The organism is Paraburkholderia lycopersici, from assembly GCF_900096975.1.
GTDB lineage: Bacteria > Pseudomonadota > Gammaproteobacteria > Burkholderiales > Burkholderiaceae > Paraburkholderia > Paraburkholderia lycopersici.
This window is the reverse complement of the sequence record NZ_FMYQ01000039.1, coordinates 1-57671: the sequence shown is the minus strand read 5'-3', so window position 1 is coordinate 57671 and position 57671 is coordinate 1. Positions and strand designations below refer to the sequence as shown.

Here is a 57671-nt window from a genome sequence, read left to right as displayed (position 1 = left end):
AGCGTCACGGCAATCTGTTCAGCCAGTTCACCCTCTGGTTCGGTGCGAACCTCCAGATCACAGCCGTCGTGGTCGGCGCACTCGCCGTCGTGCTGGGCGGCGACGTGTTCTGGTCGCTGGTGGGGCTGCTCGTCGGTCAGATACTGGGCGGCGCCGTGATGGCGCTGCACGGCGCTCAGGGCCCGAAACTCGGCTTGCCGCAAATGATTTCGAGCCGCGTGCAGTTCGGCGTCTATGGCGCCATCATTCCGCTTGCGCTGGTCTGCGTGATGTACGTGGGTTTCTCTGCGGGCGGCACGGTGCTTGCCGGTCAGGCGATAGGCGAATTGCTGGGCGTGAACAATACCGTGGCGATCCTCATCTTTGCCGCGGTCGTGATCCTCCTCACGGGACTCGGCTATCGAATCATTCACGCCATGGGCCGCGTTTCGAGCGTCATCGGTACGCTTGCCTTTCTGTATCTCTTTTCGAACCTGTTGAATGGTCACGCCTGGAGCACGCTGCTCGCCAACCGGCACTTCACGGTAGCCTCGTTCCTGCTCGCCGTTTCGCTGTCGGCATCGTGGCAAATCGCTTACGGTCCCTACGTTGCCGATTATTCGCGCTATCTGCCGAAGTCCGTCTCGGCGCTCAGGACTTTTCTGGCCGTTTTTTGCGGCACGGTGACGGGCGCGCAGGTGTCGATGACGTTCGGCGTGCTGGCCGCCGCACTCGCAGGCAGCCGTTTCGATGGACACGAGGTGGCGTTCATCGTTGGCCTCGGCGCAACGGGAATCATCGCCACGATCCTCTATTTCACGATCGCGCTCGGCAAGCTCACCATCACGACGCTCAATGCATATGGCAGCGTCATGTCGGTGGCCACGATCGTCACCGGGCTGGGTCAGCGCCGTGAGATTTCCCGCGGTGCGCGACTTGCTTTCGTGATCCTCTCGGTAGGCGTATCGAGTGCGCTCGCACTTGCCGGACAGCATTCGTTCCTGAAGACGTTCTCGTCCTTCCTGCTGTTCCTTCTGGTGTTCTTTACGCCGTGGAGCGCGATCAACCTCGTCGATTACTACTGGGTTACACGCGAGCGCTACGACGTACCGGCTCTCTTCGATGCGAATGGCCGCTATGGACGCTGGAATCTGGTCGGCATCGCCGTTTATGTGGTCGGAGTGCTGGTGCAGATGCCGTTCGTCGCCACGGGGTTTTATACGGGACGCTGGGTCGACGCGCTCGGCGGAGTCGATATCTCATGGATCGTCGGCATCGTCGTGCCCGCTGTGCTGTACTACGCGGCCACGCATTTTGTGCAGTCTCGCGTACCGGACCGGCTCATCTTGCCCAATACGCTGGGCGACGCATGACAGAGTAAAGCGCAGGGAGCGCGTCCGCATCCGCGGGTAGCTGGTGGCGGGGGGCGAGTGGCGGGTGGTGCACCGAAGCTCATCGTCTCGAAGAAAACACTGGCGCGGCGACTCTCACGGCTGCGGCACGCCGCGCCTCGCAGACGATTGTTCACGTCTCGTGTTCAATGCCTCAACGCCGCGAGCGCTAATTTCCGGTGATCGTCATCGTCGCGGTATCGGTGCTGTTCACGCTGAGCTCGTGGGTCGGCATGGACGGCGGCATGAAGCGCCTTAGCCACATGGTGTGCTGGGGCGTGCTGGCATTGACCGTCTACATCTACCTGGTCGGGCCGACCCAGTTCATTACGAGCAATTCGCTGTCCAGCATGGGCCTCATGTTGACCAACTTCGTCGACATGAGCTTGTTCACCGACCCGATGGGCGACGGCAAATTCACCCGCGAGTGGACCGTGTTCTATTGGTTGTGGTGGATTTCGTATGCACCGGGTGTCGCGCTTTTCGTGACGCGCGTCTCGCGCGGACGCACCATTCGCGAAGTCATCGTGGCCTTGATGCTGGGCGGCTGTGTCGGCGCGTGGTTCGTGTTCGGCGTGCTGGAAAACTACAGCCTGCACCATTTCATCACCGGCATCGTCAACGTGCCGGGCGTGCTGAACCAGCAGGGCGGCGAAGTGGCGATCGGCATGCTGCTCGGCCAGTTGCCGGCAGGCCGTCTCGTGATGGCGTTCTTCCTGATCGCAATGGCCGTGTTCCTTGCGGCGCACATGGACGCGGTGGGCTATGCCGTGTCGGCGACCTGCACGCGCGATCTGGCCGAAGGCGAAGACCCGGCTCCGGCAGACCGGTTGTTCTGGTGCATCATGCTCACGCTGGTGCCGCTCGCCATGATCTTCTCCAAGGCGCCGCTCAACAGCAAACGGCTGACCGACAGGCAACGGCTCACGCTGATGTAACGCGTGCTTGCCAGCCGCGGGGAACACGCCCAGTGGTTCCGGCAAGCGCCGCTTCATGCGGCGTTGCGCTTGCCGGCGTTCGGCGCCTCGGCCCTGGCGAGCGCGTGTAATTCCCGCGCTTCCAGCACCGCCGTGGCCGCGCCGCGTCTCGCAACGGCGAGCATCGCCTGTCCCACGTCGGCGGTCGTCACCAGCCGGTCGCCGAGTGCCGCTCGCAACAGCGGCCAGGCCGGCTTCATCAGCACATATAGCACGTGATAGAGGCGCGTCTTCGAGCGTATGCCTTCGAGCGGTTCGATCGCGCCGGGCCGGAACAGGTACACCGCGCGAAATCCCGACTGCCGCAACGCGTTCTCGGTTCGTCCTTTCACGCGCGCCCACATACTGCGGCCGCGGCCGCCGCTGTCGGTGCCCGCGCCCGAGACGTAGACGAACGTCATCTCCGGATTCAGGCGCGCCAATGTGCCGGCGATCGCCATCGTGAGGTCATACGTCACGCGCGAATAATCGGCCTCCGACATGCCGACCGACGACACGCCGAGACAGAAAAAGCACGCATCGAAGCCCGTCAGTTCGGATTCGGCCGCGCGGCTGTCGGCCAGATCGGGCAACAGCGTTTCGCACAGCTTCGCGTGACGAACGCCCGTTTCGCGACGTCCGACCGCGCGCACGAGTTCGACATCATCCGCACGCAGGCATTCGCGCAGCACGCCCTGGCCGACCATGCCGGTCGCGCCGTAGATCAGCACTTTCATAAGTTTCCCGAATCACGTTTGTCGTCGACGAGCGCACAGGACGCGTCTCGTTTGCTCAGTTGCGCGGCATGGCGGCGAGCACGCCCGCAGCGCCGAAATCGGTGGACAGCGTGACGTCGCGCCAGCGTTCACTCTCGGCGGCGCGCGCGGCGTCGGCGGCGTTCGAGAACTGCAGCGCGTCGCTGCCGAGCAGCAGGTGGGCGGGCGGATCGTCGTGGCGCGTCAGTTGCAGCACCACTTGCGCGACGCGCGCCGGATCGCTGCGTTCCTTGCCCACGTGGTCGGCGAAGAGCTTCAGCAGCGCACCGATCGACGGCTCGTACTCGGGCAGCAGCGGGGGGATGTGGGCACCGGCTTCGGTGCCCCAGTCCGTCGCCATGCCGCCGGGTTCGAGCGCCGTCATATGGATACCGATGGGCGCGAGTTCCTGGCGCAGCACTTCGGTAAATCCGCCGACCGCCCATTTGGCCGACTGGTAAGCGGCAAGCCCGGCGGTGCCCAGCCGGCCGCCGACAGACGATACGTGGAGGATATGCCCGGACTTCTGCGCGCGCATGACAGGCAGTACCGCCCGCGTGACGTTGACGACGCCATAGAAGTTCGTGTCGATCTGCGCGCGGAAGTCGTCTTCGGGACTTTGCTCGAAGGGCGAGATGTGGCCGAACCCCGCGTTGTTGACGAGCACGTCGATGCGCCCGAACGCGTCGAGTGCGGTCTGTACGGCGGCGCGCGCCGCCGCCGGATCGGCGACGTCGAGCGCCGCGGTCTTCACGCGGTCGCCATGGCGCGCCGCGAGGTCGTCGAGCCGCTGCGGATCGCGTGCGGTGGCTAGCACGCGCTCCCCCGCGTCCAGCGCGGTTTCTACGATATGGCGGCCGAGGCCGCGTGCACTGCCGGTGACCAACCAGACTTTCGACATGATGAGCTCCTTACTTACGTATATGAGTGCGTACACACTCATTAATGAGCCAAAAAAAGCACTCAGGGATGCGCGACGGCGTTCCAGAAAGCGTTGAAACCGGCCTCGCAGTAATACTCGCGCTGCGCGGGTTCGCGCACGATGAAGTCCATCGTCGTTTCGGCGAGCGCGCCCATGATCGCCGAGGCGAAAGCCGGGGAGTGGTCGTGCAAATGCCCTTGGGCGATGCAGTTCTCGATGAGCGCGCCTGCCTCCGCGAAGGCCCGCATGCCGGTTGTGCGAGCGTGCTCGGTGATGCGTTCGGATGTGCTCAGGACCAGCATGACCTTGCGCTTGTCCGGATTCGCGACGCCCCAGTCGACGTAGCGCCGCCACAGATGGTGCGTCCGTTCGCGCATGCCGGCGTCGCGCGGGAAGTCGGGCACGAGCGCCTCGCCCAGTTCGGCCTTGATGGCGAGATAGATCGCGTTGAGTAGTTCGTCCTTGTTGTCGAAATAAGTGAAGAGCGTGCCTTCGGCGACGCCCGCCATCTTCGCTATCCTGGCCGTGGGCGCGCCCAGCCCCTGTTCCGCCATCACGTGGACGGCGGCGGCAAGAATGGCGTTGCGCTTGTCTTCGCTTTTCGGGCGGGCCATGGGAAAGGCAGCGGACTGTATGATTGAGTGATTGCTCAATCATACAGTGACTTCTTCGCTGACGGCAAGGCGTTCGCGGCATGAAAGCAGAGGATCACCGGAAAGTCGGTCATTGCCTGCTCGCGGAGCCTTATACGACCGTAGCAACCGTAGCGACCGCAGTCCAGGCCGAATTACCCACACGCTTCGGGTGGAGATTTCGCGGACGTTTGAACGGCGTCCGAGGTCAAAAACGATGACGCAGATTCAGCCGAACCGCCACCTGATTGGGTGTACTCGACGCGCTGAGACTCGCGATATTCGCTACGGCGGATTTGCCCGTCGAGTCGGTACCCATCGCGTGCTGCCAAACGCCGACGAGCCCAATATCGGTTCGTCTCGAAAGCGAGTAATCCGCGCCGAGATTCACCTGTGTGTATTTCGCCGTCTCGCCCTTCGTGTAAATGAACGCAGAGCCCATCAGCAGTTGCGGTGTGAATCGATAGCTTCCGTTGACTTCGACCGTATTGAACTGCGCGGTGCCGCCGCGGAACGGCGTGGTTCCCGTGGGCAGCACGTCTTGATAGCGTGTGTTCGTATAGATCGCGTCGAGACGCACGCCCGCGAGCGTCGCGTTCGCGCCCACGCCAACGATTTGCAATGTGCCGGCGGATGCGTAACCGCTGTAGATCGGGCTAGTCACGGGGCTCGTATAGCCCGGCTGCCCAGGCAGCACCGTGCCGCCATATGCCGACACGGACGGATCGTTCATGTTGAGATACGCGGCGGCCACACCGCCGAACGCGCCTTGCCAGCCCGCGCCGAAACTTAACGCGCGTTGGCGCTCGAACGCGCCGGCCACGCCGCCCGGCGCGAACATCGCCTTGAAGGAGAATCCGTCCCACGTTGGGCTCGTATAGGCCAGGGAATTATTGAAGCGAATCGTCGACTGCATGTTGTCGATGTCGCCCGGATGCGCGCCGGTCCAGCCCGCCCATTGCAGCGCGCTGCTCAGCAAACCGACATATTCGCTGACCGGTTCGTACTGGCGCCCCGCAGTGATTGTTCCGTAAGGCGAGGCGATACCAACCATAGCGGTCCGGCCAAACAGCAAACCGCCTTGACCGAGCTTCCCTGTAGACGTGTCGAAGCCGTTTTCGAGCGTGAAAATCGCACGATATCCGCCGCCGAGGTCTTCCGTGCCCCGCAAGCCGAAACGACTCGTGTTCGTCGCGCCGGTGGTCGCCTGAAGCGTCGCGCCGCCTTTCTGGTTGTTCGTATAGATGAGGCCGTCTTCGACGATGCCGTAGAGGCTGACACTGCTTTGCGCGTGCGCGTCGGCGGCAAGCACGAAGAGAGCGATGGCGGCGAGACGCAGCGCGCGCTCGCGGACGGTAAGAGTTTTCATGTCGTAGGAACCCGGCGTGCGGGGGAATCGATGTTGTCGTGAATAGCCGACACGCACCCTGGCGATACGACGCCAAGGAAGAAACGGATTGTCGAATCCGCCTCGCGCACGGCAGGGTATTGGCCGGCGGACCAGCGTCCCCGGCGCGAAGCGCTTATTCGAGCGCTTGCATGATCGCGCGATGCACTTCGAACAGCGCGGGGTCGTCGGGATTGCGTGGACGCGGCACGTCCACGTCGATCGTTGCGACAATGCCCCCCGACTGCCTGCCGATCACGTAGATGCGATCGCAAAGAAACGCGGCTTCCAGCATGTTGTGCGTGACGAGCACGCCAGTCGGACGACGTTCTTCCTCGCCGACCCACATCTCCTGAAGCAGTTCACGCAGCTTGCGCGCGGTGAGTTCGTCGAGCGCACTGAACGGTTCGTCGAGCAACAGCACGTCGGGATGCACGGCAAAGGCGCGCGCAATTGCGACCCGCTGCTTCTGTCCGCCAGAAAGAAATTGCGGATACGAGCGCCGGTGGCCGAGCAGGCCCACCTTTGCGAGCAAATCGTGCGTGGTGGCTTCGCGCGTAGCCGGATCCGGCTCTTCACGCGACACCTCGCGCACACGGTCGAACGCAATCGAAATGTTCTCTTCCACGCGCAGCCAGTCGATCAAGCGCGGCTGCTGGAACACCACGCTCAGTTCCGGCACGGCGCGCGAGCGGCCATCACCGAAGCGGATCGCGCCCGCCGTTGGCGTGTCGAGGCCCGCGATCATGTTGAGCAGCGTGGATTTCCCACAGCCCGAAGGTCCGACGAGCGCCACGAGCTGCCCGGCAGGAATATGCAGATCGATGCCTTCGAAAACCGTCAGTCCGTTGCCGTGCGCGGAGCGGCGAAACGTCTTGCGCACGCATTCGATGGTGATGCTTCTGCTCATGCGACGGTCCTTTTCTTCCAGCGATTGGCGTGATGTTCGATTGGCGCGAAGATCAGATGCTCGACGACGAGCATCGTCGCCCAGAACGCGATCGTCCACGCGATCACGCCTTCCACGTTTTGCGTGCTGAATTGCGCGTTGAGCTGATAGCCCACGCCATCGGACATGCCAAAGATTTCGACGAGCACGATTACTTTCCAGGCAATCGAAAAGCCCACGCGAGTGCCTGGCACGATGAACGCGTAGAGCAGCGGCAGCCAGATCCTTCGCAACACAGTGATGCGCTTGAGGCGAAAGACGTGCGCCATCTCCATGAGTTCGCCACTCAATGAGTGAATGCCTTCCTTGACGGAGATGACAAGCGAAGGCAGCACGCCGAGCGCCACGGAAATGACGGGCGACAGCAGACTCGTACCGAACCAGATGACGCACAGCAGCGCCCATACGAGACCCGGCACCGTAAGGCCGAGCGTGATGCCGGGCTCGACGAAACGCGCGAGCACTTTCGAGCGCGCCGTGACGATGCCAACGGGCAGGGCGACCAAAAGCGCAAGTACGAAGCCGAGCGCCATACGCGCGAACGTGAGCCAGATCTGCACGAAGGCACTGCCGTTCGCAACGATCTCGACGAACTGGGCGTAGATGGCGCGCACATCGGGCACGAGCGGCGAATGAAGACTGCGCGCCATCGCTTCCCACGCGGCGAGCAGCACGACGAAGTACAGCAGCGAAGGCAGTACGCGCTCCGCGAGCGGGCGCAGGAATACCGCCCGCCGCAGCGGCGCGGCGGGACGTGCCAGGGAAGACTTGACGGCATCGCTCATGATAGTTGCGTGTAGATTTTCCGGTCCGGCTTTCTGGCCAGGATGCCGATTGACGCGGCCGTGTCGATCTGCCGGTCGATCGTGGCGAACGTCTCGGCATCCCAAGTCGTTGCATACGCGTCGGCCAGGCGTTGCGGCAGCAACGCCGCAGCAGCGGTTTCGTCGGATTTGAGCCCGATTTGCGTCGCGATCTGCGTGAGCGACTGCGGATGCTGGTGCACGAAGCGGTTGACTTCGACGAACATCGTCACGATGCGTTGCGCGGTATCGCGATTCGCATCGAGCCAACGCCGGCTCGCCGCGAGGCCGACGAGGGGTGGCGAATTGCGCTCGCCCGTCGCGTGCTTCCAGATATCGGCGACGCGGGCGATCTCACGCGCACCTTGCCCGACGAGCCGGCTTGCCGTGGGCTCGAGCGTGACGATCGCTTCGACGTCGCCGCGCTGGAACAACGCGAGATTCGCCGTGGGCGAGCCATGGATGACCTTGAAATCCTTGTGCAGGTCCAGGCCGTCGAGGTGTGCGGCAATCAGCGCCTGCTGCCAGGTTTCGCTGGTTTCTGCCGTCGACGCGATTGCCTTGCCGATCAGATCGCGCGGCGTCCGATAAGGGCTGTTGGCCTTCACGAGCCAGCGTCCGTGATTGTTCAGTGCGGGTCCGAACAGCACGATATCGCTGCCTTTGCTGGCGAGCGTCGCCAACCCGACTGCGCCGAACACGCCCACGTCGAGAGAACCGGCCGTGAGCTGCACCTGCATGCTGCCCGGATCGGCGGTTACCCAGTGCAGGTCGAGGCCCTGGTCGAAATGATTCTGGTCGATCAGCGGACGCCAGACCGAGCCGGCGCTGCCCGCCGAAGGCAGCGTGATGCGCACGGGCCTGCTGGATGCGGCGGTGCCGCTGGCCGCCGCGGCGCGGCCCGCTGCGGTGCCGAGTCCAAGCGCGGCGAGGCTTTTGAGTGCTTCACGGCGATTCATCAATAATTTCCTTAGCGTGAGGATGATGGTTGTGCCGTGCCGTCACTCGACCACGGCGCGCAGCAGCACGCGGTGGCCGGAGCCGTAATCGCCGACGCCGCGATGCTGCACGACGCGGTTGTCCCAAACGAGGACCGAGCCTTCTTCCCACTGGAAGCGAGTCAGTACTTCGGGCGACTTGATCAGGTCGAACAGGATGCCGAGAATGTTCTGGCTCGCCACGCGCGAAAGCCCGAGAATGCGCTGCGTATAGAGCTCGTTCACATAGATTTGCTTCTTGCCCGTTTCCGGATGCACGCGGATCAGCGGCGTGCGTATCCACGGGAAGCGGGCTTTTTGCCGCGCAAGTTCCTTTTCTTCGCGGTAAGCGAGCGTGAGAAACCCCATCGTTTCCACGTCCTGCGCGACGTACAGCGTTTCGAGGTACTGGGCGAATAGCGGATCGAGCAGGTCGTAAGCGGCTTGCGCATTACAGAACAGCGTATCGCCGCCGAACGACGGAACCTTCTTGCCGAACAGCACAGTAAAGCGCGGCGGCTCGGGGCGGAACGCCTGGTCGATGTGCCAGATGAAGTTCATGCGCGTCTTCTTGACCTCGGAATCGATCGTGTTCACGTTCGAACTTTCCTCGGCCACAGGCGTATAAGGCGTGCCCATGTATTCGGAGTGTCCAAACAACTGCACAAGATGCGCGAAATCGGCGGCCGATACCGTGCCAGGCTCGAAAGCGAGGAAGCCGTGACGGCTCAAGCTCTCGTTGAGGAACTGGCGAACTTCGCCGGGCACGACGTCCGTGCCGTTGATGCGCAGCCCGCGCACTTTCGCGCCCACGACCGGCGAGTACGGTTCGAGCGTGATGCCGGCGCGCGCCTCGCCATGCACGCGGTAGGTGCTTTCCGGCAGCAAGCGTTGCTGCAACGACTCGAAATCGTCGTCGAGAAGGGTTGCCATGGATGACTCCTGTTGGATTGGATGTGTGTTGTGGTTCCGGGAATGCCTTAGCTCGCGGACGTTTCGATGGGCAGATCCGCGCGGGCGCCCCATTCGCCCCAGGAAGCCTGATAGACGCTTGCCTGCGTATAGCCCGCGTGCTTGAGCGCGAGCCAGGTGCGCGATGCTCGGGGGCCGCCGCCGCAATACACGACGACCGGCTCGTTCTTCGCGATGCCGAGCGCGCCGAAGCGTTCTGCAAGTGCTGCGGAGGTTTCGAGAACGCCGTGCGCGCCGAGCTCCTGACGGTTATCCCAGTGCAGCGCGCCGGGGATGTGGCCGGAGCGCACCGCGCCGGGGCGCGTGCCGCGATAGTCGTCGAGCTCACGTGCATCGACGATGTGTGTGGCCGCGCTGCCAAGCGTCGCGGCGATGTCGTCGGCCGTCGCGAGCAACGCGCGCCGTGCCTCGAATGCGAACGGCAGGGCCGCAAAAACCGGTGCGTCGCGTGTGAGCGGGACGTCGCCGGCGTCGGCGAGCGGGCCGGCCAGCACGGCGACGCGTTCGACGCCCGCAAAGGCCAGCCCCCAGGCGGCGCGCGCAACGCTGCCGTCGAGGCTCTCGCCGTAGACGACCACCTGTGCATCGGGGCCCACACCGAGCGTCGAGAGCAGCCAGCGCAGGCGCGTTTCATACTGCTGCACCGACGCGGCATCGGTTTTCGGCAAGGCGAAGAGGAGCGCGTCGACGTGCCTTGCGTTCGGCAAGTGGCCTTGCCAGTACTTTTCTTGCGGGCGCAGGTCCACGGCGATGGCGTCGGCGCTCAGCCGGGACAGTGACGACGGTTCGATCAACGAAAGTTGGGGCATGGCAGTGGGGTGGTCGGATGTTGGCGCGTCGCGTGTCTCCTCTCGTCGTACGTACACTAACCATATGGCGAGAAAAACCTGCTTGGCGAATAGGGGGGATGCTATGGGAAAAACCTCGCGCCAGTTATATCGATTGATCTGAAGCAAAGCGTAAATTCACATTTGAGGCCATCAAAACAGGCGTCAAAATCACGAGGCGCGGCAGAGTCGGCCATCGTATGGATGGTTGCCGCAGGACTCCGCTTATAATTGTTAGCATGCAAACCTCAATAGCCGGATATGGCCGACGTTAAAACAGACTTTCGTCCGCTTTCGCTGCTGGTCGGCAGTGCGTTTTTCATGGAGCAACTCGATTCGACAATCATCGCGCCGGCCGTGCCGCAAATCGCGCGTGCGCTTGGCGTGGACGCGCTGAGCCTCGATCTGAGCATGACGGTCTATCTGCTGTGCAGCGTGATCTTCATTCCGCTGAGCGGCGTGCTGGCCGGCAAGTGGGGGACGCGATCGATCTTCCGGTTTTCGCTGCTCATGTTCGTGCTGAGTTCCGCGGTCTGCGGCGTGGCGGACAACCTGCCGACACTGATCGCCGCGCGCGCGGTGCAGGGATTCAGCGGTGCGCTGATGGTGCCGGTCGGGCGCATCGCCATCGTTCGAACCGCGCCGCGCGCGGCGCTCGTCGCGGCGCTTGCATGGATGATCACGCCAGCCATGCTTGGGCCGCTGTTCGGGCCGCCGCTCGGCGGCCTCATCGCGACGTATGCTTCGTGGCGCTGGATCTTCTGGCTCAACATTCCGGTGGGCCTTGCGGGCTGTCTGCTCGCGAAACGCTTCGTGCCGCAGATCGTCGACGAGGACGATATGCCCTTCAATCCACGCGAATGGGCGACCCTGAGCGTGGCGCTCGCGGCGCTCGTCGCCATGCTGGAGATGGTGCGCCATCGCGAACTTCCGGCCGTGGCTTACCTGGCGCTCGGCGCCGCGTTCGCGCTCTCGACGGCGGCCCATGTCGTATTCGCGCGCCGCAGTGCCAGTCCGCTCCTCGACTTCGGGCTGCTGCGTTCGCGGACATTCAGCACGTCGTTCTGGGCCGGCAGTCTCGTGCGCGTGGGGTATGGCGCGGTGCCATTCCTGCTGCCGCTCATGCTTCAGATCGGTCTCGGATATTCGGCCGTCGAAAGCGGTGCGGTGCTGCTGGCGAGCGGTGCGATCGCGTTCGTCACCAAGACGCAGACGACCGGTTTGCTGCGCCGCTTCGGCTTTCGCAACGTGCTGATCGTCAACGGTGTCCTGTGCTCCGCCGCGCTCATCGCCTGCGCGGCATTTCGCGCCGACTGGGGTTTTACGCTGATAGCGGTGATCGTTTCCGCAGGCGGTTTCTCTCGCTCGGTCCAGTTCAATGCGCTCGCCGCCATCGCCTATGCGGATCTGCCGGCCAGCAAGGTTTCGCCCGCGACCACCCTGAACACGGCCGCGCAGCAGCTCGCGGTGATGCTCGGCATTTCGGTCGCGACGGTGATCGTCGACCTTTCCGCGCAGACCGGCATGCGCGCACAGCCGAGCGCGATCGACTTCGCGCACGCGTTCGCGTTGATCGGTTGCGTAGCGATGTCGAGCGTGCCGTTCTGCTTGCGCTTGAGCGCGCGGGCCGGAGCCGAATTAAGCGGGCAGGCGGCGGGCCGCTGAACCAAGCGCGATCGCTGCGTACCGGCGACGCGTTTCCCTATAATTCCTCCGTCCTTCATTAACCGCATCGCTTCACCATGTCCTCTACCAAGGCTATTGGGCGCGCGCGCGTCGTGCGCCGCGCGAACACGTTGACGCTCGACCTGCCCGCGAAGACCGCGCAAGCGCTCGGTCTTCGCGACGGCGAAGAAGTCGAGATCCGCCTGCGCGACGCGGCGAGCTTCGAGGTCGTGCGGCTCACGTCCGCCTCGGATGCGCTTGAACGTCTACGACGCTTTCGCGGCCGCCTGCCTGCCGATTATTTCGCGGACGATCTGGGGGGCGCGCATCGTGACTAAGGCATTCGTGGACAGCAGCGTGTTGCTGCTTTTGCTCGACGGCGATGCCGCGAAAGCCGATCTCGCCGAACGCATTGTGCGCGAGGGCGTCATCGTCACAGCGCAGGTGATGGCGGAGACGATACAGGTGCTGCAAAGCGTGCTCGGCATGCGCTGGGACGAGATCGACGAATGCGTCGAATCGATTCGAATGTACGCTTCGACACACAGTGTCACTAACACTACGCTCGACGCCGCGCGGACGATTGCGCGGCAGAGCGGCCTTGATTTCGCAGCCGCGTTGCTCGTTGCGGCGGCTGCGGAGGCGGGCTGCGCGACGCTCTATTCGGCACGGCTGCATGATGTGGCGATAGCCAACGTTAGCGTGAACAACCCGTTTGTCGCCGCGCGCGCGTCGGCAGCGCCTGCGCAGGCGAAGCAGAAGTCGCCCAGGGAGCGCCTCGCCTTGCTTTACGCGCGCCCCGGCTTTCTGTTGCGGCGTGCTCACCAAATCTCGGCGGCGATTTTCGAAGGTGCGTGCTGCGGCGTGGGCATCACGCCGGGCCAGCTTTCGGTACTGACAGTGCTCAATGCGTGCCCACGACTCGATCAGGCTACGCTCTCGCGCGCCATTGGCCTCGACAAGGTCACGACTTCGCATCTCGTGCGGGCGCTCGAAGCGCGCGGACTGCTGACGAGATCGCCCGCCGACAGCCGCCGGGGCGTTTCGATGGAACTGACTGCGGAAGGCAACGTGCTGCTCGATCGTGTCGAACCTTGTCTAGATTCCGCATACGAAATGCTGATGTCGGTACTGAACGCCACGGAACAGGCGCAGTTGGTCACGGTATTGAACCGGTTAAATGAACGGCTCGAAGACCGCGCGCGCACGCCGTTCCGTCCGCTTTGATTTTGAAACGTCGGCCACCGGTGTCTCGGCGTCCTCGAGCAAACATGCGAAACGATGGGCGCGTTTGGCCGCGAAACGCGCAGCTTGAGTCCCCATGTCACGTCGAGGCAGCAGGGCGTCCATGCCGACGTGCCGTGCATCGAGAAATCCTGCCTCACACGTTAACGATCCAGACGCTGCTGCACATGGAAACCTGACACACCCTGTCTGGCTAGAACACGACATTTCTATAAAGCTACTACAGATTTTCGGTTGATAATTTATGTTATGTAAAATATCAAAGGAATCCAAATTACTCTACGAATCCAATGACGCGTCCTCGCGAATACTGTGACGCATGGCGGATCGATTGGGGCCCTGGCCGTGACTCGCAAGGCCGGACGATCTGGATGGACCCAGATCGCCCCGCGATCATCTTCGAGCTTCAGACCGCATCGCATTTGATCTACTGCTCAGACAGTGTCCGACAGCGACTCATCTCGTCCCTCCTGCCTTCAAAGCCATCCGTACAAGCCATTCACTTGGCATCCAGTTGCAGCACTAGTTCGTCATAGCGCGCCACAACCTCGGTATTCGTTGATAGATAGCTTGCGATGACCCGTCGCTGGCGGTTTCGATACTCCTCCAGGTCGGCATCGTGGTTCCGAATCGCATGCACGAGCTGCCGCGCGCCTTCGTCGACGTCATTATTGGCGTAGTAGTAGCCGAGATCGCGGCACAGATGCGCGTTGTGCACGAACGGATAGCCGTTCCAGCACACGTCGAAGTAGAAGTAGTTTAGTGCAAGGCCCCACTGGTGGGACACGACGATGTCCGTGTGTTCCGACAAAAACTGTGGCGTCTCGAAATGGCCGACAAAGCTTACCTTACGGTCGCGCACGATATCCAGATAACGCGCAATACCGATGAATTCAGGACTATGCTTCGCGAGATGCTCCGCATTGGTGACGTGAAGATGGGAAATCTCGTCGCCGACGATCCGATATGCATTTTCAACAATCAACGTCGGATAAAGGCAAAACTTAAGCACATCGATGTTCGCTTCCATGACGGATATTCGCCGCGGCGCAGCCGTCGGTCGATATTCGCCGTGATTGGGCAAATCACGCGTGCGTGCCTCGATACACATCGGATCCCACACAAACGGCACTTCTCGCGCCGGACTACGACGCAGTGTCTTGAAGAAATGCAGGCTCGTCTCCACCACTTGAGGAATGACCCAGACTTCGTCATATCGCTGATTGATGAAGATGGAGTCGGACATCCGGCGGTTGAAGATCATCGCCTCCGACAACTGCACGAACTCCGGCCCGCAGCAATAGCTGACGAGCTTCGTGCCGCATGACTTGATGTAGTCGGTTTGAGAGGCATTGATCTGACCGCCGAGCTCGATCAGGATATCGAGTCCGTCCTTGACATCGTCGAAGCACCGCACCGGGTAGCGTTCCAGATCCCACGGCAGCTTCCGGGTAATCGCGACGGAAGTCGTATTGACCAGCACGACCTGATGACGGAGTGGCGAATGCTGGAACACCCGCATCAGGTACAGAGCATTCTGTTTTATGCCGTTGACCCATAGGCTTTCGTCTTCACGATGCAGGCCGATTGTGATGCCTATCCGGAGCGAACGCGGGCCACGCCGCCCTCGCCCGTCGGAATGTACGATCGTCATTGTGCTGCGCCCCATTGGAATTGCACCTGGCGGCGCAGGATCAGACAGGACGGCGGCGTGTCGACTAGCACGACTGCCTCGCGCGGACGGCTCGATTCGGTATAGACCATGACAGACCTGACAAGTTGGGTGGCGCGATAGCCGGTTAGTTCGCTGCGCGCCACTTGGGAGCAAGACAACGGCGCGCCGGAAATGCGCTCGGCCACGACCGAGCAGCCACCGGCAATGCCAGGTACCGTGACGAGTGACAACAAGGCCGACGATTGAGGAAATTCGATTCCAGACAGCGAGAAAAATGGTCCGATGTCGGGATTCGCACGCTGCCAGTCCAACAAGATATCCGCACGAGTGGAGCGATCGAACACACGCGCCGAGACTTGCGCGACAGCGTCGTAGCAGCGGCGAATGCCGATTTGATGGGCCGCATGCGCAAGCACGGTAGCCGGTGCGGCGGGCACCTCCCCGGAACCCGTACCTGGCACCGGCTGAGCCTGCACACTGCCTGCCGGCGACACGGCGGACCATGCCAATGCGACCACCAGAACCGCGGCAACAACAGTTCGAAGCGGGATTGTCCTCGTCATGAGCATCACCTGCCCTCGAAGGCCGCTGCGATTGCCGCGCTATACTGCTCGACGTTGGCGGGCAGCTCCGGATCAAGCGATGAAAGGAAATCCCGAGCCGAGCGACGGTAGTCGTCCAGTCTCAAGTCGTGCTCCGAGAACGCGCGTCGCAATGCTAGCGCGCCGTCCTGGCAGTCGAATCCGTCGTAGCGATAGCCGCAACCGCCGATCAGCGCCGAGTTGTGAATCAACGGATACCCCCCATACAACGCCTCGTAATACAAATAGTTCTGTGCGTTTTCCCATTGATGCGAGATCACTGCATCGGCTTGCACGGTCAGGATGTCGTAGATTGGCAATCGCGGCTCGTAGGTCGCTCGCCCGTGCAGCGTCAGATCGAGACTGCGCGCGAAACCGACAAAGACGGCATCCTCTTTGAGCGGCATCGCATTGAACACACGCAGAAAATCGACGCATTTCGGGTCCTGCCTGTACGCGAGATCCGCAATCAGCATTGCTATGTGGGCCGTCTTGACCATGCAGATGTTCGGCTCGAGAATCGCGAGACGCCAACATGATCGTCCCGGCACATAGCGAAACGTACTGTCAGCTTTGGCCACCTTCAATGATCGCTCCAGAAGCACCGGATTCCACAGGTGTTGCATGATCTTCACGGGTGCGCGAGAGCCGGCCTCATAGTAGCCGGCGCACGTCTTCTCGAATGCCGGGAGCGTCCAGATCGCGCTGTACGGCGTTCCGGAGAACAGCAGCCCGTGCGGCAGGCCGAACATCATCCTCTCGATGTCGATTACGTAGTCATTCGCGACGCGCATGCCGATTATGCGGCCGCCGCGCTCGTGAAAGCTGCGTGCCCAATCCGGATTCAACTGGGCACTCAACTCGATTACGACATCCAGCTTTTCCCGTGCGGTGTCGAGATCGATGACAGGCACCGGCGAATGTTCGAGAAACGACTTCGCATCGGACGGATTCCCGTCGCCGCCGTTGACGAGATAAGCCGCCTCGATGATCGGCGACTGCCTAAGCAGCATTGCCAGGAAGTAGCAGTTCTGGAAGATGCCGTTCTCCCATATCGATTGCTGGCCGGCACGCAGGAAGATCGTGATGCCGACCTTGACTCGTTTGGGCCTCAGCATGATTTCCCTCCGTGATAAGCGCGAGCGGTAACGTGAAGTAATTGCTGGAAATATCGCTCGCCGTTCTCTCGCGCGAGCGGAGACAATCGGACGAGGAATGAGAGTGCGCGTCGCTTGTAGTCCGCAAAACCCGCGTCGTGCTGTCGTGCCGCGCGCATGAGTGCCTGCGCGCCGGCTTGCACGTCGAAATCCGGGTAGTAGTATCCGTATTCGGACAACCACGCTGAATTGTGGACAAGCGGATACGCTCCGTACAGTGCGTCCAGATGCAGGTTGTTCTGGTCGTTCTGCCATTGATGGGCGACAACCGCATCGGCGGCCCGGCTCATGAATTCGGCGAAATCGTGCCGGCGGTCGAGGTGCACGCGGTCCGCCCGATTCAATTCGAGCGCATTGCGCGTGAACAAAAACGTCGGATGCTGCTCCAACTGAGCGCTATTGAGCACCGACACATCGGTAATCGTATTGGGCGCAGAACGAAACGCCGTGTCGCAAAGCAACATGGGAACCATGCAGCACTTCACGACGGAGATGTTCGGCTCGAAAATCGCGACGCGCAGCGCGCGCGGAGTATCGTGAGAACCGTTCGTCGGCTCGAATCCAAAGTGCCGCCCCGCGTTGTTCAATACGCCAACGCGCTGATCGACGAACATCGGATCCCATAGATACGGAACTTCGAATACCGGGCATCGATGCAGGGTTTCGAGCATTGGGCTGAATGCGCGGTCCTTTGGCAAGATCCAGATCTCGTCACATCGGTCCGTGCGCGAGAAGTAGCCTTCGCGCTTGAACACGCTAGGCTCAATCAAACCAACATACGGCTGCCCACAGCAGAAGTAGACGACGCGTTTGCCGCGCGCGCGGAAATAGTCGAGCCATTCGACTTCGAGCCCACCCCCCATTTCGATTGCGATGTCGATCAGTTCGGTCGCCTCTTTGGGCGACAGCAGCTTCAGGTCTGGGAGTAATGCCAGGATATCGTCGGACAACTGGGATTCGGTTCCGCAATTCAGTAGCACGACGTCCCGGACTGCGGGCAATGCACGCAACAACTTCACAAGGAAGAACACGTTCTGCCCCAGTCCATTGTCCCATATAGTCTGGCCTGCCCGAGTGGCCAGTGATATTCCAATTCGCATGGTCGCTTCTCCTACCATTTCGTGGCGGTTCTCATGTTCTTTTCTTGATATGTGTCGATACGTCTAATTTTCCGCCCGGCGAGTCGGACAGGACGCCACGCCTATCGGTGGCACCCCAGAAACGGCACCCTCGTCGCGTCCTTGAATAAAAAGGAGGATCGAATGTGGGGAGGACAATCTTGAAACCTCAGGTAACTTCGGTATCTGCACGAGGACCTCAACGGACGACACCCTCCCGACTGCCAACCGACCTGGCACTGAACGTCGGCCCAGTCGCGGGCGAGCAGCCGACCAGCACAGGCGCTGCCACTACGCACAACATCGCGGTACGCGTGCAGACCTCCCGTTTCATGTCGTTTATCTTCAATCTCTGGTGTCTTGTTCAACCGACAGGCGGCGGGCGAAACGCCCGTCGCCTGTCTGGCGCATTACCACTGGTAGCCCAACCCGACGCCGTACGTATGCCCCGCGCTGCTCGCCCCAACACCACCCTTGAGCTTCAGGTTTTCGGACAGTCGTGCGGTGAATCCCAAGGCGACCGCACCGTAACCCTGGTAGGTGCCTGCGCCGATGCCGACTGCAATCGTCTTGCCAAGATCCACTTCCGGAATCATCGTCAGTGCCGTCGCGGCAGCTACGCCCGCATAAGCGGTTCGCGCGACGGCGGACACGGAGCCCTGGACGGCATTGAGCTGGGACACATTCACCGCATCGGTTGGATTGATCCCCGGCGCGACATTGGTGATCCGTCGCTCGTTGCCCGGTGCACCGACCGATACCGTGTTGGCCTCGCTGGCGATCGAGCCTGCGCCGAGCGCGACCGAGTTCGTCGCGGTGGCAGTTGCATTGGTACCCAATGCCACGCTGTTCCTGGCACTTCCCAGTGCATTCGCACCGATCACCGTAGCACCGTCCTCCGATGCGTTGGCCCCATATCCGAGAGCAACGCCGTTCGCACCGGATGCCGCCGAATTGACGCCCGCTGCCATCGAATTGAGGCCGGTCGCACCGTCGTTGTTGTAGTTGCCTTGCGGCGTACCGTTGTCGTTCACGCTGTAGTAGTGCGTGCGCGTAGCCGATACGACCGTCGACAGCGAAGCGACGTTGCTGTTCGTCGTGCTCAGGCCCGTTGACAGCGAGCTTTCCGCCGTCGAGGTCGACGTCGACAGCGAAGCGACGTTGCTGTTCGTCGTCGACAGCCCTGTTGACAGCGAGCTCTCCACCGCAGAAGTCGACGTCGACAGCGAAGCGACGTTGCTGTTCGTCGTGCTCAGCCCCGTTGACAGCGAGCGCTCCACCGTGGAAGTCGACGTCGACAGCGAAGCGACGTTGCTGTTCGTCGTCGACAGCCCTGTTGACAGCGAGCGCTCCACCGTTGAGGTCGACGTCGACAGCGAAGCGACGTTGCTGTTCGTCGTGCTCAGCCCCGTTGACAGCGAGCTTTCCACCGTCGACGTCGACGTCGACAGCGAAGCGATATTGCTGTTCGTAGTGCTCAGGCCCGTCGACAGCGAAGCGACATTGCTGTTCGTCGTGCTCAGCCCCGTCGACAGCGAACTTTCCGCCGTTGAGGTCGACGTCGACAGCGAAGCGACGTTGCTGTTCGTCGTGCTCAGGCCCGTTGACAGCGAGCTTTCCACCGTCGACGTCGACGTCGACAGCGAAGCGATATTGCTGTTCGTCGTGCTCAGGCCCGTCGACAGCGAAGCGACATTGCTGTTCGTCGTGCTCAGCCCCGTTGACAGCGAACTTTCCGCCGTCGAGGTCGACGTCGACAGCGAAGCGATATTGCTGTTCATCGTGCTCAGGCCCGTCGACAGCGAAGCGACATTGCTGTTCGTCGTGCTCAGGCCCGTCGACAGCGAAGCGACATTGCTGTTCGTCGTGCTCAGCCCCGTTGACAGCGAACTTTCCACCGTCGACGTCGACGTCGACAGCGAAGCAACATTGCTGTTCGTCGTGCTCAGGCCCGTTGACAGCGAGCTTTCCACCGTCGACGTCGACGTCGACAGCGAAGCGATGTTGCTGTTCGTCGTTGACAGCCCCGTCGACAGTGAGCTTTCCACCGTCGACGTCGACGTCGACAGCGAGGCGATATTGCTGTTCGTCGTGCTCAGGCCCGTCGACAGCGAAGCGATATTGCTGTTCGTCGTGCTCAGCCCCGTTGACAGCGAACTTTCCACCGTCGACGCCGACGTCGACAGCGAAGCGATATTGCTGTTCGTCGTGCTCAGCCCCGTCGACAGTGAGCTTTCCACCGTCGACGTCGACGTCGACAGCGAAGCGATGTTGCTGTTCGTCGTGCTCAGGCCCGTTGACAGCGAGCTTTCCACCGTTGAGGTCGACGTCGACAGCGAAGCGACATTGCTGTTCGTCGTGCTCAGCCCCGTTGACAGCGAACTTTCCGCCGTCGAGGTCGACGTCGACAGCGAAGCGACGTTGCTGTTCGTCGTGCTCAGGCCCGTCGACAGTGAGCTTTCCACCGTCGACGTCGACGTCGACAGCGAAGCGATGTTGCTGTTCGTCGTGCTCAGCCCCGTTGACAGTGAGCTTTCCACCGTCGACGTCGACGTCGACAGCGAAGCGATATTGCTGTTCGTCGTGCTCAGGCCCGTTGACAGTGAGCTTTCCACCGTCGATGTCGACGTCGACAGCGAAGCGACGTTGCTGTTCGTCGTGCTCAGCCCTGTTGACAGCGAACTTTCCGCCGTCGAGGTCGACGTCGACAGCGAAGCGACGTTGCTGTTTGTCGTGCTCAGCCCCGTCGACAGCGAGCTTTCCACCGTGGAAGCCGACGTCGACAGCGAAGCGACGTTGCTGTTTGTCGTGGTCAGCCCCGTCGACAGCGAGCTTTCCACCGTGGAAGCCGACGTCGACAGCGAAGCGACATTGCTGTTCGTCGTGCTCAGCCCCGTCGACAGCGAGCTTTCCACCGTTGAGGTCGACGTCGACAGCGAAGCGACGTTGCTGTTCGTCGTGCTCAGCCCCGTTGACAGTGAGCTTTCCACCGTCGATGTCGACGTCGACAGCGAAGCGACGTTGCTGTTCGTCGTGCTCAGCCCCGTCGACAGCGAAGCGATACTGCTGGCCGTACCAGACACCGACGTCGACAGACTATCGACAGCCAGATTGGTCGCGTACAGTTGAGACCCGTTGACCGCATCGGTACTTGTGGCGGTCACTTGTCCAGCGGCCACGTTAGTGATCTGACGCTCCGCGCCCGACGTCCCGACACTCACAACACTGGTTGGATTAACGCCAGCGTATGCATACGTCGTCCCCCCCACCGCCCCGCTGGATGTCGGATGAGGAGCATCGGTAATCGATCCCGAGCCGAGCGCTACATCACCCGAGTTCGCCGTTGCCGTCGCGCCATTGCCGATCGCGACACTCCCTGTCGTGGACGTCGAAGTGCCAGCGACCGCATTCTGACCGAGCGCGACCGACCCCGGTCCCTGTGCAGCATTCGTGTTGCCGATTGCCAGGGCACCATTACCGCTTGCCGTGTTGTTCGCGCCCAACGCAACAGCGCCCGTTCCGACTGCGGTGTTCGGATCACCCAGCGCAATCGCCCCGTCACCAACGGCAGTTTGACTTTCACCCAATGCGATCGCACCCGTGCCAGACGCCACAGTCGAGTTATGGCCACCAGCAATCGAACCGGAACCGGCAGCCGCGCTTACGGTGTTGCCGTCGCCAATTGCGACCGTTGAAGCCGCCGCGGCAGTCGACTGATTGCCGATAGCTACACTCTGCTTGCCTGCCGCGTTGGCGGCATTGCCCAAAGCTGTCGCACCCGCACCACCAGCCGTGGCAGCAACGCCTACAGCCAGCGCATTCGCGCCAGTCGCGCCATCATTATCGTAATTGCCGCCCTGAACGCCGTTGTCATTGACGCTGTAGTAATGCGTACGCGTTGCCGACACGGCCGCCGACAGTGACGAAACATTACTATTCGTCGTGCTAAGCCCCGTCGATAGCGAACTTTCCAACGTCGAGGTCGACGTCGACAGCGAAACGACATTGCTAATGGTCGTGCTCAACCCTGTCGACAGAGAATTTACACCCATCGACAGCGAGCTCTCCGCCGTCGAGGTTGAGCTCGACAGCGAAGCCACACTGCTGTTCGTCGTGCTCAGGCCTGTCGAGAGTGAGCTAATGCCCGTCGAGGCCGACGTCGACAGGCTGGCGATACCCGATAAAGTCGTGCTGGCGGCGGCGTAGAGCTGGCTGCCGTTGATCGCGTCAGTGCTGGTCGCGCTAACAAGGCCGGCCGCTACGTTCTGGATTCGGCGCTCATTGCCCGGCATACCGACGCTGACGACACCCGCCGTCGAACTCGTGCCAGCATAGGTGCCGAACGTGGTACTGCCAATGGTGGTGCTGCTAACCGTGCCGGTGCCACCGGTCGCCGAGTTGGCAACGCCGGTCGTAACGGCACCCGACCCGAGTGCGACGGAGCCAGCCACGTTCGCCGTGGAGCCGTCGCCCAGCGCCAGCGCACTGGTCGCGCTGGCGCTGGCGTTCTGGCCCATGGCGACAGCACTGTCCGCGCTGACGGTGGCGCCATCGCCAACTGCGACGCCGCTGGTACCGGACGCCGATGCGTTGGCTCCGACGGCAAGCGCGTTGACGCCGCTCGCACCGTCGTTGTTGTAGTTGCCTTGCTGCGTACCGTTGTCATTGACGCTGAAGTAGTGCGTCTTCGCAGCGGCAATCGCCGTCGAAGTCGACGTCGACAGCGAAGCGACATTGCTGGTCGTCGTGCTCAGCCCTGTCGACAGCGAAGCGACATTGCTGTTCGTCGTGCTCAGCCCCGTCGACAGCGAACTGGCAGTCGTTGACGTCGAGCTCGACAGCGAAGCCACACTGCTGTTCGTCGTGCTCAGGCCTGTCGACAGCGAAGCGACATTGCTGTTCGTCGTGCTCAGCCCCGTCGACAGCGAACTGGCAGTCGTTGACGTCGAGCTCGACAGCGAAGCCACGCTGCTGTTCGTCGTGCTCAGGCCGGTCGACAGCGAAGCGACATTGCTGTTCGTCGTGCTCAGCCCCGTCGACAGCGAACTGGCAGTCGTTGACGTCGAGCTCGACAGCGAAGCCACATTGCTGTTGGTCGTGCTCAGGCCCGTCGACAGCGAAGCGACATTGCTGTTGGTCGTGCTCAGCCCCATCGACAGCGAACTGGCAGTCGTTGACGTCGAGCTCGACAGCGAAGCCACGCTGCTGTTCGTCGTGCTCAGGCCTGCCGACAGCGAACTGGCCGTCGTCGAGGTCGAGCTCGACAGCGAAGCCACATTGCTGTTGGTCGTGCTCAGGCCCGTCGACAGCGAACTGGCCGTTGTCGAGGTCGAACTCGACAACGAAGTCACATTGCTGTTCGTCGTGCTCAGGCCTGTCGAGAGTGAACTTACGCCGGTCGACAGCGAAGCCACATTGCTGTTCGTCGTGCTCAGCCCCGTCGACAGCGCGCTGGCAGTCGTTGACGTCGAGCTCGACAGCGAAGCGACATTGCTGTTGGTCGTACTCAGGCCCGTCGACAGCGAGCTGGCAGTAGCCGAAATCGCCGTCGATACGCTCGTCGACACGGAGTAAAGTTGACCGCCGTTCACAGCGTACGTGCTGGTTGCGGACAGTGGTTGGGCAGCCAAACCAGAAAGGGTCACGCCCGCCGCGCCGGTAACGGAATCCGTTCCCGCCGTGAATGTGGCAAAGCTAAGGGACGAACCACCCGGCGCAATAAATATCGAGCCCTTCGTATTATCGCTAACGATAACAGTATTGTTGGTCGTCACCCCCCCCGAAACGATTTGTGAAACGACATCACCGGCAGAGGAACCTCCATAAACTGAGCACGTACTGTTTGCGGTACCGACCTGATTCGTTTGAATGACCGCATTACCGGTATTGACGATTCCAACGCTAGTTGACAAACAATTTGTGGCAAATTGTATTGCCCAAGCCGAATTTCCAAACGGAAGCGTGGTGAAAATTCCCGCAAAGCATAAGACAATCGGCTTCAACGCAAAATGACGTGCACGCTCCCCATCAATACCCTGGCCACGCAGAGAGCGCTTTCCTTTCGCACAAACTAGCTCCGATGCTGCAACCCAGGCTCCCAAGGCGTCGTTCCAAATAGTGCGATATGACCTATTCATTTTTTCATTACCTCATCAGCTAATGCTACTTCTAATAGTGATAGAGAGATCTATTTTTATATAGTTATATGCTATGTACTACTTATCAATTGTCGGATATCGACGGACCTCTAAATATCCGCCCCGCCGCTCCGATTAGGTGTCGAAACGACGTTGTCGCATAAATCTGTTCCCACCGGCAAGCCGACCGGTACAGTTACGATCCCCACACTTCGAATGTGCGACACAACGTGGAACAGATGACACGTCGCACGCTCCGATCATCTTTCGGAGTACAGACATCATCACGAACGCGAACTCACCCGTCCTCGATACCGCGAGATCGCCGTGGCGAACAGCGACGTTGGCATGCACCCGGATGCCGCGCGGCCGGCTCATCGCATATTGACCAGCGACATACGAGAGGTGATCCCCCCAAAACCCTCGCCTGAGGCCCACAACGTAAATGGATCTGCAACCGCCGCTATCGCAATTCCTGTACTGGTAACCCACAGTTCACGTTGGCGAGCTGGTCTGCCGGGACGGGACAACCAATGAACCAGCCCTGCACGGCATCCACCCCTACCGTCTGCGCGAATGCGAAATCACGCGCCGTCTCGACACCCTCAAGAACAGAGCACATGCCCAGCCGTTTAGCGAGATCGACACAGAGTCCGATGATGTGCCGCGCATCCTCAAACTCACGTGCTTGTGCCACAAGGAACCTGTCTATCTTCACCTCGCTCACAGGCAAAGACGCGAGTCGCAAGAGGTTCGAATGACCTTGCCCGAAATCATCTATAGAAAATCGATAGCCTTTCGAACGAAGAATTGCAGTTCGCGATATGAGTTCTGTGAATTCGTAATCGTTTATCGAATCTGACTCGGTAATTTCAATCACGATGCTCTCTGGCCTATAGCGACCAAGCGCATTCGCGAGGCAAACTGGCAGATCCTCAGACAGCATCAATCTGGCAGAGACGTTGATGGACAGCGACGCGCCCGCCTCGACAAATGCAGATACGATACCGGCCTGCGCTCCCCGGAGTAACGCCTCAAGAAGACTCCTATCGAGATTCAGATGCGTAATTACCGGCATGAACCGATCTGGGCCAATAGTATCTAGCGCACCGGACCATCGCGCGAGTAACTCCAGACTATGAGCGCTTCTGCTACGGCAGTTCACAATCGGCTGGAAGTACGGAACGATTCGTCCCTGCGCAATCGCCTTACGGACAGTATGCTCTTCTAGTACTTGTGTGCTATTCCGGCTTTTCTTGGCAGTCGTCCGTCCAATGTCAATGACTGAAGCTCCTTTCGCGACGCCGCCGTTCTCGTTACCACGCAAACTAACCGACAGCCCACTAGAAGCGGCGACGATAGCAGCACACTTGACGAGAGGTGACGTAGCGTCGCCAACCAGCCAAACTCGCACTTGCCCACCGACCCGCGACAGCGACATCAGACATTCGAAGCAGAGCCCCCCGGGCAGGTCCGGATAGAGCACAATCGCATCAAATCTTACGCAGCGCATCAGATCGACCATTTCGCTGGCAGACGTTGCTTGCTCGAAACACCACCCGGTCCCGCACTCATTCTCCAGGCGGTCGGAGGAAAAATGCTCTTGCACAACCACAAGAACGAGTCCGCTCGACGCACTGGCCGGCACCTCCGGGACAAGCCCCGAATGGTCCAGGGTCGTATGAATATCCACGCCCCACCCCCGTCATCTCTGCCCGCACCACCAGGGCAATCATAAATTACCGTCGATTGAATAGTCTTCGACCGCCTCCAGCCGATATCCATGTGTATACACTGATCGAAGCCGAATTCCAGTCCCGTCACAAAATCTCAGCTTGTTTCTTAGCCGGTATATATGCGTGTCCAAACTTCGCGAGACGCCATCCTGTCCACGCCCCCATATCAGGCGGAATAGCGACTCCCTCGAAATGATCCGTCCGACGTTACGAAAAAGAACCGATGCAATGTCAAATTCCTTTGGCGTCAACTCGATCTCTCTGTCATCGAAGCTCACGATTCGCTGTCGAAAATCGACAACGTACCGCCCTACCACCAATCGCGAGACGTTCCGACCTTCTTCAGGATAGGCACGACGCCAAAGCGCCTCGACTCTCGCAACAAGTTCTCGCCGTCGAATTGGCTTCACGAGATAGTCGTCTGCGCCGGCTTGTAGCGCGGTGACAATTTCATCCTCGCGTATACGGGCTGACAGGAACAATACGGGTAAAACGCGCCCCATCCTCTCGCGAACCCATTCAAGAATCTCGATACCTGAGATATCCGGCACCATCCAGTCAAGTATCACGAGATCAACCGCGGAATGCTCAAAAATCCGAATTGCTTCGACACCTTCCCGCGCAATTATTACAGCGTGTCCCGCGAGATCAAGCGTCATCTTTATCAATTCCGCTTGAGCCTCGTCGTCTTCGAGTACGAGAATACGCATACCCCTCCAACTTTCGTCGGCTCGAGGGCAACCCCTTGTCGCCCTGATGACATTAATTTTCCTTGAACACCGATACCGGCGATCTCAGGTCTCCATTATTCAATTCCATCTCATGCCAAATTAATTAACGCCATTACGGACCATCAACGCAATCTTTATATTGACGAAATATCCATGACAACACGGCAAATAGATATTTCAATGAATTCATGGCGATGGCGAAACATTTAATTTCGGTATGCGAATCGTCGCAAAAAAATCGGCTTGTCACCGTACGGTTAGCGACCGAACTGCGTTGAACGCCTCCTGTATGTCCTGCACGCGGGCATTCCTTGCGCATACCTGGCGCAAGAGCCAGCATCAGCAGACCGCCCATGGGGGCAGGAAACTGACTTCAGCTCAACAGAACTTGGCAGCCCCGGGACGAAACGGAACCCGCCATAGATGTCCGAGGCCTTCCGTCGACGAAAGCGGTCACAAGCGCCAACCGGCATGATTCGATGACATACGCGCGCATGGTTGATCCGGCACTTGCAGTGACGGGCCTGAATGACCAGCTCCGCAAGCGTCCGAATAAAGCGCATAAGAAGAACGGCCACAACTTCGCGCGACGACGGCAGAAACCAAAAAACAGAAGGCGTACGCCGCGTATTACCCGACGCAGCGGAGAAAACAAAGAACGGGTGGGACGGCACCGCTGAACGGGAAATCGCATACATGCCTGGTTTTCCGGCTTTGGCAACCTGCGCAACCACTTTGGCAATCATTTTGACATTCATGTCGCGCTACTCCTCCTCGCTTCCGTTATCTATTCACACTTCGTCGACCACCTGAGTTTAGCGGCGATAAGTCGTCCACATATGTTTCAGCCCACGATGCGATGATGACATGTCCTCGATCTTCGTTTGTGAACAATTCTAAATTTCTCTCCTCTTTGAATTGCACGTGGGTGATATCGTCTCGTTTCCTCTGTTGAATCACGGCGCTCGGTCTACTGACGTGTTCCGAACCCGGAATGCCAACATGCAAATACAAGACGGTCATGGCGCCACGCTTACTCTTCTTCCGAAGAGCTTCCCTGTAGTAGCTAGCCTGGCAACGCATCCACCCCCGCCGACACTTAAGCCGGGGAGGTCAAGCTATTGGACGAGCATGGGATTACCGCATTTAATCGAATCGGGCGTATTGATGACGTAGGCATTGCCTAAACTTAGTCCTAGCAGTCCCGTTATGGACGTCAGCAGGGAGTCGACCGGCTGCAAGAGAAGCGGAACGAGCGTTTGCCCTAACGCAGTCAAGAGAGGCCCGGTCAATGCCTCCAATATCGAATTCTGCACCCCCGACAAGACCGAAGCTAAGCCCCCACTCGCCGATAAAGAAATGGTCAATCCGCTATTGACGATACCCTGCACGACGGGCGCCAGAAACTGATCCGTTCCAACGCCCAACGCGTAGGGCGCAGTGGGGTTCGGCGGGGTTGACGACGCCGACACAGGATAAGTAAACGTTAGGGCGGTTGGTGTTTGATTGGCCACGGGAACTGTCATTTGCCCGGTTTTTAGACTGATGTTGACAGAAATGTTGCTTAAGTTGAGAAGTCCCAACGTCAAGATATTGAGGATCGACGTCAAATCAGTGGCCAAACCTCCCAAGTTGAGAAAACTTAACAGACCTTGCAGGTTAACTGAGGCCAGTGGTATTGAATTTCCGTCGGGCGTGAATCCCGATGGCGCATTAAGGTTGATCGATGCGGGCGCGGAGGAGGACCCACCGATATAGGCTGCGAGCACCCCGGTCTGCACGTTCACCGTCGCCGATTTCGTACCCCTATTGCACTCGACGGACGACAAGCCGGCCGTTGCAGGCGCAAGATACACCGTAACCGGGAGATTGACAGCCGCAAGCGATCTCGACTCGCTGCCATTGGCGCAAGCGTTTCCCGAGTACACCAGCGATCCGTCGGCGCATGTCGATAAAAGCGAGAGCTTGACATCGAGAAAGACTTGACCCTGCGCGGTAGATGTGTTCGTCGTGCAATTCGTCGTACTACACCCAATCGGCCCGGGCGGTCCGCTGACGATAGCGGGTGGAGTGCCTGCGAGCGACACTGAGCCTGTAACGGTGGCATTGAGGAGCGGTGCCAAGGCCGTTGGAGTTTGCACCGTTAAACTCGGAATGGATACCGTATTGGTGCCATTGGCAACCTGCAATGCCGTCGACAAAAAGGCGAGCGCGTTAACGCTGACATCGACCGCCGAACTACCAGTGGCCGTTACGGCGGAAATCAAGCTTCCTGGCGAAATCGTCGGGCCGCCATTGAGGCCCACAGCGGCGACGATTGCTTTGAGCACATTCAGATTGACATCGGCCAATCCTTGCTGGCCTGCGGCCAGCAATTCAGCGTTGGCCAGTTGCCCAATTGTCACACTTCCGTTCATTACGGTTGTCGTAGATCCGACCGATAAATTTGCCAGAATTCCGGCCAGACTTAAATTAACCTGAGATAAACCCTGATAGTCGAGGGCTGAGAGGGACAAACTATTTCCGCCTCCGAGGAGCGTACTTAGCAACTGATTTACCAAACCGCCATTCAAGGTGGCCAAAGACGTGGTTAGTGTGAATGTGTCGACTGGTGTGGATTTCGCAATGGCGGAAGCACTAATCTGCATTCCAGCCCTGAAATATCCCTGTACAGGTTCTGACACGGTGACGCAAACGCCATTGGCGGACTGCCCTGCTGCGGTCCCCGACGATAAATCATCGCATTGACCATTGGTCGGGTCGCCAGCGGTCGGTGTAAATAGCGGTTTGGCCCCGCCGCTTTGGGGCACCCATACACCACAGGTTACGGATACCGTACCGCCTCGCGGAAGCCGGTTACCGGACGGAGAGGCGACCGTAGTGGCAGCAAGCTTAGCCGCCTCGCAGTTTGCTTCCGTGCTGACTTCTTGAGAGGCACTCAGCGCGGCTAAGTCTGCAAGCGATTGCATATGCCGTTTCTCCGCAAAGAAATGACCTAAGTCGATTGCGCCCAGCGCCACGATGGCTACCAGCGCCAGGAAAATAGCCCCCAAGACAGCAAATGATCCTCGTTGCCGCCGAGACCCTGCATATACAGGTAGTCCGAAATTCAGGTTTCGTCGGAATTCCCATTTTTTTCGCGTGCCATGATTTATTTGCGAATAATCTCTTGGCGAAGGAAAGACTTCATATGATTTAGCGTTCAACGAAATACACTCATTGCTTTAAGCAGATTTTTGCCCACTGCATGGAGTGTGTTAGGCACTTTCGGTCAAGCCTGGTAACCTAGCGGACTAGCGGCATGAAAAAATGCAAGCCATACCCCGCGGACGTCTCGGACGAAGAATGGAACCTCGCCGCCCCATACCTGGTCTTGGTGAACGGAAATGAACCGCAGCACCGAGACGAACTGTGTGAAATGTTCAATGCGCTGAGCTGGATGGCGAGCGCCGGTGCGTGGTGGCACAAACTGCCGACTAACTTCCCGGCGTGGGAGATGGTCTCCCAGCAATCGCAACGCCAGTTCAACGCGGATCGCTTCGAGGCGACATTCAACGCAAATGCGAAGACGGCGGAAGCTGTGCGGCTGGCCACGTACGCCGCGAATCGGTGGAATGGTGCCAACAAGCGGCAGCAGTTGAGTGACGTAGTTGCGATTCGCGCCTGTCAGGATCGCGCTTACAGGAGCACCGGTGGCATCGACGAGGATGTGGCGCGGAACCTGGCCGCACGCGATCCGCGGGGTTCGGACGAGCTTTTCGCCCGCCCCAACGGCACGCACAGGTGAAGAGTCGGCGGCTGCTCGTGAGAAAACCAGTTCGCCTGCCTCGCGTAACTTCGCCAGCAGTAGCTCGTGCACTCGCTTCACGCCAGCCTTGTGCCAGTCGCGCCACCATCTCCTGAGGGTTGAACCGGGCCGATTCCCAATTTTGTCGACAGGTCGCGCCAGCGAATACCAGTCTCGAGTACGAACAGGATGCCATTCCGTGCCGATCGGCTCGCAATTTGCAATCTGCCTGGATACTTCTTGCGCCGTGGTTTTGGCTTCGGCAACAATGGTTCGATCAGTGCCCACAGTTCGTCATCAATAATCATCGCGCCTATCCCTGGTTTCAGTTGCTCATTCAGCCAAGGTCAACAGCTTGCTGAAAAGGTTAGCGGCCCGCACCAAGGTCTCTCTTATTCCGTCTCTTGGGATCCAGCTACTAATCTTTATCCAGCATTTCCGATTCCTCTTCGACTATTTGATATTTACGCAACTTCTCCCACAATACCTTGCGACTGATGCCCAACTGCTGTGCGGTATCCTTGCGGCGCCAGCCATTCTGGTCGAGAGCGGCAATTAATCGACTACGCTCTGCCATGTCCCATTTGCTGCGATCGACAATCGGCGGAGCCGATGTCTCCTGCGCGGTCCGCACCGCACCGGCACCCGCGAGGAGCAGGCGTAGGCGGCGCGCATCCCAGTTTCCCGTCTGTCGAACCGTGACGCCGATGCGCTCTGCCAGATTGCGCAACTCGCGCACGTTGCCCGGAAAGCGCATGGCAGCCACAGACTCAGCGAGCCAGTACGGCATCTCCGGCAGCGCAGCAAGACGCTGCTCGCCCACAGCAATCTCGACGAAAGTCTTAAAGAGCACGATTTTGTCGACAACTCCTCGGTCTTCCAAAGATGGCACGATAAGTTCGACGACCGCGAGACGGTAATACAGATCGGCACGGAATGTGCCGTCCTTCACGAGCTGCGGCAGTCTCCGGTTGGTCGCAGCGACGAGCCGGAAGTCGACCTTCACTGGAGTGATCGAGCCAATGCGCGTGACAGCGCCGTCCTCAAGCACCCGCAGCAACTTCACCTGTTGATAGAGCGGTAGATCACCTATTTCGTCGAGGAACAGTGTGCCGCCGTCCGCTTGCTCAAAGTAGCCCTTGTGCGCGACTACTGCACCAGTGAATGCGCCCTTCGCATAGCCGAAAAATAGCGATTCGAAAAGGCCATCTGGAATGGCGCCACAGTTGACCGCGACGAACGGCCCTTGGCTATAGCGGCTGTGCTTGCGGTGCAACAGTTCAGCTACCCGCTCCTTGCCTGTGCCAGTTTCGCCATGCACGAGCACGCTCGTCTCACAGTCGGCGAAGGTATCAATCTCGCCAAGCAGCGCACGCATGGACTCCGATTCCGCTATGAGCACATCGGCACTCGGAGTCTGTGCCGAATGCGCGCGCACCTGAATCATGAGCTTCGAGACAAGTCCGCGCAGCTCAGCACAGGTGAAGTCGAGAGGCAGGATGTACGAATATTCCGCAGGATATGTGGCCGGATCGTTGTCGCGTGTCACGGCACCAACCCAGATCACGGGCATGCCATAGGTCGCCTGCCATTCACGCAATACTAATGCACCGGTGTCGATCACACTTACGCTTACAACCGCGATGGAGGCGCGCGCGGCAATGCGCTGCGGCGAAATCGCAATGTCATCGGCACGGATCACATCAACATCGAGGCTCGCCATGCAGCGTGCCGCGCGCTCGACGATATCTGTTTTTCCTTCCCAGATGTAAAGGTCCAATTCGTCAATGGGGGTCGTAATTCGCATCGTATGACTCTAGCGGACGAGCGGCGCGACGCCACAGTTCATGGAATATCCCGTGACGTATGCAACGCCCTGCCGGAAGCCGGGTAGCTCCCGCATCGAGCCGGCGATTACCGCCCCGAGCGTCGCAAGTAGCAATTGAAGGACGCAGACGCGCGGACTGACAATGGCGTTGGTCACCAAGCTCGTACGCGCGCCGAGATTAATACCCAACACACCGGCCTTGAGAATGGGCCAGTTCGAGGACACAGCATCCGGACTCACTTCGGTGCCGAGCGACGATTCCAGCATCCCGTCGAGCAGGTCGATCCCAGCGAGCGAGAACGAACCGATGACCGTCGCCTTCACGGCTGTACTCGGCTGCAGCCTTCGCGCGCTTCGCCCGAAATAGTCTGGCGCCAGTTTTGTCACCGGGACAATCGCGTCGTTGAGCGGGATCGCACCATTCGCCTCGGTAACCGTCGCTCCGCCTCTATCGCTCGAGTCGCCCAATGCATACGCTGTCGCTGGAGCGAGGAGCGGATATAACGTGCCCCCGATCTGCGACGCTGCGGCGCGCGCCGCGAGGTCCACGATGGTCTGGAGATCACGCCATGAGCGAAAGACGCACGCAACGTTGATCACACGAAGCACGGCGACCGCTACAACGATTGCGATCGCTGCGACGAATGCAATCGAGCCGCGCTTGTGCGACCGCGCGTGCGGTTCGTACGTTCTGACACTCCCATGCAGGGGCCTGTGTGCAACCATGTCAGTTTGTGCCCCCAACGCCGGCTGGCAAGCCATTCGCCTGGTTTGACGCGCCGCTAGTCTTGAGAGACGAACCGAACGAGTCAGGTACCGTGGTCTGGAATGACTTCAGGTAACGCCGGTACGCATAGCCAGCCTCGGCGCCAAGCGTCGGCAGCCCAGGCGCAGCCTGCATATTGCCCCGCTGAAGATTGAGCCAGGTACGCGTGGCTTGCCCGACATCGCTTTTCGAAGTGGTGTCGCTTACCTCCGCGTGCGCGAATTGCAGCAGCGGCATGAAAAGCGCAAGGCGAAGCATCACGCGCGCGAAACAGCACGTAGCCGCCATGATGCTCGCTTGCAGAGAGTCGATCTGGCTGGGCTTTGTATTCATATCGTTCCTGTGTGTTCTGCGAAGCGTGCTCGTCACTGCCCGGCATGTTGGATTATGCGCGGCTGGCCCGATCCGCACGGCCAGAGCACTTGTGTGCTTGTTACGGCATATGGGGGCGCCGACACCGTGGCGCATTCCGTCAACTTGCCCGTCCGCGAGATCTCGTGCCGATGAAGGGCGTCAGCGACGTTCTGTGCGTCGCGCTCGACGGCTGCACGCACCTCAGGTGAAAATCCCTGTTGTTCGATCAGCGTTTGCGCGCGCGCCGAGTCACCGCTCGATGCGAAGTACAGTGCGACGTTTGCGGCGATCTTTGGGTCATGCGAGTCGAGTTCAATTGCTTTCAGGAGCGGTACTCGCGCGCCCTCCGCGTTGCCCTCGCGAAGCAGTGCATAGCCAAGATCGGACAGCGTGAGTGCGTCCGTCGGCGCAAGCCGCGACGCTTCGCCCAGTTCCCTCGCCGCCCCGGGGAAATCATTCGCTGCACCCGCAAGCAGTCCAAGCCCACGATGGGCACGCGCCGCGAGTCGAGTCGCAAGAAGCTGGGAATAGGTTGCTGCGCTGGCGGTGCGCTGGCCCGTAGCGCGAAGCGCGTCGGCACGCAGCAGAATAGACTCGGGACTCACACCGTACTCGTGCTCATAGGCGTCGATGTGTGCGAGCGAAGCGTAATAAAGGCCATCGCCCTGCATGCGCTCGATGAGGCTCAGATATATGCCTGGCATATCCGGTGCAGGATCACGAATTGCCTCTCGCACCTGGATTTCGGTCCGCGCGTGCGCTCCCATGGCATAGCCCTGCTCCTTCGACGCGCAAGCGCCGAACACTCCGAGCACCGCAACCACGAGCATTCGGCCCAAGACTGACACTTGCCGCGTGATGAAGTCGCTCATAATGCCCCCCCGTATCCCCTGTTCATGCCGGGTTCGTGATGAAGCGACAAAAGCGAATGCATCACCGCAATCATACCTGGCCCCGCCGTGACGATCAGCAGCGCTGGCAGCAGCGTAACGATCATCACACCGGTCATCTTGACGGTGAGCCGACCAATGTGTTCTCGCAGCGCTGCCCGACGCACTTCGCGCAGACGCTCACCGAACTGCTTGAGCGGCTCCTGGACCGCACCGCCGTGTCGGTCGACCTGAACGAGCAGACGGATCACAGTACGTAGATCTTCGTTATCGAATATTGATGCCATGCGCTGCAGTGACTGCTCTCGCGTACGGCCCGCAACGAATTGCTGCTGCGCAATCTCCATCTCGCCCGCGAGTACCGGCAGCACGCGTCGAAATTCGTTGATCATGACCTGCAGGCTCTGATCGAGAGAGAGACCAACGCCCTGTAAAAGACGCAGCAAATCGACGAGCATCGGCAACTCACTCGCGACGGCCTCGATCCTCCCTCTTGCTTTTCGGCGCAAGCAGATTTTCGGCACCATGAAGCCGGCAAGCGCGCCGCCGCAGACATATGCCGCCCCATAGCGGCCCGAACCATGCGCGACGACCAACCAGGCGAAAACGACGCTAAACGCAATCGCACAACCGAGCCGAGCCATCAGGAAAAAACCGCGCGCACGTGAGCCGACAAAGCCGCACTGGTCGATGACCCGGCGATCCTCGTCGGCAACAATGAGGCGCCCTGCAGACGTATCAAGCCAGCGCGCACCCGTTGCGGCGAGCGCGTCGACGAAGCCCGGGAATCCCGTCGCGCGCTCTGCGGAATCGTTGGATGCGACCGCCGTACTGCCCTTCGCAGGTGTTGCCGGCGGCGCACCCACAGCATCACGAGCGCCAGCTGCGGGAGGTGTGCGAGGCGCTCCGAAACGAGCCTTGAGCGTACGCTCGGTGCGACGCGCCGCGACGATGTGCATGCAGGCAAGCACCGCGAACAACGTGAAGCCAAGCGCAGCCAGCAACAGTGCGAGCACCGCAATGCGTTCTGCGTTCATAACGCGCCCCTCAAGCACGTGAGTCTGTACAGTAGATACGCACCGACTGTGTGTAAAGTGAACGCGCAGTAAAGGAGATGACGCCCGCGGTCATCACCCCACATCGACGCGATATACCGCGGATTCGTGATCGCGAGAAAAGTGGCGATTCCGACCGGCAGCGCGGCGAGCACTGTGGCCGAAAGGCGCGTCTCCGCTGACAACGCCACGAGTTCGCGCTGAGCCTGCTCAAGGTCGCGCATGAAAGACGCCATGCGCTCAAGCATCACGTCAGCACGTCCGCCGAAGCGCACCGAAAGCCGTAGCACCGCGCCCACAACCTCAAGTTCCCGGGCGTGATGGATCTGAGCGACATGCTGCATGGCACGGTCAATCTCTACGCCAGTGCGCAGCATCGACGATACGTGATCCAAACATTCCCGCAGCGGAGTTTCGGTGCTTTGCAACGCTCCCTGGAACGCGGAAGGCACGCTGTTGCCGATGACGACGAGACGGACAATACCATCGAGAAAGGCTGGCAACTGAGCGATGAGCTTTGCGCGGCGCCGCTTTATACGCGATGTCACCACGAGCGCCACCAGCGCGCCTGACATAACAAACACCGCGCCCATCGCTGCCGCACCGCCTGCGAACCATGCCCACAGGCACCCCGCGAGCATCGCGAAGCCGATGGGCGCAGCGGAAGTTCGCACGTTGGAAATCCCTGCCCGGGTCATTGCTTGATCGAAGAACGTGGATACGCGCGTCTGCCAACCCCCTGAGGCAGTTGAACCGCGGCTGCCTGTCTGCGTTGCGACCGCGCTCTTCCCCTGTCCAACCGCGCCAGTTGCGGATGCTCCCAGGCCATTGCCCACTCCCGCCATCCGCCGCTCGACGTAACGCGTCGCTTGCGCGCGCGCCGCAAGCGCCTGCGCGCTTTTCAAGAGCACGAGTCCCGCTGCAGCGAATAGCAGCGCAAACGCAAGCAACATCGCACTAGACATAGAGCCCCCCATCGCGGCTGCCACCCATTCCAAAACCTGACGATGCGCTGATCGACTGGCGGAACCGCGCGAGCTTCGGAGAGTGCGGATGAATACCCAAGGTATCCCAACGGTCAAGCTCCTCGCCCTCCGGCGTCGTGACCGGCTCGTAGCGATATAGCTCCTGGGTCGAGATGATGTCGTCGGAAAGTCCAGTCACTTCGGTAACCGAAAGAATTCTCCGCCGTCCATTCGAGAGTCGCCCGATCTGCACGATGAAATCGATAGCGTTCGCGATCTGGCGACGCAGGCTCGATTCCGTGCCCTGAAACCCGGCGAACCCGGCAAGCATTTCAAGCCGATAAAGGCATTCGCGCGGCGAACTGGCGTGAACAGTGGCCATGGAGCCATCGTGGCCAGTGTTCATCGCCTGTAACATCTCCAGCACCTCGCCGCCGCGCACTTCGCCTACGATAATGCGATCCGGACGCATCCGTAGCGTGTTTCGCATCAGGTCGCGGATAGTAACGGTGCCGGCTCCGTCGAAACCTCCCGGGCGGCTCTCGAGGCGCACCACGTGAGGATGATTCAGCGAAAGCTCGGCGGTGTCCTCGATCGTCACCACGCGCTCCGCTTCTGCGATGTGGAAAGCAAGCGCGTTAAGCAGCGATGTCTTGCCGGAACTCGTACCGCCTGAGATCAGAATATTGCAGCGCACCGTTACTGCCGCCTCCAGGAGGCTACCGATCTCCGGGATAAATGTGCCGTTACTGAGCAGCTCATCAGGACGCAGGGGATCCTTGCGAAACTTGCGGATCGAGACGATGGGACCCTCGAGCGAAAGCGGCTCTATGATGACGTTGATCCGCCCACCATTCGGCAAGCGCGCGTCCACCATCGGGTTCGACTCATCGAGCCGACGACCGATCGGCGCGAGGATGCGCCGCACAATACGCAGCAGATGTGCATTGTCTGAGAAACGCACCGGAATCTTCGAAAGCCTTCCGTGACGCGACACATACACGTCTCTATAGCCGTTGACAAGGATATCTTCGACGCCGGGATCGCTCAGCAGGTCCTCGATCGGTCCGTAGCCAGCGAGCTCCTTCGTCAACGCCTCAGCGATCGTGCGAACCTCACTCTCGTTGAGTGGAATGCGGCGAAGCCGCGCGAAACTGTCCATTTCCAGAGCGACGAACTCGTTAATCGCCTGGCGCGACCAACGTCCGAACTCGGCTGCCAGCTCCTCGATGCGCGTAAGCAGATGCTCATGCGCTGCGGCCTTGACGTCATGGAACTCCTGGCTCTGTGCGAACAAGGGAGCGTCGTCCGCAAATTCGATGTTATCCGCCATGTTCTACGATCGCTTCAGTGAGTTTGAGAGAAAGCGCCAGAATGCCTCACGCTTCTTGGGCGAGTGAGGCTGTACGCTATCGAGTTGCGCGCGAAGCGCCTCGAGCGCGCGCACATACGGGTCGCGCGGCGCGGCATTGACGACCAGTTCGCCCCGGTTTGCGGCCTGACACAGCGCTACATGGCGGGCTGGCAACACAGCCGTGAGTTCGATTCCAAGCTGTGTAGCCACATTCGCCGCCGTCAAATCGAGCTCTGCCTCATACCGATTCAACACGAGCCGCATGTTGGCCGAATCCACCCCAACGTCGCGCAGCACTTCGAGTTGGCGCGCGGCGGAAACAATCGACGCAACGCTCTGATCACAGATCATCCAGACGTTGTCGGCAGCCTGGGCGACCTGTGCAATAAAGTCGGTGTTGGTGAAACCGCCGAGATCCACGATCTGGTGGTCGAAGAATGCACGTAGCCGGGTGAGCAGCGCGACCGCCGACTGAGACGAAATCTCGCGCAACGCACCAAGCTCGGTGGGCAACGTAATGAGTGCGAGCCCACTCGTGTGATGTGCGAACGCCGTGTGCACGAATGTCTCATCGACGCGGTGCAGATTCCGCACCGCGTCGACGAAACTAAAATCGTCGCCCGCGCTCAAGAGCACCGCGCCTTCGCCCGCCGGCAATCCAAGATCAAGCAGCGCCGTATGCCGGCCGTGCGCACGTCCGTCATTTGCAAAAAGCACGCCAAGGTTCGCCGCAAGCGTCGTCACGCCCACTCCTATGCGTGCGCCTAGCAGTACTGTGAGGCGCCCGTGACGGCTCGGTGGCTGAGCGCGACTACCAAGAACTTCACGCACAATGCGCAACGCGTCGCCAGCATCGCCAGCGACATCGACGAATTCGCATGCACCGGAACGCAACGCTGCCAGAGCGCATTGCGGCTCAGAGAGCCGACCGAGCGCGATGACCTGCAGACCAGGAAACGCCGCACGGGCGGCGGAGGTCACGGCGCTCGCTGCCACGCCTCGCCCCTCGGAGAAATCGACGAAAAGGAGCGTCGGTCTGCTTTCCGCGATTCGCTGGGTCACACGCGACGCATCGAGCGCGACCACCTCGACCGTTGCGCTCGCACCAATCGTCTCCACGATCCAGCGAACATTTATCTCGCTTGTGGAGGCAAGCACGAAAAAGTCCGTTGCCGTATCGTCTGTATGGTAAGTTTGCAAAAGTGCACTCTGGTTCATCAATGCCTATGTAGCCCCTGCTGACTCCGCATCAGCAAGACTCGCGCAATCACTGCGAAAATCCTGGCACCGGATCGCGCGACGCCATGCCGCCCAACAACGCTCCCCACACAGGGCCGTTGTGCTGCTCAGCCTGCTCACCTGGTGTCGCGGGCAGCGTCGCACCCCGTGCAAGCGGTGACACCAAATGAGGCGTCACAATGATCATTAACTCCTTGTCGATCTGCTGATAGTTCAATTGCTTGAAGAACGTGCCAATAACGGGCAGGTCGCCGAGCAGGGGCACTTTGTTCACATTGGATGACGTCTCGCGATCGATCAGGCCGCCAATCACAAAGCTCTCTCCATCGCCGAGTTCAATCGTAGTCTCCGTGCGCCGCGTCGTGATTGCGGGCAGCGACACTCCGCTCACTGTCACGGCATTCGTAAAGTCGAGCTGGCTCGCTTCCGGCGCGACCCTAAGTGCGATGCGCTGCGGCGACAGGACAGTGGGAGTGAGCGTGAGGCCGATGCCATACGGCTTGTACTCAATCGACGTTGCGCCTAGTGCCTGAGGCACCGGCACCGGAATTTCGCCACCCGCGAGAAAGCTGGCGTTCTGTCCGGAGAGCGCGACGAGAGTAGGCTCTGCGAGTACGCGTGCCAGATTGTTCGTCTCCAGCAGGCTTAGATCGGCTGCCAAGCCGTGCATGGATGATGCAAACACGAGATTGAATGCAGTGGAAATCGGCGTAACGGCTGAGAGCGCATTGTTCGCCGACGTGTTATTCATGCCTGTCGAGAGCGACGAGGGCCCAAACGAGCCGAAGGAAAAGCCAGAGCTCTGTCGAAAGAAATTGAAGCCGATCTGTTTTATCGCTGCCCTGCCAAACTCTACGACACGCACGTCCACCTGGACAATCGCCCGCGTCGCTATGCTTGACGTGTCGAGTATGCTTGCATCCTTTGCATCTTTACCGATCGACTCTTGCGCCACCGCAACAGCTCGCTGATGCTGCTCCATTGTTGCAGCAGTACCGCTAATGATCGCGATGCCGTCCAGCACTTTCACCGATGGCGTGTCGTGACCGAGCAGTTCGCGCGCTGCTTTCGTCGCCACGTTAACCGTGATCGTGTGCGCAGCGCCCCTACCTTCCCACAGCATCACGTTCGTCGTCCCAGCAGCCTTGCCGATCAGCAGCACGCCACCCTGCTGGGTGTCGCGAACAATCATTACGTCCGCGACTGAGGGATCGCCTACCGCGACGCGCTTCAGGACGGCAGTCGTGGGCAGCGTGCGCTGTTCGCCCACGGCAAGATCGACGGACTGCAACAAGCCCTGCGCCGCGCCCTTCAAGGACGGGGGCGCAGCGCGCGCCGGCAGCACCGCAAGCGTGAAATATCCTGCACACAGCCCCGCGGAAAGAACCGCAGCGGTTATTTTCATTGTGGTCATTTAATTTTCTTCACCCCGTACTTGCAGCGCGGATACTGCGCTTCAGCGGACAACCGTCTCGACCCGCCCCCCGCGGATCACTTCGATTCTGCCCGCGCCAGCCAACGCAGCGCCCCGATATTCCCTTCGTGTCACGGTCGCGCTCGGCGCTCTTGCTCCGGCGAATTGCTCAAGCGCCACGCCTTGGGCCGCTCGCGTCGACGCCTGCGGCGTGTCGCGAGAGATCTTGATCAAGCCCGGATAAGGACCGAACGCTGACGGATCGATGACGTCGTTATCAGTCGGATTGCGTAGCGCCAAAGTCAGTTGTCCTTGGCTCTGTGCGAGCTCCAGCGCATCAATTTCCGTAACTGGCACCGCGAGTACTGTGGTACGTGGCACCGTGTTCTGGGTGTTAAAGCCGCTCATGCGTTGCGCATTGCCACCCAATGGTGCGGCTTCGCCAGGATTGCCAAAGACCAGTACGCGTGCCTTCGATATCAGCAACCTGGTTTGTGTGTTACCCACTTCACCACCTCCTGCCGCTCCATCGCGACGTAGCGTAAAAAACACGTCGACAAAATTACCTGGCCGGATCTGATAACCCACCGCGCTGATCTCATCGATGCGAACCGCAACCGCGCGCTCGCCCGGAGCGATGCTGGCTGCAAGGCTCGATGAAAGATTCGGGGCGAGTATCGGTGAATTGGCGGCGATCTCCGAAATGGGCATGCGGCCTGCGATCAGCGCCGCATCGCTAAACGCCCCAGAGGGATGCGCCGACAGTGACTGCACGCGCAGCGCATCCTCGGGAATCGGCTGCCCGGCCGGCAGCGTACGCGCAGCGACGACGACCGGCATAAGCATCTGCGCATTGCCCGGCACTGGGTTTACGACTGCCGCAGGTGGCGGGCGTCGCGCGAGAATCCACGCGAATACCCCGAGCACCAGTGCCGCGGCAATGAAAAGTCCCGCGGTAACTTTGGTCAGGTTCGCCATATAGCATCCCCTTGATAGCCGTCAGCGATAGATATCGTTCACAAGCGCAAGACAACGGTCCACACTCGCGTACTGTCCGCCCAAGCCGTAGCTATCGGCATCGAGGACGGAATTTATCTGTTTCGCCACAAGCTGCCGGTTTCGATTCGAGTTGAACGGCACGGGCATAAGAACGATGCGCGTACCCATCATAGAAGACTCACAGGATCTATCTCCACGGTTGCCTTACTGGCAAGCGACTGAGGAACGGCAAAGTCCAGAAGCGGCAGCAACGGCACGAGCGGATGAGATGCATAGTCATACCTGAGCGTGACCTCAATGCAATCCATCGACTGATTGTCCTCGCAGCCTGCGGGCGCCGTACTAATAGCATTTGTGCACGTCGGCGCAACAGGCAACCACACTGCAGCACTCGTTGCACGATTGCATGCTTGCTGCCCCCGCGCGACGAGCGCATCTCCCTCGCTGCTCGCATACTGCCAGACCAATGCAGATCGCGCGCCTTCTTCCGCCGCAGCAACAAGGCTTTGCTGCACTACGAAAACCATGCTGTACGCGACAATGGCGTACAGCAGAAAAAAGAACAGCGGGAAAACAACCACAAATTCGATCGCTGCACTGCCGCGCTGAAGCGCACTCCGTGCAATTCCTTTTGCACGACACCTCATCTCGCGCCCCCCCACCAAAACTGGCAAATGACCCATATGAGGGAAGAGACAGCAAGGCATGCAGCGTAGGGCGTACTCCGCATTCCCCCCGCAGAGACGAACTGCATTCCATGCAAGCGCGGACCGATATTGCGTTTACGCCAAACGATCAGCAGCGCAACTGCATGGACGCCGGCTGCAATATTTGCGGCGATCCACACTCCAAACAACGATGGAAGCCCACACCACGCACCGAGCACTGCAAACGCCTTTACATCGCCCGCACCCATTACGCCGAGCAAAAAGAACGGCATCAGCATTGCGCACCCCACTACGCACGCCCTCAGCGATTGAGACACATCAATACGGGCCGGCCCCGCATGCAGCAGCGCCGCGCCGAGCGCGGCGCCAAGGCCGAACAAGACAAGTCTGTTAGGTACGCGTCGCGAGCGACAATCGCCGACCGCAAGCGCTATCGCCCAAGCGCTGAACAGCAGGCAACAAAGTATATGGAGGGTCATTACTAATAGCGTACGCAGTAATCCAGGCGTACTCGCGTGGCAAACTGAACAATACTGCGGAGCCAGTGGCGTGTAGCGAGTACGCGGAGGCGATGATGTCAAACGGGGTTAATTTGTTATGTACCAGCAGGTTTGACAGAGGCAGAGATAGTGTTACCAATCTGCTGGAATGTGCTGTTCAGAGTGTCCCCCAACATTGTCGCTCCGGAAACGATTGCAATTGCAATAAGCCCAGCAATCAACCCATATTCGAGCGCAGTCACACCTTCTTCCGATTTGATGAATTTCTTGATGAGCGCATTCACTATCTTTCTCTCCATATTTTACGATCGTAGAAATTGGTCAAGTCTGTCAAACCCACGCCGTCATACAGCCGCAATTATCTGAACTTCAGGAAATATCCCGTTATCAATTCGCGATATCTCAGGTTTCTCGCAAATTACTGAGTGGCGTCGTCGCTGGCTTCTATACTGCCTCCAACCTCATATCCTCAGGTAACCAAAATGTTTCAGCAACGCAAAGAATACCCTCTGCATAATTACTTACGTTCCGTGCGAGTTGCGTTACACGAAGCAGAGTTCCTGCCGCACCTCATGCGCACTCCGCCGATAATCTATCTGCCAGGGAAGGTCTGAACAACACGCCTTCAGAGCACTGATGCTTGTCCACGCTGGGCATATCAGCCGTAGGCGTTTGCTCGCAGATTGTTCGTCTGGTTTTTCAAGCATGACGACCTTCGTTTGCCGAGACTCAAGACCCGAACTTCCGGGTATTTCAAGCTTTGATTAAGGCCCTGCGCGACATTTCAACCACGGCGCAACGCGCCTCATCTCATCGATATGCTCCCGCTTGCGCGTGCGTTTCGTTAAAAGATTGAGACCAAGACCGAGCTGTGTCATCGACAAACTCCTTTAACTCGCGTTCATCCGGAATAGGCCAACCAGGCTTCAATGCCAGGACTTTGGCGGACCTCCCCAGGAAAGATCACGCGCCAACTCGATACGTCGAGCGCGTCTCGATAAGTTCCTGAATCGGTGAAGCTCTGAATCGAAGCCCATAGGTGGCTTCCCCGTCTAAGCAGATATTCTCAATTCAATCTAAGGCCTACGTACATCTATTGGCATTCGGCGCGCTCGATCGAAGATAGGCCACAGTCGCGCCGAGACTTGCAAGCGTTCGAAAATGCTGGATCTATTCACGTTCAGGACGTTCGCGCTCTGATTGACTGGTTAGGACACTGCATGTGCTCGGTCTCGTAATGAATCGAATGCCATGGCTCCTGCATTGCGCTCCGGTAGGGCGCTTAGCTGTGAAAGATTGACTGTCCCGGAAGTGCGGTGGAACTCTGGCTCATCGCCTATCTGGCCGTCGGCTCCTACACTAGAAAGACATCCAAAAATCTCTACGCTAGCTTTCATTCGCCCTCATCGATCGGTTCGCTGCCTTAGTGGCACACACGCCGCTAATCAGAAGGTGTTGGCGCGCGCCGTCGCGGGTTTCTACTTCGTCGTCTGCAGTGCCGTCTCGTCTTGGAGCATTAATCTCTTCCATCGGCGTCCGGTCGATGCTTGTGGACCACCAGGCACCCGCAGAGGAAAAGCACCAAGGATTTGATGCAACTCAAAACGTTGACTCATTACAACCTTTTAAGTCGACCATGTCAAGCTGTGCAACGACTTTCCAGCAGGAGATAGATCGGCAGCCAGGTCTTCACGAAACATTCCATGAAGTCGCCGTTGGCGCCCGGCCAACGACATTCGGGTTACATGCGTACACAAGGATCAGACCGGCGCGTCGCGCGCAGGCAGCGACATCTTCAGCGTGGTGCCCTTGCCGGGTTCACTCTCGACATGGATATCGCCGCCGTGGCGCATCACGACCGTTTTCACGAATGCCATACCAAGCCCTACGCCGCCCACCTCGGGCCGCTCGCTCGCATGGAAGCGCCGGAACGGCTCGAACAGGTTCACCTGATCCTCGTGTGTTATGCCGTCGCCCTCGTCGCGGATCGAACAAATCACGCGCGGTGGCGTCGCTTCGTCCAGCGCAATGGCACAGACAATGCGCGTATCGGGGGGGCTATATTTAACGGCGTTGTTCAGCACATTCACCAGCGCGCGCATCATGAGCGAGCGGTTGGCGTTGATCCAGCCCATCTGGTCGCCTTCGAACGTCGTATCGATCTGGATGCGCTTCGCGTGCGCCTGCGGCCAGACTTCGTCGCTTGCGGCGATCGCGAGCTCCGCGAGGCTCGTGGATTCGAACGTATAGACCTGCGACTCAGCGCGCGCGAGCTGGACGAAGTCGTCAGCGAGCGTGAGCGAACGGCGCGCGTAGCGTTCGATGCGCTCCATTACGTCGCGCACCGGTTTCAAGTCCAGCGTGCCACGCTCGCGCTCCGTCTCCACGAGCGCAACGATCGAGGCCTGCGGCGAGCGCATGTCGTGCGATAGCAGGCGCAGCGCGTGCTCGCGCTGGCGCTCGGCATCGTGCAACTCCGTCACGTCGACGAGGCCTTCAATCCGTCCTGAGGCGGGGTCTATCCAGTACATGACAATGTCGGAGCGGGAACAGCGCTCAAGAATTTCGATCCGCGAAGCAAGATTCGACCCGGATTTCTCCGTGGGCGACGAGTGCAACAGGCGGTCGCGCCTCGGAACGTCCTGCTTGCTGCTTTTTGCACAATATCCCGGCGATGAAACACGCTCGAGCAGGCCAACCGTATACCGCCAGGCTTCACCGTTCGCAAGTTGTTCCATTTATTCACTCCTTGACGTTTCATTCAGCATCGACATCCTCGGGTTCGTCGCTATATGGTCACTCACTTCGGTTTGGCTGAAGGATTCGTCGGCGCCGGAGCACGAGTGACACGAACGCGATGGCTTTAACAATGCATTCAACAAGTGAGCAGAAGAACGCAATGGGCGACACGCTTAACTCCGTGTAAAGGGAAGGGAGGATCGCCAGCACACTGAGGCCACAAATAAGCGCGAAAATATTTTCGGCCCAACGCACCCGCAGTCCGGCCAGCAACGCCAGTAAGGTTCCGATGAGCTTCGCACACCATAACGCCACAAGTTCGCCTGTCCCCTGTGCAGAGGCACTCTCCGCAGGCAGTTCCATAAATGACCACATGACAACCAATGCGAGTCCGGGTATGCATAGCCAATCCGCGTGTGGCGATCGCGCGCACGATGTCCTTTCCCATTTCACGACGCTTCCCCTGTCCAGGATCGTTCAAAGCATGGAAGCCGAATATCGAATCAATTTTCCGACGTTCCACTTTGTCAATATCGCGATGACAAGGCATAAAGTAAGTTCTCTTGCATGGCGATCGGACACGCTGCCAAACGCTTCTACACGAGTGCCACGCGCACTATTATTTTTTGTGATCTCGGCCACATCGCTCTTCAGCACTGCATGGGGTAATTGTCCAGACCGGAACATAGGTAAATCAGAAGCGACAATCAAGTCATCGAACTGATCTGCTTCCGTGGGCGCGAGCCGGATACCAAATCTTGTCAAAAGGCCACTCAACTGCGGATGGCGTAGCCTACCAAGCTCCATCGTCAGCGCGACGTACGCCGCAGGAAGCTCAGCAAGACGCATGAGAAATGCAGGCGACGCCGTGTCTCGCTCATAGAGCAAGAGATCATCTTCAGCCGTCGTCGGTACGGCATTTCTACTCAGACCAATTGATTCGCGCGTCTCCTTGCGTCGCGTGCGCGCGAAATCCCCCCACCTTAGTTCAGGCAATACTCTTGCGGGGCGCCGCTCGATGAGTGTCCCGCCCAACCGAGCATCAAATCCGATCAACGTTTCGCCCATGCTTTCGATCGCGACGACTGCATCTTGGCCAAGCAGTGCTCCCATCACAATCGGATCTTCAATACTGTGAACCATCACGAACGGACGAGCATGATCGAGGCACGTGCTGTATGCAGGAACGTGCGTAGCGAGCGTAGACAGATAATCATCTATGCCCCCCGCACCGGGGTCACGAGATACGATCTCCACTGCTGCATCGAGCAGAGCAGCAATAGCGCCGGCGTCCAATAAGAAAACGCTCGATGCTCTGGTTTTGAACGAAGACGCAACGAATTTAACGTTGCTCCACGATGGCTCGACGTTATGGGTAAGTTCCCGGCAGACGAAGTCCTCGCGTGTCGCTATGAGCACGTGGCGACGCGAACTCGTGCACGCCGCGTCTATTGGACTCGATAGCATATCTAGCCGGTATCTGCGCGCAACAGGCTCGATAGAAATAACTGGCGAAGTATCGGTCATAAGAGGTAAGGAAGAGTCCGAAATGCGACGACCGATGGAGATAAATATCTCCGCAACTTCCGGATGAACAGGTTCTCACCTGAAAGCTTTCGGCGTCTATCAAGCGTCAGTACCAAGCCCGTCGCTCTATAGATAAAGCAATTCACGTACCAGCTTCGCAACCCGGTCTAACGATTGGCCTATCGACGGATAGTGAGACTGCTCGAATATCTTGATTTATTTGGTTTTCCCCTGTTCGATTCGTAATCTTGCACGCCGTCAACAAGTCGCGTTGACTTATCACTCGATGCGGAATTGAACGTGGTGTAACGTAACGTTCGATGAAACGTTGTGGAACGCGGCGATTTTCGGGTGGATGATCGGCTCTATTCGTATTCGGCAACCGACGCCGCGATCGAATCAAGATACACGACGGCGATGCGCTGGTTGAGATCGGCGTCGAGGCCAGCGAGCAACGGGATGTGATTCCCGAACAGGTACGCATCACCCAGCATCAACGCGTGAAATACGCATGTCCCTGCTGTGACCTCGGTATAAAGGTCACGCCGGCACCGGCGCGGATCATCCCGCGTGGGCCGCTCACAGAATCGGCGCTCGCGTGGATCACTACCGGCAAGTATCAGTACGGCATGCCGCTGTACCGGCAGGCGACGCTGTTGCGGCGCTTCGGGGCGACATCTCATCAGATACGCTGGCCGCAAGCGTTGTACGAGTCGGGTTGACCGTACCCCCAGTGATCAGCCTGATGCGCGATGTGCTGCTCGAGTCGAAACTCATCTACGGCAACGAGACAACCTTCCAGGTTCTGAAGGAGCCCGGACGACGACCGTAATCGAAGAGTTATCTGTGGGCGCAGGTCAACGGCCCGGAACCGCCCGTTCGAATGTTCTCGTATTCGCCGGGACGCGGTGCGCAGCACGCGCAGCGTCTCTATACGGGTGCGAAGCACGGCGCCGTGTTGATGACCGACGGCTACTAACTGTACAACGGCATCGCGCACGATCACCAACTCGTGCATCCCGGTTGCTGGGCGCACGTGCGTCGCGGCTTCATCAAGGCCGAAGACAACGTTCCAAAGGCGGCGCGCACACCGGACCTGCCGGCCACGCGGTTCGTCGCGCGGTTCGTCGTACTGTTCGGCAAGCTGTTTGCCGCCGAAGCACGCAGCGCAAAGTGGAAACCTGAATGTCGGCAGCGGTTGCGCGCTCGATACAGCGCCCACGTCTTGCTGTCATCGAACGCATGATGGTCGAGCATCCGCAGATCGTCGTACCGTCGAGTCTACTGGGCAAGGCGCTGCAATACATGCGCGGGCAGTGGCACAAACTGGTCCGCTACGTCGGGAACGGAAACTGGCCCATATCCAACGAGCTCTGCGAAAACGCGATCAGGCCATTCGTTGTGGACCGCAAAGGCTGGCTGTTCGCAGATACCGTTGCCAGTACACAGGCCAGCGCCAATCTTTACTCGCTCGTCGAAACCTGCAAGGCGAATAGCATCGATCCATACCGCTATCTCGTCTGGCTGCTCGCGAAGTTGCCGCTTGCTGCAACCGCTGACGACCACGCCACACTCATGCCGTGGCTCATGCCTGCACCGCGAACACCCTGAATCCGGGAGGCGTCCCTCACTGATCGCTTACCCTCAATCCGCCGTTGCACGCGGTGGTGTTCTGCGTGGACGAGAAAACGGCCATTCAGGCGCTGGATCGCAAGGACCGGATGTTGCCGCTGTCGCCCGGGCGCGCGCGGAGTCATGGCTTCGAATACAAACGCAACGGAACCCTGAGCCTGTTCGGCGCATTGAATGGCGCCACCGGTGAAGTGCTGGGCAAAACCGCGCCGCGCCATACCAGCGCCCAGTTTGTTGCGCTCCTCACCGAGGTAGTATCGGCCCAGCCGCGCGGAAAGGAGATTCACGTAATCTGCGACAGCCGGTCCGGAATCGGCGCTAAGTTATCGGCGGTTTGCGCACTCGCCCATTTCCGATCGCGGTAGTCGCTGTATCCGCGCCGCAAAGACATTCATCCACTGGATCAGTAGCTCACGGTCTGCCTGATGCAGACGCCCCAATACCGACGAGAGTGCCAACGCCTGGTCGTCTTCCCTGTCCGAGGTCTCTGTGACTAGTTGCGCGATGTTGCATTGATATATCTCGGCGAGCGTGGCAAGACGGGCCACGGTGAGATTTGCCACGCCCCGTTCCATCCTCGAAATTGCTTCCTGCCCGACCCCCAAACGTTCGGCCACCTGTTCCTGGGTTAAGCCTACTATCGTTCGCCGGCGTGCGATAGCCTTTCCGATATTGAGAGCTGCAGTGCTCCGGTTTTTTTTCATGATGGACTCCTTCGACGAATACAACCTAAATAGTGGCAATACCACCTCTTGACATGAAGGACTTAACAGGTTGTAATGAACCATCGTTCCAGGTTGAATGATACTCCGACTCTCTGTGCGATCGCATAGGGCGATCGAAGGGCGTCTTTGTGTCCATGAGAACGGGCAGGATTCAGATAAATAGAACTTGCTGCGAGAAGGCAAAACGGCACCGCGCACAGTGAAGCAGAACTGGCCTTCCCCCGTTCTCCCGGACGGGTTCATTAGCCCGCAATGCACTGTTCGAACTGAACCGGGCCAAGAAAGTTCAGTGTTGAATGTCGGCGATGCAGGTTGTCAAAGGGATTGTCAAAGCGCTCGATGTAGTCGAACACGTCGGCCCGCGCCGCATCCCTCGTGCGATAGATGCTTCTGCTCACACGCCCGGTCTTCAGAGTGCTGAAGAAGCTGTCCATCGCGGTATTGTCCCAGCAGTCGCCACGACGGCTCATGCTGCAGGTAGTACCGTGCTGCGTGAGTAGAGCCTGTTGCATCAATCGGGCGACACGATTCACACCACAGATCTCGCCCGCCGCACGCAGGTCGTGGCAGAGGCGTGCGCTGCCGTAGGTCCTGTCGCTTGACTCGAAGCTTTCCCGGACCAGTCGCGTGAGGCGCACATTTTCCTGCGAACGCTTGCCCGTCGCCCGGCCGAGCCATTCGTGGAAGCCGCTATGCGAGACCCCGAGCAAGCGGCACAGGGCCCGCGTCGGCCAGGCACCACGCTGCCGTGCCATCCAGGCGTACTTCACTCCAGTCCTTAACTGGATGAAGGACGGTCAGATCGACGCGAATCTCCGGGCCTTATATCGAGCACTCAGGCCCGGCGGAATACTGGGTGTCGAGGAACATCGCGCGCGACCGGGGACAGCCCTGCAGCAAATGATCGACACCGGTTACGTAACGAAGGACTATGTGATCGAACATGCGAAAGCGGCTGGCTTCACACTGTCCGGACGGAGTGAAATCAACGCGGACACCCGAGATACCAAAGACTATCCGCACGGTGTCTGGTCGCTTCCGTCGACATACACGGGCGGCGACGTCGATAGGGCACGCTACGCGGCGATCGGCGAATCGGATCGTATGACGCTCAAGTTCGTCAAAGCGCAATAGCCTTGCGTACACAATGGAGAGGGAATGGTGGCCGGACCGCGGGACAGCGCGCGACCGGGCGACGCATCGTCCCGAGCCGATCCCACCAACCAGGTCGGCTATCGTTGGCCAGAAACGATCTGGGCTCGTGACCGTCAGCGCGGCACGCGCGGCAAGGACGCGCCGGATGGTCGCCAGGGACTGGTCAGCCACCGGGCTCGGGCTTTCCCGCCTCGGCAGGTGAAATCGTGGAACCCTGACACCCAGCTGCCTGCAAACGGCGGAAAGATAGGGCTTGCGGGATGGCGGCAGCACTCCCTGTAAGTGCCCGCACAATCAATAAACGGCCGGACCAACAGATATTTTCCCATCAATCCCTTTCTTCGCGATTCCTACAATACAGGCACAATTCCAATGGAGTAACATGAATAAGTTTGGCGCTTTCGTATTCCTTAATAATTTCGGAATGACGACATTCGCTCGAATGCCTAAAATCCCAGACAGATTTTCTGGCTCCGCGAACTCGCCGCGCTCAAACCCTTTCGAGCGCCGCCATCGCCCTTACGATGACGAGCAGCACGGAAAGGCTCACGCCGCTCGATGCGCTCAGTTCCGCAAGCAACTGCCCATAACGTTCCAGCGCGGCTTCGTGCTGCCCGCACCAGGCGTCCACGAGCGTTTCTGCGTCCGCAGTCTCCGTGACCTGCGATACATGCGCCAGCACGCTCGTCGTGAGCGCGCACTTGAGGCGCGCCACTTCCGCAAGCGCAGCCGCACGCGCCATGGTGTCCCAGTGCGTTGGCGTCGGCAACTTCGCCGCGCGCTCGCCAATCCAGCCGTAATTGAGCCGCGTGCCCAGCGCTAAGTACACCGTCGCAACGCGCTCCAGCGGACAATCGCACGCGGCCGCTACATCGGCGATGTCGAGCAGGGCAACCGAAATGTCGCCGCTCGCCACGCGCACCGCAAGTGCGCTTTCCACGCCCGAGTTCACGAGTTCGCCCTGACAAGCGGAAAGCGATTCCAGATCCGTTTGAGACAACAGCGCCGGCAATTGCGGTGCGAGACGCTGCACGGCGTCGCGGCAACGCGCGAGCAGCGAACTCACGCCGTGGTCGTCCACCGCGCCCGACTGCAGGTGCCGCAGGAACCATAGCGCCGCGCGTTCGAGCAGCCTTGCAATATCGACGAACATGCGCGCCTGTATGTCGTCGGGTACGCGATTGTCGAGTGCGTCGATGGCACGCCAGATGTCGTCGAGGTCGAACACGTCGCGCGCCATCATGCAGGCGCGCACGATCTCACCCGGTTGCGCATCGGTTTCCTCCATCAAACGATGCACGAATGCGCAGCCCACGCGGTTCACAAGCGCATTAGTCAAATGGGTCGCCAGAATCTCGCGACGCAACGGGTGCCGGCGCATCGGCTCCTTGAAGCGTTGCTGCAGCGGTTGCGGAAAATAGTCGATCAGGAAATCCGCAACGATCGGGTCTTCGGGCAAGGCCGAATCGAGCAACGCATCGTAGAGCCACATCTTGCTATATGCGAGCAGCGCCGCGCGCTCCGGCGACGTGAGGCCGAGTTTCGCACTCTGGCGCACGGAGATTTCCTCGTCGGCCGGCAGGAATTCGATGTGGCGGTTGAGCCGTCCCGTGCGTTCCAGCCAGCGCATCAAGCGCGCTTCTGCGCCGAGCAGATCCACTGCGTAGCGGCCCGCTATCGAGAGCGCCTGGGTCTGGTAGTAGTTGTCGCTCAGCACCAGCAGTCCGACTTCGTCTGTCATTTCAGCGAGCAGGCTGTTGCGCTGCTTCGTCGTCATCTCGCCGTCGGCCACCACGAGGCCGAGCAAGATCTTGATATTCACTTCGTGATCCGAACAATCGACACCAGCTGAGTTGTCGATCGCGTCGGTATTGATGTGGCCACCGCGTTGCGCGAACTCGATGCGGCCGAGCTGCGTGACGCCCAGATTGCCGCCCTCGCCCACGACCTTGCAACGCAGGTCTGAGCCGTTCACGCGCACGGCGTCGTTGGCGCGGTCGCCGACCTGCGCGTTGGTCTCGTGCGCGGCTTTGACATAGGTGCCGATGCCGCCGTTGTAGAGCAGATCGACGGGCGCCTGCAGGATCGCGCGAATCAGCTCAGTCGGCGCGAGCGCCGCCGCTTCGATGCCGAGCGCCGTTTGCACCGCCGCGGAAAGAGGAATCGTCTTCACGGTACGCGCGAACACGCCGCCGCCGGCCGAAATCGCGGCAGCGTCGTAGTCGGCCCAACTGGAACGTTCGAGCGCGAATAGCCGCTTGCGCTCCGCGAGGCTCGCCGCCGCGTCGGGCGTGGGATCGAGAAAGATGTGGCGATGATCGAATGCCGCGACGAGCTTGATATGCGGCGAAAGCAGCATGCCGTTGCCGAACACGTCGCCAGACATGTCGCCGATGCCGACCACGGTGAAATCGGTTGCCTGCGTATCGACGCCCATTTCGCGAAAGTGCCGCTTGACCGATTCCCATGCGCCGCGCGCCGTGATCGCCATCTTCTTGTGATCGTAGCCTACCGAGCCGCCCGAGGCGAACGCGTCGTCGAGCCAGAAGCCGTATTCGGCAGAAATCGCGTTCGCATAGTCGGAAAACGTGGCCGTGCCCTTGTCGGCGGCCACGACGAGATAGGGGTCGTCAGAGTCATGGCGCACCACGTCCGGCGGCGGGACGACTGCGTTGTTCACGAGATTGTCGGTGAGATCGAGCAGGCCACGCAGGAAGGTCTGGTAGCACGCCACGCCTTCGCGCATCCATGCCTCGCGGTCGCTGGCCGGCGGCGGATTCTTCACGACAAAGCCGCCCTTCGATCCCACCGGCACGATTACGACGTTCTTCACCATCTGCGCCTTCATGAGCCCGAGCACTTCGGTCCGGAAGTCCTCGCGACGGTCCGACCAACGCAGGCCGCCGCGCGCGACGCGGCCGCCGCGCAAATGTACGCCCTCCACGCGCGGCGAGTAGACCCAGATCTCGAACATCGGCTTGGGCTCGGGCAAGCCAGGCACTTTCGACGGATCGAACTTGAACGAGAGCGCGGGCCGCTCTGCGCCATTGGCATCGCGGCGGAAATAGTTCGTGCGCACCGTCGCCTTGATTACGCCGAGGAATTGCCTGAGTATGCGGTCCTCGTCGAGGTTGGGCACCTCGTCCAGCGCGCTTTCAATGGCCTTGAGCATGAGCGCCGTGCGCTCTTCGCGTGCCTCGTTATCGCGCGGATCGAACCGGAGTGCGAAAAGCTCGACGAGTTGGCGTGCGATCACAGGATTGCCAGTCAGCGCACGCTCGATATAGGCGTCGCTGAACGTCGAACCCACCTGGCGCAGGTATTTGGCGTAGGCACGCAGGACCGTGACTTCGCGCGCGCTCAAATACGCGCGCAGCACGAGCCGGTTGAAGTCATCGTTTTCGATGCGTGCGTTCCAGACGCTTTCGAATGCGTCTTCGAAAAGTCCCTTGACGCGCTCGATATCGAATTCGGAGTCGTCGGCGAGTTCGAGCCCGAAATCGTGGACCCACGCGGGCGTGCGGGCGGGTGCTTCGATCACGTAGGGACGCTCTTCATCGACGCGCACGCCGAGATGCTCGAGCATGGGCAGACTGCGCGAGAGCGCGATGGCTTCGCCGGCGCAATAGACCTTGAAGCGGAACGTGCGCGGCCCCGCTTCGATGGGCCGGTATAGATTCATCGCGATACGCTGCGTTCCCTGCACGCGCTCTATCAACTCGATATCGCGTACGGCGGTGCGCGCCGCATAATCGTCGCGATAACCAGCCGGAAACGAATCGGCGTAGCGATGCAGCAGCCGCGTGCCCTGCTCTTCGCCGAATGCGTCGAGCAACGCGTCGGCCAGATCGTCTTGCCAGCGGCGCGTGACCTGCACGAGCCGCGCCTCCAGTTCACGGGTGTCGACATCGGGCATCGAGCCAGGCTCGGCATGCACGACGAAATGAATCCGCGCGATGGCCGACTCGGAAAGCAGCGGCGTGAATTCGACAGAAATGCCGTTGAAGGCCTCCACGAGCAGATTCGCGATGCGCCGGCGCAGATCGGTGTTGTACTTGTCGCGCGAGACGTACACGAGGCACGAGACGAAACGGCTGAAGCGGTCGCGCCGCACGAATAGCCGCGTGCGCTGATGTTCCTGCAAGCGCAGCACGCCTAGCGCGACATCGTAGAGTTCGACTTCACTGGCCTGGAGCAGTTCGTCGCGCGGATAGGTTTCAAGTATCGTCACCAGCGATTTGCCGAGATGCCCTTTCGGTAAAAAGCCCGCGCGGCGCACGATATTCGCGCATTTACGCCGCACGATCGGAATTTCGGCGGTGGACACCATATATGCCGTCGAGGTGTAAAGTCCGACGAAGCGGCGCTCGCCGCATACTTTGCCGTCCGCCCCGACGAGTTTCACGCCCACGTAGTCGAGGTAGGCTGGCCGGTGCACCGTGGCGCGCGAATTGGCCTTCGTGAGGAAAATAGGCCACGCGCCGCCAATGATGTCTTCGGCTGCGGGCGGCAATGGTGTGATGTCTGGCGTGTCGGGGGCGCGCAGCGCTTCGCGCAGAATGCCGAGGCCCGAGCCCTCTACGCCACGCAGCGCGTAACCTCCATCATGGGAAACCAGCGCGTAATCGCGCTGGCCGAGGAACGTGAAATGGTCGGCCACCATCCATTCGAGAAACGCGCGCGCCTCGATGTCCTCGGCGCTGGTTTCGCGCGCTTTCATGATTTTGATGGTGGTACGCGCGACGTCGAGTATCTTCGGCCAGTCTTCGACGGATGCCCGCACGTCGCCGAGCACCTTGGCAATGTCGCGACGCAATACCTCGAGTTTTGCTGCATCGCCGCAGCGGTCCACTTCAAAATGGATGAACGATGCGAGTTGCGATTTCCCGTCATCGGTACTGGCGCCCCCCTCGTCCATGCGCCCGATCGCACCATCCTTGCCTCGCCAGATGCGGAACACCGGATGCAATACGGAATGCAACGCGAGCCCGAGCCGGTTGACGGCCATGGAGACTGAATCGACGAGAAACGGCATGTCGTCGTTGACGATCTCGATGACCGTGTGGTCCGAGTGCCAGCCGTGCTGCTCGATGACAGGGTTGTAGACCAGCATGCGCTCGCTGCCCGCCACGAAGCGTTGCGCGGTGCGCCAATGGGCCATTGCAGCGCCGTAGAGGTCGGCGATGCTGCGGCTGCGCAGATCTTCTGCATCAGCGAAATCGTAGTAGTGCCGCAGGAAAATCTCGACGATCCGGAAGGTCGACTCAGGCAAGCGCGCCCGAGCGAATTCCACAACATCGGAGAGCAGATGGGCTACGAATTCCTCGTTTCTCGCTAGCATGACGGACTCCTCGACGGATAGCCATCGACTGCATCGGCGCTTCGGCCATTATGCACCGGCAAGGTGATCGAACGATGAATGCGTGCGCAGGACACGCCGCGATGCGCGGCGAGACCGTACATGCTCAAGCAAAAGCTACATATGTTGGCGCAGAACTTGCTCAGCGGGCATCATTTTCAATGAACGGGGAATTTGCATTGGCAGATGATTTGAACTGGGCCAGAAGCCAATCGCGCATCTTCTGGCTTGTCTCCGATCGAACGCCAGCCTGCGGGAAGACCACGTAATAGCCGAGAGACAGGGAAAGGGAGAAGTCGAACAAGCGTTGCAGCCTTCCCGCCGCAATATCGCTTGCGACGAGATGCTCGCTTGTGAGCGCAACACCGTGTCCTGCGATTGCAGCGTCGATGGCAAGCGACGATTGACTGAACCTCGGGCCTTTCAACATATCGATGCTCTGCGTGTCGCCCAGGGCGTTAAAAAATTCCGGCCACAGGTCGTGCGAATCGTGAAGCAGCACGTAATTTTTCAGCTCTGTTATCGTGCGGACCGGTACATTAGCCTTCAGGAACTGCGGACTGGCAACGGCGAATACGTCCAGCGGAAATAGCAGATCGCTCGCGAGACCCCTGGCAAAGGGGGGCTTGCCAAGCCGAACCGCGATATCCACGCCATCGGATCTGAAATTGCATAGCGCGGCATCCGCGATAATCCGGACATCGATTTCAGGATGTCTCTCGGCAAATTCCGCGAGCCTGGGTATCAGCCATTTCGAAGCAAATGACGGTGTCGTGCTGATCGTGAGCGAAGCCGAGCGCCGATTCAGCGCTTCCGTTGCATCGGCGAGAAGCGTAAGCGCTCGTTGAACAGCGACGAAGTATGTGTGTCCCTCTGCGGTGAGAGCGAGTCCCCGCGGCAGCCTGTCAAAAAGCGCCAGATTCAGGGCGTCCTCCAGGAGCCGCACCTGTTGTGCAACGGCACCCTGCGTCACGCCCAATTCTTCGGATGCAACGCGAAAATTGAGGTGTCTTGCGGATGCATCGAACGCCCTGAGGGCGTTGAGTGGCGGCAGGCGACGTGACTTCAATGAGTGCATTTGCCAGTTAGCCAGCAGAAAAATTATGGTCAGACAATAAAAAGCATCATTCGACTACGCGATCATAATGCCATACAGTTTCCGTGCAGAATCCATGAGGCGCTCGTACGGCGCGTTGAATCCATCTCCAGGAGAAAGCAAAAATGGCAGTAGAAAAAGTAGCGCTCGTCACGGCCGCCGGAAAAGGTATGGGCGCTGCCATCGCGCGCGAGCTGGCAGCTGGCGGCTACCGTCTGGCTCTGATGTCTCCCTCGGGCAGCGCGACCGGGCTGGCAAAAGAGCTTGGCGGACTTGGATTTGAGGGTTCGGTAACCGAGTCGGCCGATATCGACAGATTTGTTCGCGAAACGCTCGAAAAATACGGCCGTATCGACGCCGTGGTGAACAATACCGGGCATCCGCCAAAAGGAGACCTTCTCGCTATCGAAGACGAAAAATGGCACCTCGGGCTCGATCTCATTGTGCTCAACGTCGCTCGAGTGCTGCGACGCGTAACGCCGGCGTTTCTCGAACAAGGAGGCGGCGCGGTCGTGAATATTTCGAGCTTTGCCGCCGATGCGCCCGAGCAGGTCATGCCTGTCTCTTCGGCGCTTCGCGCTGCGTTGAGTTCGTTTACGCGCCTCTATGCCGAGCGCTACGCGAAAGACAATATTCGCATCAATTCCGTGCTGCCGGGCTTCATCGATAGTTGGCCCGAAACACCGGAGATCGTTGCCCGTATTCCTGTTGGCCGCTTCGGTAAAGCACAAGAGATTGCGAAGACGGTCGCGTTCCTGTTGTCGGACGCTGCGGGCTACATCACGGGGCAAAACATTCGGGTCGACGGCGGCATCGTGCGCGCCCTCTGACGCCGTACACGCTTTCCCCGGCTTTTGCATTTCCTGCGGCACAAACGTCAGAACCCCGGTTCTCTTTCGGAGAGACCGGGGTTCTGGACGTTACGGCATGAGGAGCCTGACGATTACCTACTTTCACACGGGCAATCCGCACTATCATCGGCGTGGAGTCGTTTCACGGTCCTGTTCGGGATGGGAAGGGGTGG

The 57671-nt window shown here is 59.9% G+C and carries 41 protein-coding genes, 1 rRNA gene and 10 pseudogenes (1 of these 52 running past the window's edge); 10 read left to right on the top strand and 42 right to left on the bottom strand.

Annotation, left to right across the window (positions count from 1 at the left end):
• Both BLU17_RS29280 and BLU17_RS29275 read left to right on the top strand, forming a co-directional pair.
• Window positions 1–1352: the 3' portion of a purine-cytosine permease family protein gene (locus BLU17_RS29280; RefSeq protein WP_092005271.1), read on the top strand. 76 nt of this gene lie to the left of the window's left edge; 1352 of the gene's 1428 nt are visible here — the last part of the coding sequence; the start codon falls outside the window, past its left edge; its stop codon occupies window positions 1350–1352.
• Between the two features lie 197 nt (window positions 1353–1549).
• Entirely contained in the window at window positions 1550–2308 is a 759-nt protein-coding gene (locus BLU17_RS29275) for a BCCT family transporter (protein WP_092005268.1), read from the top strand.
• Window positions 2309–2361: 53 nt separating this feature from the next.
• Here BLU17_RS29275 and BLU17_RS29270 read toward each other — a convergent pair whose 3' ends face one another.
• The 9 genes from BLU17_RS29270 to BLU17_RS29230 form a co-directional block, all read right to left on the bottom strand.
• Window positions 2362–3063 carry an NAD(P)H-binding protein gene (locus BLU17_RS29270; RefSeq protein ID WP_092005265.1) on the bottom strand — a complete coding sequence of 234 codons (702 nt, stop codon included), beginning with the start codon at window positions 3061–3063 and terminating at the stop codon, window positions 2362–2364.
• A gap of 55 nt (window positions 3064–3118) precedes the next feature.
• Window positions 3119–3982, bottom strand: coding sequence for an SDR family NAD(P)-dependent oxidoreductase (locus tag BLU17_RS29265; RefSeq protein WP_092005262.1), 864 nt, complete (start codon window positions 3980–3982; stop codon window positions 3119–3121).
• Window positions 3983–4044: 62 nt separating this feature from the next.
• Entirely contained in the window at window positions 4045–4617 is a 573-nt protein-coding gene (locus BLU17_RS29260) for a TetR/AcrR family transcriptional regulator (RefSeq protein ID WP_092005259.1), read from the bottom strand.
• A 226-nt stretch (window positions 4618–4843) separates the two neighbouring features.
• Entirely contained in the window at window positions 4844–6004 is a 1161-nt protein-coding gene (locus tag BLU17_RS29255; protein ID WP_092005256.1) for a porin, read from the bottom strand.
• 154 nt (window positions 6005–6158) lie between these two features.
• The gene (locus BLU17_RS29250) at window positions 6159–6932 is read right to left on the bottom strand and encodes an ABC transporter ATP-binding protein (protein ID WP_092005254.1); all 774 of its coding nucleotides are present in this window, start codon (window positions 6930–6932) and stop codon (window positions 6159–6161) included.
• Complete coding sequence (locus tag BLU17_RS29245) at window positions 6929–7756, bottom strand: ABC transporter permease (RefSeq protein WP_092005251.1); 828 nt, start codon at window positions 7754–7756, stop codon at window positions 6929–6931. Before BLU17_RS29245 ends, BLU17_RS29250 begins: the two co-directional genes overlap by 4 nt.
• Window positions 7753–8733: an ABC transporter substrate-binding protein gene (locus tag BLU17_RS29240; protein ID WP_092005248.1), complete on the bottom strand. Its 981-nt coding sequence runs from the start codon at window positions 8731–8733 to the stop codon at window positions 7753–7755. Before BLU17_RS29240 ends, BLU17_RS29245 begins: the two co-directional genes overlap by 4 nt.
• A 42-nt stretch (window positions 8734–8775) precedes the next feature.
• Entirely contained in the window at window positions 8776–9684 is a 909-nt protein-coding gene (locus BLU17_RS29235) for a TauD/TfdA dioxygenase family protein (RefSeq protein WP_245747067.1), read from the bottom strand.
• Between the two features lie 47 nt (window positions 9685–9731).
• Window positions 9732–10532: a sulfurtransferase gene (locus tag BLU17_RS29230; RefSeq protein WP_092005242.1), complete on the bottom strand. Its 801-nt coding sequence runs from the start codon at window positions 10530–10532 to the stop codon at window positions 9732–9734.
• A 279-nt stretch (window positions 10533–10811) separates the two neighbouring features.
• Here BLU17_RS29230 and BLU17_RS29225 point away from each other — a divergent pair, with 279 nt between their 5' ends.
• From BLU17_RS29225 to BLU17_RS29215, 3 genes are all read left to right on the top strand, one after another.
• Window positions 10812–12215 (top strand): MFS transporter, encoded by a 1404-nt coding sequence (locus tag BLU17_RS29225; protein ID WP_092005238.1) that lies wholly within the window; start codon window positions 10812–10814, stop codon window positions 12213–12215.
• A 77-nt stretch (window positions 12216–12292) separates the two neighbouring features.
• Complete coding sequence (locus BLU17_RS29220; RefSeq protein ID WP_092005235.1) at window positions 12293–12553, top strand: hypothetical protein; 261 nt, start codon at window positions 12293–12295, stop codon at window positions 12551–12553.
• Entirely contained in the window at window positions 12546–13442 is an 897-nt protein-coding gene (locus BLU17_RS29215; RefSeq protein WP_176929227.1) for a MarR family transcriptional regulator, read from the top strand. The genes BLU17_RS29220 and BLU17_RS29215 overlap by 8 nt, the downstream gene beginning before the upstream one ends.
• Before the next feature lie 517 nt (window positions 13443–13959).
• Here BLU17_RS29215 and BLU17_RS29210 read toward each other — a convergent pair.
• From BLU17_RS29210 to BLU17_RS29150, 10 genes and pseudogenes are all read right to left on the bottom strand, one after another.
• Entirely contained in the window at window positions 13960–15114 is a 1155-nt protein-coding gene (locus BLU17_RS29210) for a DUF2827 domain-containing protein (protein ID WP_092005228.1), read from the bottom strand.
• Window positions 15111–15698 carry a hypothetical protein gene (locus tag BLU17_RS29205; protein ID WP_143189375.1) on the bottom strand — a complete coding sequence of 196 codons (588 nt, stop codon included), beginning with the start codon at window positions 15696–15698 and terminating at the stop codon, window positions 15111–15113. Before BLU17_RS29205 ends, BLU17_RS29210 begins: the two co-directional genes overlap by 4 nt.
• A gap of 5 nt (window positions 15699–15703) precedes the next feature.
• Complete coding sequence (locus tag BLU17_RS29200; RefSeq protein ID WP_092005222.1) at window positions 15704–16834, bottom strand: DUF2827 domain-containing protein; 1131 nt, start codon at window positions 16832–16834, stop codon at window positions 15704–15706.
• The gene (locus BLU17_RS29195) at window positions 16828–17973 is read right to left on the bottom strand and encodes a DUF2827 family protein (RefSeq protein ID WP_092005284.1); all 1146 of its coding nucleotides are present in this window, start codon (window positions 17971–17973) and stop codon (window positions 16828–16830) included. Before BLU17_RS29195 ends, BLU17_RS29200 begins: the two co-directional genes overlap by 7 nt.
• A gap of 428 nt (window positions 17974–18401) precedes the next feature.
• A complete protein-coding gene (locus tag BLU17_RS34680; RefSeq protein ID WP_425434157.1) occupies window positions 18402–23558 on the bottom strand; it encodes a beta strand repeat-containing protein in 5157 nt (1718 codons plus the stop codon).
• 477 nt (window positions 23559–24035) lie between these two features.
• A pseudogene (locus tag BLU17_RS34675) lies at window positions 24036–24128 on the bottom strand (ESPR domain-containing protein); the annotation flags it as partial.
• A gap of 463 nt (window positions 24129–24591) precedes the next feature.
• Window positions 24592–25821: an EAL domain-containing protein gene (locus BLU17_RS29160; RefSeq protein WP_143189374.1), complete on the bottom strand. Its 1230-nt coding sequence runs from the start codon at window positions 25819–25821 to the stop codon at window positions 24592–24594.
• A gap of 39 nt (window positions 25822–25860) precedes the next feature.
• Complete coding sequence (locus BLU17_RS29155) at window positions 25861–26574, bottom strand: response regulator transcription factor (RefSeq protein WP_092005202.1); 714 nt, start codon at window positions 26572–26574, stop codon at window positions 25861–25863.
• Window positions 26575–26852: 278 nt separating this feature from the next.
• Window positions 26853–27353, bottom strand: a complete 501-nt coding sequence (locus BLU17_RS32785) for a hypothetical protein (RefSeq protein ID WP_143189373.1) — start codon at window positions 27351–27353, stop codon at window positions 26853–26855.
• A 360-nt stretch (window positions 27354–27713) separates the two neighbouring features.
• Window positions 27714–29801: a pilus assembly protein TadG-related protein gene (locus BLU17_RS29150; RefSeq protein ID WP_245747066.1), complete on the bottom strand. Its 2088-nt coding sequence runs from the start codon at window positions 29799–29801 to the stop codon at window positions 27714–27716.
• 95 nt (window positions 29802–29896) lie between these two features.
• Here BLU17_RS29150 and BLU17_RS32780 point away from each other — a divergent pair.
• Window positions 29897–30142 (top strand): annotated as a pseudogene (locus tag BLU17_RS32780) (transposase); the annotation flags it as partial.
• Window positions 30143–30178: 36 nt separating this feature from the next.
• Here BLU17_RS32780 and BLU17_RS29140 read toward each other — a convergent pair.
• The 16 genes and pseudogenes from BLU17_RS29140 to BLU17_RS32765 form a co-directional block, all read right to left on the bottom strand.
• Window positions 30179–30699 (bottom strand): annotated as a pseudogene (locus tag BLU17_RS29140) (IS5 family transposase); the annotation flags it as partial.
• A gap of 101 nt (window positions 30700–30800) precedes the next feature.
• Window positions 30801–32189, bottom strand: coding sequence for a sigma 54-interacting transcriptional regulator (locus tag BLU17_RS29135; RefSeq protein WP_092005193.1), 1389 nt, complete (start codon window positions 32187–32189; stop codon window positions 30801–30803).
• A gap of 9 nt (window positions 32190–32198) precedes the next feature.
• Window positions 32199–32534 carry a hypothetical protein gene (locus BLU17_RS32775; RefSeq protein WP_143189372.1) on the bottom strand — a complete coding sequence of 112 codons (336 nt, stop codon included), beginning with the start codon at window positions 32532–32534 and terminating at the stop codon, window positions 32199–32201.
• A gap of 403 nt (window positions 32535–32937) precedes the next feature.
• Window positions 32938–33309: a DUF3613 domain-containing protein gene (locus BLU17_RS29125; protein ID WP_245747065.1), complete on the bottom strand. Its 372-nt coding sequence runs from the start codon at window positions 33307–33309 to the stop codon at window positions 32938–32940.
• A 32-nt stretch (window positions 33310–33341) separates the two neighbouring features.
• Window positions 33342–34202 carry a tetratricopeptide repeat protein gene (locus BLU17_RS29120; protein WP_092005187.1) on the bottom strand — a complete coding sequence of 287 codons (861 nt, stop codon included), beginning with the start codon at window positions 34200–34202 and terminating at the stop codon, window positions 33342–33344.
• Window positions 34199–35257: a type II secretion system F family protein gene (locus tag BLU17_RS29115; protein ID WP_092005184.1), complete on the bottom strand. Its 1059-nt coding sequence runs from the start codon at window positions 35255–35257 to the stop codon at window positions 34199–34201. The genes BLU17_RS29120 and BLU17_RS29115 overlap by 4 nt, the downstream gene beginning before the upstream one ends.
• Entirely contained in the window at window positions 35254–36240 is a 987-nt protein-coding gene (locus BLU17_RS29110) for a type II secretion system F family protein (protein WP_092005181.1), read from the bottom strand. The genes BLU17_RS29115 and BLU17_RS29110 overlap by 4 nt, the downstream gene beginning before the upstream one ends.
• Window positions 36233–37573, bottom strand: coding sequence for a TadA family conjugal transfer-associated ATPase (locus tag BLU17_RS29105; RefSeq protein WP_092005178.1), 1341 nt, complete (start codon window positions 37571–37573; stop codon window positions 36233–36235). The genes BLU17_RS29110 and BLU17_RS29105 overlap by 8 nt, the downstream gene beginning before the upstream one ends.
• 3 nt (window positions 37574–37576) lie before the next feature.
• Window positions 37577–38812, bottom strand: coding sequence for a P-loop NTPase family protein (locus tag BLU17_RS29100; protein WP_092005175.1), 1236 nt, complete (start codon window positions 38810–38812; stop codon window positions 37577–37579).
• Window positions 38813–38861: 49 nt separating this feature from the next.
• The gene (locus BLU17_RS29095; RefSeq protein WP_092005275.1) at window positions 38862–40238 is read right to left on the bottom strand and encodes a type II and III secretion system protein family protein; all 1377 of its coding nucleotides are present in this window, start codon (window positions 40236–40238) and stop codon (window positions 38862–38864) included.
• A gap of 51 nt (window positions 40239–40289) precedes the next feature.
• A complete protein-coding gene (gene cpaB / locus BLU17_RS29090) occupies window positions 40290–41225 on the bottom strand; it encodes a Flp pilus assembly protein CpaB (RefSeq protein WP_092005172.1) in 936 nt (311 codons plus the stop codon).
• A 188-nt stretch (window positions 41226–41413) separates the two neighbouring features.
• Window positions 41414–41893 carry a TadE/TadG family type IV pilus assembly protein gene (locus BLU17_RS29085; protein ID WP_092005169.1) on the bottom strand — a complete coding sequence of 160 codons (480 nt, stop codon included), beginning with the start codon at window positions 41891–41893 and terminating at the stop codon, window positions 41414–41416.
• Window positions 41890–42393, bottom strand: coding sequence for an A24 family peptidase (locus tag BLU17_RS29080; protein ID WP_092005166.1), 504 nt, complete (start codon window positions 42391–42393; stop codon window positions 41890–41892). Before BLU17_RS29080 ends, BLU17_RS29085 begins: the two co-directional genes overlap by 4 nt.
• 116 nt (window positions 42394–42509) lie before the next feature.
• Window positions 42510–42698: a Flp family type IVb pilin gene (locus BLU17_RS29075; RefSeq protein WP_176929226.1), complete on the bottom strand. Its 189-nt coding sequence runs from the start codon at window positions 42696–42698 to the stop codon at window positions 42510–42512.
• A 1476-nt stretch (window positions 42699–44174) separates the two neighbouring features.
• A pseudogene (locus BLU17_RS29070) lies at window positions 44175–44996 on the bottom strand (sensor histidine kinase); the annotation flags it as partial.
• A gap of 634 nt (window positions 44997–45630) precedes the next feature.
• Entirely contained in the window at window positions 45631–46449 is an 819-nt protein-coding gene (locus BLU17_RS32765; protein WP_143189371.1) for a hypothetical protein, read from the bottom strand.
• A gap of 623 nt (window positions 46450–47072) precedes the next feature.
• On the opposite strand from BLU17_RS32765, the pseudogene tnpC reads away from it, so the two are divergent.
• A pseudogene (gene tnpC, locus BLU17_RS29060) lies at window positions 47073–48291 on the top strand (IS66 family transposase); the annotation flags it as partial.
• Between the two features lie 26 nt (window positions 48292–48317).
• Window positions 48318–48620 (top strand): annotated as a pseudogene (locus BLU17_RS29055) (transposase); the annotation flags it as partial.
• 15 nt (window positions 48621–48635) lie between these two features.
• Here BLU17_RS29055 and BLU17_RS29050 read toward each other — a convergent pair.
• The 3 genes and pseudogenes from BLU17_RS29050 to BLU17_RS34665 all read right to left on the bottom strand — a co-directional run.
• Window positions 48636–49016, bottom strand: coding sequence for a helix-turn-helix domain-containing protein (locus BLU17_RS29050; protein WP_092005151.1), 381 nt, complete (start codon window positions 49014–49016; stop codon window positions 48636–48638).
• A 263-nt stretch (window positions 49017–49279) separates the two neighbouring features.
• Window positions 49280–49543 (bottom strand): annotated as a pseudogene (locus BLU17_RS34670) (integrase core domain-containing protein); the annotation flags it as partial.
• Window positions 49544–49549: 6 nt separating this feature from the next.
• Window positions 49550–49792, bottom strand: a pseudogene (locus BLU17_RS34665) (IS3 family transposase); the annotation flags it as partial.
• A gap of 25 nt (window positions 49793–49817) precedes the next feature.
• Here BLU17_RS34665 and BLU17_RS29040 point away from each other — a divergent pair.
• A pseudogene (locus BLU17_RS29040) lies at window positions 49818–50171 on the top strand (class I SAM-dependent methyltransferase); the annotation flags it as partial.
• Between the two features lie 231 nt (window positions 50172–50402).
• On the opposite strand, the pseudogene BLU17_RS34740 reads toward BLU17_RS29040, so the two are convergent.
• The 3 genes and pseudogenes from BLU17_RS34740 to gcvA form a co-directional block, all read right to left on the bottom strand.
• Window positions 50403–50465: pseudogene (locus BLU17_RS34740) on the bottom strand (CppA family protein); the annotation flags it as partial.
• Between the two features lie 217 nt (window positions 50466–50682).
• A complete protein-coding gene (locus tag BLU17_RS29035; protein ID WP_092005145.1) occupies window positions 50683–55533 on the bottom strand; it encodes an NAD-glutamate dehydrogenase in 4851 nt (1616 codons plus the stop codon).
• A 160-nt stretch (window positions 55534–55693) separates the two neighbouring features.
• Window positions 55694–56629, bottom strand: a complete 936-nt coding sequence (gene gcvA / locus BLU17_RS29030) for a transcriptional regulator GcvA (RefSeq protein ID WP_092005142.1) — start codon at window positions 56627–56629, stop codon at window positions 55694–55696.
• 143 nt (window positions 56630–56772) lie between these two features.
• Between gcvA and BLU17_RS29025 the strand changes: the two genes are divergently transcribed.
• A complete protein-coding gene (locus tag BLU17_RS29025) occupies window positions 56773–57477 on the top strand; it encodes an SDR family oxidoreductase (protein ID WP_092005139.1) in 705 nt (234 codons plus the stop codon).
• Window positions 57478–57581: 104 nt separating this feature from the next.
• On the opposite strand, the gene rrf is transcribed toward BLU17_RS29025, so the two are convergent.
• Window positions 57582–57671 (bottom strand): 5S ribosomal RNA (gene rrf / locus BLU17_RS34660); the annotation flags it as partial.

Coding starts and splice junctions, on each gene's coding strand:
- BLU17_RS29200 (WP_092005222.1), bottom strand. CDS start 16,834: ATGCTGAGGCCCAAACGAGTCAAGGTCGGCATCACGATCTTCCTGCGT.
- BLU17_RS29125 (WP_245747065.1), bottom strand. CDS start 33,309: ATGAATACAAAGCCCAGCCAGATCGACTCTCTGCAAGCGAGCATCATG.
- BLU17_RS29135 (WP_092005193.1), bottom strand. CDS start 32,189: ATGCGAATTACGACCCCCATTGACGAATTGGACCTTTACATCTGGGAA.
- BLU17_RS29235 (WP_245747067.1), bottom strand. CDS start 9,684: ATGGCAACCCTTCTCGACGACGATTTCGAGTCGTTGCAGCAACGCTTG.
- BLU17_RS29100 (WP_092005175.1), bottom strand. CDS start 38,812: ATGAACCAGAGTGCACTTTTGCAAACTTACCATACAGACGATACGGCA.
- BLU17_RS29155 (WP_092005202.1), bottom strand. CDS start 26,574: ATGCGTATTCTCGTACTCGAAGACGACGAGGCTCAAGCGGAATTGATA.
- BLU17_RS29110 (WP_092005181.1), bottom strand. CDS start 36,240: ATGTCTAGTGCGATGTTGCTTGCGTTTGCGCTGCTATTCGCTGCAGCG.
- BLU17_RS29225 (WP_092005238.1), top strand. CDS start 10,812: ATGGCCGACGTTAAAACAGACTTTCGTCCGCTTTCGCTGCTGGTCGGC.
- BLU17_RS32785 (WP_143189373.1), bottom strand. CDS start 27,353: ATGAATGTCAAAATGATTGCCAAAGTGGTTGCGCAGGTTGCCAAAGCC.
- BLU17_RS29080 (WP_092005166.1), bottom strand. CDS start 42,393: ATGACCCTCCATATACTTTGTTGCCTGCTGTTCAGCGCTTGGGCGATA.
- BLU17_RS29240 (WP_092005248.1), bottom strand. CDS start 8,733: ATGAATCGCCGTGAAGCACTCAAAAGCCTCGCCGCGCTTGGACTCGGC.
- BLU17_RS29270 (WP_092005265.1), bottom strand. CDS start 3,063: ATGAAAGTGCTGATCTACGGCGCGACCGGCATGGTCGGCCAGGGCGTG.
- BLU17_RS29265 (WP_092005262.1), bottom strand. CDS start 3,982: ATGTCGAAAGTCTGGTTGGTCACCGGCAGTGCACGCGGCCTCGGCCGC.
- BLU17_RS29085 (WP_092005169.1), bottom strand. CDS start 41,893: ATGAGGTGTCGTGCAAAAGGAATTGCACGGAGTGCGCTTCAGCGCGGC.
- BLU17_RS29035 (WP_092005145.1), bottom strand. CDS start 55,533: ATGCTAGCGAGAAACGAGGAATTCGTAGCCCATCTGCTCTCCGATGTT.
- BLU17_RS29230 (WP_092005242.1), bottom strand. CDS start 10,532: ATGCCCCAACTTTCGTTGATCGAACCGTCGTCACTGTCCCGGCTGAGC.
- BLU17_RS29250 (WP_092005254.1), bottom strand. CDS start 6,932: ATGAGCAGAAGCATCACCATCGAATGCGTGCGCAAGACGTTTCGCCGC.
- BLU17_RS29115 (WP_092005184.1), bottom strand. CDS start 35,257: ATGAACGCAGAACGCATTGCGGTGCTCGCACTGTTGCTGGCTGCGCTT.
- BLU17_RS29095 (WP_092005275.1), bottom strand. CDS start 40,238: ATGAAAATAACCGCTGCGGTTCTTTCCGCGGGGCTGTGTGCAGGATAT.
- BLU17_RS29220 (WP_092005235.1), top strand. CDS start 12,293: ATGTCCTCTACCAAGGCTATTGGGCGCGCGCGCGTCGTGCGCCGCGCG.
- BLU17_RS29050 (WP_092005151.1), bottom strand. CDS start 49,016: ATGAAAAAAAACCGGAGCACTGCAGCTCTCAATATCGGAAAGGCTATC.
- BLU17_RS29210 (WP_092005228.1), bottom strand. CDS start 15,114: ATGACGATCGTACATTCCGACGGGCGAGGGCGGCGTGGCCCGCGTTCG.
- BLU17_RS29120 (WP_092005187.1), bottom strand. CDS start 34,202: ATGAGCGACTTCATCACGCGGCAAGTGTCAGTCTTGGGCCGAATGCTC.
- BLU17_RS29255 (WP_092005256.1), bottom strand. CDS start 6,004: ATGAAAACTCTTACCGTCCGCGAGCGCGCGCTGCGTCTCGCCGCCATC.
- BLU17_RS29105 (WP_092005178.1), bottom strand. CDS start 37,573: ATGGCGGATAACATCGAATTTGCGGACGACGCTCCCTTGTTCGCACAG.
- BLU17_RS29025 (WP_092005139.1), top strand. CDS start 56,773: ATGGCAGTAGAAAAAGTAGCGCTCGTCACGGCCGCCGGAAAAGGTATG.
- gcvA (WP_092005142.1), bottom strand. CDS start 56,629: ATGCACTCATTGAAGTCACGTCGCCTGCCGCCACTCAACGCCCTCAGG.
- BLU17_RS29205 (WP_143189375.1), bottom strand. CDS start 15,698: ATGACGAGGACAATCCCGCTTCGAACTGTTGTTGCCGCGGTTCTGGTG.
- cpaB (WP_092005172.1), bottom strand. CDS start 41,225: ATGGCGAACCTGACCAAAGTTACCGCGGGACTTTTCATTGCCGCGGCA.
- BLU17_RS29195 (WP_092005284.1), bottom strand. CDS start 17,973: ATGCGAATTGGAATATCACTGGCCACTCGGGCAGGCCAGACTATATGG.
- BLU17_RS29245 (WP_092005251.1), bottom strand. CDS start 7,756: ATGAGCGATGCCGTCAAGTCTTCCCTGGCACGTCCCGCCGCGCCGCTG.
- BLU17_RS29260 (WP_092005259.1), bottom strand. CDS start 4,617: ATGGCCCGCCCGAAAAGCGAAGACAAGCGCAACGCCATTCTTGCCGCC.